The sequence below is a fragment of the Desulfocicer vacuolatum DSM 3385 genome, assembly GCF_900176365.1.
Lineage (GTDB): Bacteria > Desulfobacterota > Desulfobacteria > Desulfobacterales > Desulfobacteraceae > Desulfocicer > Desulfocicer vacuolatum.
Genome location: NZ_FWXY01000006.1, coordinates 1 through 57671, shown reverse-complemented (window position 1 = coordinate 57671; position 57671 = coordinate 1). Strand labels below are relative to the sequence as shown.

Genomic DNA, 57671 nt, shown 5'->3' with positions numbered 1-57671 from the left:
TTATGTGGCAGAAATCCATCTCACCAGTGGGTTGGCAGCGGTTATCTTCTCCACCGTCCTGGTCATGAATATGATCAATGGTTTTTTGTTCTTAAAAACGCCCTTTGACACCAAAGTCATTGCCGGCGGCATATTGGGGCTTTTAGGAATTGTCATGGTATTTCGCCCTGAAGTGGCAGGATTTCATCTGGGGGATGGTGGCATCACCGGAGTGATACTGGGTTTTGCCGCAACCTATATGGCTTCCCTTGGCAATATTATTTCTGCCCGGAATCAAAAACAAGGACTTCCTGTCATTCAAACCAATGCCTATGGCATGGCCTATGGCGCATTTTTTATGATGCTGCTGGTCATCCTGACAGGAAAATCCTTTACCTTTGTGATCTCCTTTTCCTACACGACTTCTTTAATCTACCTGGCCGTGTTTGGTTCCATTGTGGCCTTTGGCTGCTATCTATCCCTCATCGGACGTATTGGTGCCGACCGGGCCGCCTATGCCACCTTGATTTTTCCCATTGTGGCGCTTTTGATCTCCACCGTCTGGGAAAACTATCACTGGACCCTGGAGTCTGTGACCGGTGTTATGCTGATTTTAAGCGGAAATCTTTTTATGTTGAAGAAAAAACCGATAAAGGCACTCAAGCTTAACCCCACAAAACAGACAAGCTGATACGTTTATTTACCCACGGGACAGCTTTGTTCGCACACCCGGCAGTATTTAATGATCTTCACCGGTTTATCAAACCCTTGGCCCGATTCCTCTTTGGCAAGGGCAATGTTTTTTTCCATCTGCTGATTGCAGGTGGGGCGTGCATAGGTGCCGTCCCGTGCCGGAAGAACGGTTTGACCGTATTTCCGGGCCGTGTACATTGTTTTCCCAAACGCATTCTGGGGACAGGCATTGCGGCAAATATCGCCACACTGACTACAGGGGTTAAATCCTGTGGGTCCGGTGGATGGAACTGCTATATCCAGGGCCATGGCCCGGAGCCTCACCCGTGGACCAAATTCCGGGGTTACCAGCATATTGTTGCGACCAATGCACCCAAGACCTGCCATGGCTGCGGCATCTTTTAAATAGATGCCACCTTTTTCAACATGGTAGGGAAAATGGAATGGCTTTATTTCAAATGTATTGGGAATCCACTCACACAGCTCGTTGACAATATTCACCAAAATTTTATTGCCCGGCGGAGAGATCCGCCCGAACCACCAGTCCATTTCAGGTTTTTCCCGGGGGTGCTCCACGGCAATGACCAGGATGGATCGGGCATGATCAGGCCAATTTACCTCACCAGGGTTGAGTTCCATGTCACTTTCCCGGGTGCCCACGCCCTGGCCTGCGCCAGGCATTTTCGGGGCAAATGTAAATGCTCCGGCTGTCCTGAGATCATCCACAGCGGCAAACCCTGAAAGATGCGCACCCAAATTTTTTGCTTTTCTGAGAATGGCCGACGATGCGGCAATGATATCACTTTGATTCATGAAAAATCCTTATTTTAAAACGTATTAATGCCGTTGATCATGTGCAGTAATTGATAGACCATAGACCAACGGTATTATTTTTTTATTTTTCCTTTTTTAGAAGTAAAAGGGTGGAAAGCACCATTCCCAGCATAACAAATGCAAAGGGCAGCGCAGCTACAATGGATGCGGTCTGTAACGCTTTTAGTCCACCGGTTATCAGCAGCACCACGGTGATGGAACCAATGAGAAAACCAAAAATAAGCTTTATGGGGGTACTGGGCTCCAGTTCACCGCCTGAGATGATCATGCCCACAAAAAAAGATGCTGAATCAGCAGAGGTGATCAAAAAGATAATCAGATTGAAGAAAACGATGAAACTGATGAGACCCCCCAGGGGGTATTGACTCAAAAGGGTGAATATACCAGACCCGGCATCGGCGGAAATGGCCTTGTACATCTCAAGGGTGCCGTTGATTTCCGCATGAAGGGCTGATCCACCCACCACGTTGAACCAGACAACGGTGATGACAAGGGGAACAAGAATAACACCGAAAATAAATTCGCGGATGGTGCGTCCTTTGGAAATACGGGCCACAAATCCCCCCACAAAGGGTCCCCATGCGATCCACCAGCACCAGTAGAAAATGGTCCACCATCCCATCCATTTACCCTCGCTGGCCTGGGCCATGGGATCGGTCCAGAAGGACATGAAAACCAAGTTGGAAAAATACTGCCCCACGGAATCCACCATGAGATTGAGAAGAAAACGGGTGGGCCCGGCAAAAAGGAAAAACAAAAGTACAAAAAAAGCAAGGATCATGTTTAAATTACTTAAAATCTTGATGCCACGGTTCAAGCCTGAAACCGCTGAGATGGTGTATCCCACAATCAGTATGAGCATCACCGCCACAAGACCTGTGGTGCCAAGTTCTGCCCCAAAAACGTGCTTAATGCCAAATCGAATGGACATAAGCCCCATGCCAAGGGAAGTAGCAATGCCTGCGATGGTGGCAAAAGCCGCCAGAAAATCCACCAGTTTTCCCCACATGGAGCCGGTTTTTTCGCCAAGGATACCATAAAGGGAGTTGGCAATGGACAGCGGCATCTTAAGGCGATAGGTTGTGTAAGCAATGGCAAGACCGGCAACAGCATAGCACACCCATCCATGGATACCCCAGTGAAGCAGGCTGATCTGCATGGCCACAGGTGCTGCTTCAGGCGTGGCACCTTTGGCCAGATAAGGGGGCGACATATAGTGATAAAGGGGCTCTGCAACCCCCCAGAATATAAACCCAATGCCAATACCGCAGCTGAAAAGCATGGCAATCCATGAAGAAAAGGTAAATTCCGGGCTGTCACCATCCTGTCCCAAAGGAATATCTCCATATTTACTCATACCGGCCCATGCCAGAAATATAATAAAAATGGACACACTCAGCATGAAAAACCAGCCAAAATTCACCGATATCCAGCTTTGGGAGCTGGTCATTGCCGTGGAAAATCCTTTAGGCAGAAGAATCCCCCACAGGGTGATGGCAGAACATAGAATCAATGTTCCCCAGAAAAGGGTGGCATCGTATTTTCCCAAAAATCCCCGGGTGTCGGTTGGCGATATGTCTGTTTGAACTGTTTCTTTCATTTTTTTCCCTTTAATAATATGGAACGATTTTCAAGGTTAGCCATGGCCCTGGATCCATGAATCACGGTATTGCAAGGCCGTAAGACCATGGAAATATCGCCCATGGTCATGGGCTGTACATGTTGGAAACGCGTTTTTTATGCTGGCATGTTTAAACAATTGCAATGTACATCAGCAATATACATGCCGGGCTCACCCAAAAAGGTTTAAAAGAGAAAATGCAGGAATAAAGGGGCTGGAACGATTGTCTTTGTGAAGGATATTGAAATAAGGAAAGATAAAATCTTTTACTTGTCAAATTTATTTGACCCATTGTAAAATTTTTATGCGCTGGGAATGGGTCTTTTCTTGCCTATGATTGATTGAGCTTTATCTCATATAATTTTGGACGAAGGTTTAATTTATTAATTTTATAGCTGAGCAGTTGACGGGACAGACCAAGATGCCTTGCAGCCATGGCAATATTACCAGCGCTGTTTTCCAGGGCCTGTAAAATGGTGGACTCCTCAAGCAAACGCTTTTTATGGGCCAGATCCCCGGTGGAAGGGGCAACATGGGCCCCGGTGGACGCCGGAGGAGAATCGCATGGAGCAGTTACTCCCTTTGCAAGCGATGTTTTCCATGGGGAAGGGGGCCATGGAGGGGGAGGGGCCGGTGCCTGTTCAGCGTAGTGTCTGTCAAACAAAGGATCATGTCCGGCGCCCCTGTTCCGGGGCCGGGGGCAAGGAGCATGGGGGGAAGATTCACTGTTTGAAATACCCAGAAGATTGGCAAAATAACAGTGCTCCAGTTTCAGTATTGTTTCTTCTTTTTCTGTCATGTTAACGGCATTTTCAATGACATGCTCCAGCTCCCGGATATTCCCGGGCCAGCTGTAGTTCCAGAAGAAATCAATAACCTCCGGTGCGATATTTTTAATATTTCTGCCCATGCGACAATTGCATTTCTGGAGAAAATGCCGGCCCAGCTCCTCCACATCCACCAGCCGTTCCCGCAGCGGCGGAATGGCAATGTAAATCACCGCCAGTCGGTAAAAAAGATCCATCCTGAAATTGCCACTGCCCACCAGCTCCCGGGGATCTGTATTCACGGAGCTGATCACTTTTATATCCAGATCTATATTGGAAAGGGAGCCCACGCGCCTGACCTTTTCTTCCTGGAGAACGCGCAGCAGCTTGCCCTGCAGGGAAAGGGGCATGGAGTTTATCTCATCCAGAAAAAGAGTGCCCCCGTTTGCCTTTTCAAAGAGCCCGGCCCTGTCCACGGCACCGGTGTAAGCCCCTTTTGTGGTGCCAAACAGGATACCTTCAATGAGGTTTTCTGGAATGGCGGCACAGTTCACATCAATGTATGGCTTTGTTTTTTCGTAATAAAAATTATGGATGGCCTGGGCAAAAAGTTCCTTTCCCGTGCCGGTCTCTCCGTAGAGCATCACCGGAGACGGCGAATTCGCTGCCATTTTGGCACTTTTTACGGCATCCACAAATGCCGGGGCCGATCCAATGATGCTGGCAAATGTAAAGCGGGTGCCTTCGGCAAAGGTATTGTTGTTGTTAGGGGTTAAAAATGAAGGGATGGTTCTTTCAAGGATATTATAATCCTTTACAAAACAGATGGTGGCCACAACCTTGCCGTTTTTACGAAGAGGAAAAACACTGTGGATTGTATTGCCCACATTGGCATTCCGGGAGCGGTAGGAAAGGGCATAATTGATGATGGGCCGACCATGTTCCAGTACCCGCATGCAGGTGCTGCTGTCGTTATTATATTTGTAGACATCGGTTATTTTTCTGCCAATGACATTGGCAGGGTCCAGCTTGTCAATGGTGGCCTGGATGTCGTTATAAAAAATCATCACCCCATTTTCATCTGTCATGAGAATGCCAAGGTCCATGTCACAAAACAGTTCCCAGATATTAATCTGATCAAAGTCAAAATGGCTGGACATGAATTTTTTTAAATTTGAGTCCATGGCGAATGTCCTTAACTCCTCAGTCATAAATTCTGCAGTTTAACGCCACTTAATATGGTTCTTTGAAATTGAACATATCCCATGTGGTATGAAAAATGAGAACTTCGGACTCATGAGTCCTTAAAAACCGTGTATATTTATTTAAACCATATAACATATCCATGGGGTTTTCGTCAAAAAAGTGAAAGGCAGACCTCCCATTTAAAGGCCTGCCCTTCACATTGTTACGCTGGATGTCTGTTGCTGATTTTAGGCTATTTCTGTCAAAAAACATACCGGCTTGCTTGCCTTTAAAAAAGTTACCGCATTTTACTTATCGCTCATATATAGATCCCGAAACTCTGTAACAGCTTCCCGGAGTTTTCCTATATTATCAAGATCTATGGTCTGCTTGCACTTCATGGCATAAATCAGCATTTGATGGAGCAACGCCAGTTTTTTATCGTACAGTTTGGCATCAAATTTTAACCGCTGGGTCATGAAATACTGGGTAACAATGTGCTGGAATTTATCGGCATGCTGCTCCTTGTTCATCACCCACCGAACCAGCTGATTGGCATGGGCATGATCTGCCTTTTCAAGGGTGGCAATCTGGCGCATGGATTTTTCCATGGTGGTGATATGCTCAAACAGCAGGGTGATGCGAAGGGGATCGTCATAAATCCCGCAGGGGATTTCGCAATGGGCCCGGCTGATCTGTGCTGAACAAACAACAACAACAAGGGTCAATAGTGCAGGAATAATACGCTTTGTCATGGTACCTCCTTTATAGAAATAATTATTTCGCAACCCAGATATCCTGACGGATACAACCAAGCATGAAACAGTGTTATCTTTCTGCCATGGCCGCGTTCATGGACCTCCATGTCTCTATTTCCACAGGCAGTTTCTCCTGGCGGATGGCCACCAGATGTTTTTCTCGCAACAGATCATTGATCTCACCATAAACAAGGGCACCTGTTTTACATGCTTCCACACAGGCCGGGAGCTGGTTCTCCAGGATGCGGTCAACACAATTATCACATTTTACGGCCACCACCCGCTGAAAGGGCATGTCAGCCTCGGGATAAAAGCGAATCACCCCAAAGGGACAGGCCATGGCGCACATGGCGCAGTTAATGCATTTTTCCTGATCAATCAGCACAGATTCTGTTTTTTCTTCTCTGAAAATGGCTCCGGACGGACAGGCAGAAAGACACGGAGACGGTTCACAATGTCGGCAGCGATTGGCAAAGGGCTTTTGATCATGGACAATATCCACAAATATCCTGGCCCTTGGCACAGGGGTTTCATTGATGGCACCGAAAATATCGTCACTCTGGGAATGCACCTGGGCACATGCCAAATAGCAATGCTTACACCCCACACATTTTTCAGGATCAAGGACAACTGATTTCATGTTTCCTCCTTTATAATCTATATTTAATCACATTTTCAGCCGATCTTAAAAGAAACACAACGATTCCACAGGGCAAATGGGCGATCAAATTTTTACTCGGTGCTCCATTTATTATCTCAACAACCTGGATAATTCTCGTAAGAACATCCAGGGAAAAACGAAGCATTGAGTTTAATGACTTTGATCATCTCAACCGATTAAAATCAAACCCCGGGGACAGAATATCAACCGGTAAAGCAGACAACTTCTGTTTCCGCTGAATCATGGCAAGGACCTTGCCCGCGGCGGCGGTATCATTGACAAAGGCCATGCCCACAATGCGGTCATTCCGGGTCACCAACCGGTGATGAAACCCCTTTTGCGGGTGGTGATACACATGGATATCGCATCCATCCCCGGAACCGGGATTAAACAGGCCCCCGGTGATGACATAGCTGTCTCCAATGTGAAAGGCATTGCGATTCAGAGCCCCTTCATAAGGGGTCTTTATGCCGCACATATTGCATCCCGCGGTTCTGCCCTGCTCCACTGCCACGGGCCAGATGGCATGTGTTTCTGATATTCCGGTGGCAATGTCCCGGCTTTTGGCCACATCCCCTGCCGCAAAAATATTGGGAACCGAGGTGGTGAGATATCCATCGGTTTCAATACCATCCTGATGGCCGGACCCTGCACCACCACCTGGAAAATCCACAGCAAGTCCGGCATTGGGCACCACCCCCTTGCCAATGACCACCAGATCACAGGAAATGCGCTCCCCGGTGTCCGTAAGAACCCTTTCAACACAATCACCCCGCCCCTGGAATGCCAGGAGAGACACACCGCTTTGCACGGTGAGCCCCCGGGACTTGAGGATGTTTAACACAACATCGGCGGTTTCCGGGTCTGCGGTCTGGGACAACACCTTGTCTGAGGTTACCATCATGCAAACCTTGATACCAAGACTGCAAAGGGCATCGGATACCTTGATGCCCACAAGGCCGCCCCCAATGACAACGGCCCGGGTGGCGTTGGCGGCAATGGCCCGGACACCTTCCATATCTTTTCTGGTCCTGAAATAATAAATGCCTTTTTTATCAAGGCCGGGAATATCAAGCTCCCGGGGCCTGGAACCCGTTGCCAGCAAAAGGGCATCATAATCCAGGCGGGTAGCATCATCCATATGGACCTGGTTTTTCGCAGCATCAATGCCAAGGGCTTTTTTGCCGCATATAAAGGTGATGCCAAGCTCGGTTAAATAGCCCTCCGACGCCATGGAAAGTTTATCCCCGCCAATGGTTCCGGCAAGGACAAAGGAGAGCATCACCCGGAAATAGGGCTTTGTCTTTTCATCGGAAACCATGACGATTTTTGCTGTTTTATCATGACGGCGTATGGATTGTGCTGCGGCAATGCCTGCGGCACTGGCACCGATGATCACATATTGTTTCATGGGCACCCCCTGGAGCAAATGCCATCCTTTTCTTTTATTTTTTTCCCCTGATTGCTTACAATCATATATTTCCTCAAGCCTCCACGGAAAATTTTATATGCCAAGGGCCTTTCGTTTCTGATCAATTTTCTCAATCATGGCATCGGCGGCCTTATCCGGATCGGTCTCCACAAAAAAGCTGGCCTTTACAACAGATTCCAGCCCTTGGGTCAACAACGATGTCACGGCCTTGCTTCCCAAAATTCTCGGGGAAAGTCCCAGATGCACAGTGACCCCGGAGGCCACAAAATAAGAGCCGATGGACACGGCTTTTTCCGAATACCACTCCGGCGCACTGCCAAGCACAGGCAGATCACTGATATCCACATCCAAAGCTTTGGCAAGGGCCGCCACCAGCACCAGTATCCGGCTGCAGTCCACGCAGGAACCCATGTGAAGCACCGGGGGAATTCCCAGGGCCTGGCATACGGCTTTGAGGCCAGGACCTGCTTTTTCTGCGGATTCCGGCATCATAAGCCCTGCTTTACCGGCGGCAATCATGGCGCAGCCCGTGCCCACCACCAGCACATTGTCGGCAATGAGCCGCTCCATGATGCGCACATGGGCAAAATCGTGTTTTACCTTGGGATTATTGCATCCCACAATGCCCACGGCCCCACGAATCTGACCTGATTTTATGGCGTCCAGCAAGGGATCTGTACTGCCCCCCAATGCCTTTAACAGGGCCTCCACGGAAAACCCGGCGGTCCAATCTGCGGGATTATTCGGAATGCACAAACGGTCTTTTTTTCTATTGGGAAAATTTTCAATGGCCTGATCCACAATGGCGGCAGCGGTCTGTACAGCACTGTGGGGTTCAAATTCCATGTGGGTGGCGCCGGGAAATTTTGCCTTGGAAGCAGTGCTGATCACCTGGGTATGAAAACAACCGGCCACATCCACAATGGCCGGAAAGATACACTGATAATCCACCACCATGGCCTCCACCGCACCGGACATGATGGCCAGCTCCTGATTGAGCATGTTACCGGCAATGGGAACCCCCCGGCGCATGAGAAGTTCATTGCCTGTGCAGCACATGCCCGCAAGGTTAATACCTGTGGCTCCCATGGCCTTTGCCTTTGCCACGGCATCTTTATCCATGGCGGCATTGACGATCATTTCTGACAAAATGGGATTGTGGCCATGGAGGATAATGTTCACCTGATCCTGCTTTAACACCGCCAGGTTCACCTGGGAGCTTAAAGGAGACGGGGTACCAAAAAGCACATCAGAGGCTTCTGTGGCCATCATGGAGCCGCCCCAACCATCGGACAGGGCGGTTCTCAATCCATGGGTCAACAGGTTGATGTAATCATTGTCCACCCCCATGTGAACCCGGTGCATGGTCTCCACAATTTCCCTGTCCACACTTCTTGGGGCGATGCCCAGTTTATTTAGCAGGGCCTTTCGCTTTTCCGGCAGTCGTTCATAAAATTGCAATTTTCCCTTGATGGTACCGAACTCTTCCAGGATTTTCAATGACAGGGCCTTGGCAAGATCCTTTGTGGATATCCCGTCAGTGGCAAGACCATATTCATCGGCCAGGGCCTTTAATTTTTCCACATCTGTGATGGTATAGGCATCTGCCTTGTCTGTGGCGGCTTCATAAAGCACCTCCAAAATTTCCCGACCATGGTCGGAATGGGCCGCCGCCCCGGTGGCCAGCATACGTATGAGATTTCTGGCCACAATGGTATCGGCTGTGGCACCGCATACACCTTTTTGGGGATCATTGCCAAAGGGATCAATGCGGCAGGGGCCCATGTCGCAGTTGGTGCAGCAAATGCCCAGCTGCCCGAATCCGCACTGGGGTTTTTGTTTTTCCAGGCGCTCCCAGGCAGTTTCAATGCCCTGTTTCAAACCAGCTTCAATGATGGGCTGGCAGGATTCATCAATACTTCTGTTTTCAGCTTGTTTTCTGAATTCGTTGGCCATTGATTTTCCTCCTTTAAACAAATTTTTTCCATGGCTCTTTATGCAAATATGCATCATTTTTCTCTACAGATATTGTAGTCCCCAGCACAAAACCGGTGACGTATGTGACAATTGAACATGCTTCACTTCCGTTTTACACTTTTTTAGAGCAATGTCCCTATTTTGAAAATCAGTTTTTTAAAAAATGTAATTTTTGAGGTCATATGAAAGATGCCGTCGCATTGTATCTGTTTCTACATTACGCTTCTGTTTTACGCCACTCCCTGGATATTTTCAATGATGTTATCCGGATAAAAACCTGGGATGTGATCTTGGCATTGATGTTGCTGGATAAAATTTCGTCAAAAAAATTCCCGGAAATTAATCAGAACTCACACGCTATCCATTCCGACAGTAACAGAATGAAAAAAAAATATTTATAAATCTCTCCGGCGTATTTTTAAAAATAACGAAAAACTGAAAGGCAGACCTCTGGGTTGAGGGGCTGCTTTTCATCTTTTCTACACCGGGAAAGCCTTTCCCAGATAAATGTGTGTGCTGAAAATGAGCAGTATCACATCATGACAATGGTTTTTAATCGCTCCAAAAGAGAGCCCTTCACAGAACCGGACCCAAGGTCCAGGGAACTTACCTTGACCCCGTTGACCACCCGGATCTGATGGGCCACGTTACCGGTCCCGCCATACCCCCATAAAGAATGAATCACATAAAAGTGCCCCTCAACTTCCCCCAGATAAAGCATGATATGACCGTTGAGATGCAGCAGGGTTGATCCCACTTCAGCCTTATCATGGATAACTTGACCTTTTTCAATGGAGTCTGCATGCTCGCCAAAGGCCCCAAGTGTTACCCCTGCCTTAGCCTGGGCCGATGAATTTCTTGGAAGCTGAATCCCCACCGTGGCAAAGACAGAATTCATAAATCGTGAGCAATCCTGTTCTCCGTGCATGCCGCCCCAGCCATAGGGTGCATTCAGACATTCAAAGGCCTGGGTGATAATGTTCCTGGGGGTATAGGGCAAAAATCCCTTTGACACCTTTTTTGTACACACATACCCCTTGTGTATTTCAAGTCTGCCACGGGCATTTCTAACAGGTATTTTCACCTGAACCACATCCCCGGAAAGGGCTGCCATACCAAGACGGGTTCCCATGCGAACATGATCATAATATTTTGTTAACCGGGGATCACGGTAAATATCTACCTTGGCCCCGGTGACCACCACAAAAGAATCACGATCTTTAAAGGCCCGAAGCTGATTCTGTGAACAAAGTGCCAGGGTCTCTGTTTTCACCCAACCGGCACTCAAGGAAGAAAGTACATATTGCCATTGGCCATCGGCACTGTCATGCAATACGGCAACAGCTGTACCAAGATCAAGGGCGCTGTTCTGAAGTCGATCAAATTCCCGATTTCGGGAATCAGAATACATGCCCCGGCAGGTGGGCAAAACCCGCTGATCTGTGTAAGTGCTGACAACGCCGTAGCGCACCACAACATCATGGGGTATGTTCTTTATATTCATCTGCCGGGTCATATCACGGTAAAAAAGCCTGTCCGCCAATCTGCCGTTTTTTAAATACAGATGTTTAAACCTCTGTTTAACAATTCGTTTTTCCATGGAACGGGCAAGGGCTTTACCATCATATATCGGTTCAACATCCACAATATTACGAATAAACCCAAGGCCCTTTCCCACATGACGGTTAAAATCGTCAATGCCGGTTAAGCCCATCAAGATCTTATCTGGATGGGAGTGGCGGCTGATCCAGAATCCCGGCCGGTTCATATCCCGGGTGATACCGGGAAGCTGGGTGGGGGCCGGCAAATGATTTTGCTGTATTCCCGCACATCCGGTGCCAAAAACAATGAAACCAAAAAGAAAAATCAATACAATATTTTTTTTATAGTGCATGATATATTCCATCATAATCGCCGTCCACATGATCAATGAACTAAATTTTTAAAAATTGCCTTTTCATTTCTATGGCAATTTTTCATCCACCATGGGACATGGACAGCAGATGATAGGCTTCCAGGCGGGCCTGAACCTTTCCGAACACCGTGTCTGAAGGATAGTGCAATGCTTCATCCGCCACCCCGGCCGGTATGCCTGTGAGAAGTTCAATGCCCTCTTCAATACGGCTTATTTTATAGATATGAAACTGTTTTTCTTTTATTGCCTGCATGACATCCTGTCTTAAAACAAGATTATTGGCATTGGCCGCCGGGATCATCACCCCCTGGCTGTCTTCCCTGCCTTTTTTGGTGCACACATCAAAAAATCCCTCTATTTTTTCATTCACCCCGCCAATGGCCTGGATCTCACCTTTTTGATTCACGGAACCGGTGACAGCAATGTCCTGGCGGATAGGAATACCGGAAAGGCTTGACAATACAGCGTAAAGCTCCGTTGACGATGCACTGTCTCCGTCAATGCCATCGTAGCTCTGTTCAAAGGTGATGGAAATGCTGACACTCAAAGGATATCCTTTGGCAAACATCCGTCCCAGATAGCCGGAAACGATCATCATGCCCTTGTCATGGGTCTCTCCGGAAAGGCTGGCCTCCCGTTCCACGTTGATGATGCCGGGGGTCCCCATATAGGATTCTGCCGTAATACGGGTGGGACGCCCAAAGGCAATGTCTCCCATGTCATACACCGCCAGTGCATTCACCTGGCCGATCTCTTTTCCTGACACATCCATCAGCACTGACTGATCGTCAAACTTTTCAAGCATTTTATCTTCATAAAGATTATACCGGAAACGATGCTGGGCCACAGCCCGTTGCACATGTTCCCGGGTGATTCTGTCCGCTTGTTCCTGCCCGGCCCAGTAATCAGCCTCCTTGATCATCCCAAGTATTCGTCCAAACCGAAGTGACAACTTTCGACGATCCGCCACAAGGCGTCGGGCAAACTCAATAACGGCCCACACGCCGTCCCTTGTGAAATGACGAAGATTATTTGCATCACAGGCCCCGGCGATGAAACGGGTATAAAGCTTCAACGTCTCATCCGTGCACCACGCCTCATGGTCAAAATCGGCCCGGACCTTAAAAATTTTATTAAAACCAGAATCCGCACTTTGAAGAAGCCTGAACGGCGCATAGCCCCCCACCAGGATAACCTTTAAATCTATATGAACGGGCTCCGGCTTTAACGAGGGCATGCCCTGGGCAGAGGATTCCGGTCCATCCTCTATCCTTAAAGAGCTGTTGCGAAGTGTGGTTTTAAGGGTTTCCCAGATATAGGGCGAAGTCAGAAGCGGTTCAATCTGAAGGACAAGATATCCGCCGTTGGCCCGGAGAACAGAACCCGCCTGAACCATGGTAAAATCAGCTGCAAAGGCACCCATGACAGGTTTTTTTTCAATGCTGCCAAAAAGATTTTTAAAGGTGGGATGGGATTCAAACACCACAGGAGCACCCTTTTCCCGTTTGCGATCCACCAGCACATTGACCTCATAGGTTTTCAAAATAGCATGGGCCATCTCTTTAAAACGGGGGCCATTTTCAGGTTCTGCATCCTTACCGGTGGAAAACATGGCCATATTTTCAATGATATCGTCCTTGACTGTTTCAAGATAGGTCTGAATCTGGCGGCACTCCCTGAATGAGGAGCGCACCGGGTCAATGTGCTTTGCCACAAGCCCTTCAAGGGCATCTGACATCATCTTTTTCATGGCGGCTTTCATTTGCTCACCACTTTTGCCCACCCCCTGCACAGCCTCATTCAGTGCCGAAGTGACCTTATCGGTGTTTTCCTCAATTTCCTTTAATTTCTCCGGAGATAAGGTGTCATACACCTCCCGGGCCACGGGCTTTCCCGATTCCAGGGGAACAATCTGATATCCCTCTTCAGTCTCGGCAATACCCAGGGAAAGAGACGATGCAAGGGTTTCCACCGTTTCAAATAACTTCTTTTGTACCTTTGCGTGCTCCTGCTGGATCATGCGTTGCTTTTCCTGGAAGGTATCACTGCCCAGAAAAATCGGAATTTTTACCTTGAGAACCTGTATGAATGTCTTCATTTCCCTGCGAAACCTCAAGGCTGTTCCCGGGGGCAGTGCCATTACAATGGGAGAGTAAGAATCTTCAAAATTGTTAACCATGCAAAGATCCGGAGGCGTTTCAAACCCGGCGGCATGCTCCTTTAAAATACGCTTTAGAATGGTGGTTTTACCGGTTCCTTCAACGCCGGTTACAAAGATATTGTACTCACAGCCTTTCATATTCAGGCCAAAGGCAATGGCTTCCACCGCACGTTTCTGCCCAATGACCCCGTCCAGCGGGGGCAGCTGGGATGTGTCTTCAAAGGGCAGCTGGTCAGCAGTATATTCCATGGTCAGATCTTCAGGAAGAATTCGATTGTTCAGAGGCATGATCTATCTCCTTTTTGACAATAAATACTTGTATGTCTCTCTGGTACCACTTAATCGGTGTTGAAGCCAGAGGATTATTTTTTTTAGAGGGGTAATTTTTTGGGCGGAGACATATTTTCCCCAAAAAATAAAAAATTTTGCTATTTATTGACAAAAAATCCAAAAAAACGTTTATTTATTCTTTTATGTAATACTATTCCACATAATGATTAATTTTTATTTTGCAATTCACATATAACACAGCAAATAACTTCAATTAACAATTGGGAGAAAAATGATGAAACTATTTTACAACAAACCTAACCCGATATTTATTTTTTTGTTTTTAATGGTTTTTATGATGGGAATATGCAGCGGCTGTAACGACGGCAGTTCCGACAGCTCAAATAAAGATTCAGATTTTATACCCACGGCAACCCCCAACAGTGGGGAATATTCAATTGATGCTCTGACAATTGATGAAAAACCCGATGATTATCACCCATTAAAATATAAAACCAGTAAGCTCCTTAAAAAAGAAGAAATCGCTTTCATGCTGCCGGACCCGGATGTGAACAATGACAGCGAAGCTTTTATTTTAGATGATGCTGGTGGTGATTATACTAAAATCAGTACATTTTTTAATTCAGATCATTTTTACATGAACCGAAATGGTGCCGTTATACACAAAACAGCGGCCGGAGATGTGACCGGCGACGGCCAGGACGAGCTGTTGATGATCATGAGTCATAAAAATGATAGATATGGAAGCTATGATTTTCAAACCCATCTTTTTATCCTCCACTATAATCCAGATACGGGAAAAACAGAAAAATTCAAGGAATATGTGTTTGACGGCTTCCAAAATGTTGTTCCATATGGCGCGGATCTGGCAGTTGCCGATGTCAATGATGACGGTTATGATGATGTCATCGTCACTGTAGATAACTGGCATTTAAACCCTTACAGTAATGATATCGGCTATGCCGATGGAACTGAGCTTTATGTTTATAAAAAAGTCAGAGAAGATCAAGGTGTCAGCCCTTATATGCTTGCATCCGGCACCTATGATACCCGGGTAGCGGTGGGTAATATTGACAATGATCCCTATGATGAAATCGTACTGGTTTCATCTCAAAGTACGGATAACTACCCTAATTATAAAAAAGTAGTAGAGATCTGGGATGTGGTAACCGGCCCAGATTATTTCTATCACAAAAAATGGAAAGGCTGGGATCTGAAATGGTATCCTTCAACGCAAGGACAGCAGGTCGGGCTTGCAGTGGGAGACTTTAACAATGACCATATTGATGAATTCGCTTTTGGCATGCCCTGTAATAATGAGTCTATGGTTCAAGTGCAAAGCTACCAATACGATGCGACTTCAAAGGATTTTATTACCTATGAAGACTTTAACATCGACGTGAATTATCCTGTCCATCAAAACATCTCACATGTCAAACTGGCTACCGGTGATTTTGATGGAAATGGGGCAGAAGAACTTACCGTTAGTTTTTTGCAAATAGATGACTCTTCGCAGAACTTTTTTTCCCATACGTGGTTTTTTTTCAGCCATGCTTTCACGAATTATGAAATTTATCCCGATCAAAACAAAACCATGTACATCGTTGACATTGGATACGATAGCATTGCCTCAAGTGGTGCCCAAATTAGTACAGGCGATGTGGACGCAGACGGGATGGATGAAATCATCATCGCTGTAAACAGTAGCCACGATATTCAATGGAAGCAATATGATCTAAAAAAAAAAATCGATGGTCCATCCTGGGAGTTTGAGCAAACCAGATCCTCGAATATTAACCATTCCAATTACATAAAGTCCGGTGATTATTCCAGTTCCGGTTCATTCATGACATTGGGCGATTTTGACGGCGACAGTCTCAAGGTAAAATATACGGATGAACACTGGGTCCACATGATCGACCCGGTGATCACCACCGTTTTGGTTGCTCCGCCGGTTGAATTTGGCATTCCCCAGGCCTATCATCACACCCATGTCACCTATGGGAAAATATCTGAAAACACGGTGGAAGAGGGAACAACTTACGAAACCAGTATCGCAGCAGGAATCTCCGCAGAAGCCGAGTTTCTTGACCTGATAAAAGCAAGTGCAAAAACTGGTTTTGAACATGAGTATAAAAGTACTGATGCGACTGCCATCCGGAAGGAAAAAGTTACATCGTTTACCGGAGACTGCTACGGTAATTATGTTATTTTTCTGGGCGCTGCTTTTCATAGTTATAAATACGAAATTATTGCATCCCCGGATCAGAAAATAGTCAAAACGTATATGACCATTGATGTGCCCGTGGGATCTGGTTACTGGAAATGGGAGGTCAATTATTTTAACGATAACAACGGCAATGCCCCGGATATCGGGATTGAAACCATGTCCAACATTCCCGGCCAGATAACGTCCTATCCCCGTCCTTCGGATCGGGATGCCATCATGATCCACAACGAAACAAACGGCTCTTTTAATGCCACAACCATCGGCGGCAGTACGGTACAGCACGTGAACCAGGGGATTTCAGGAAATACCAGTGTAGGTCTGACCATTTCCAATGAAGTATCCCATGAAGAAGAAAAGTCCTGGGGCATTGAAGCAGAAGGAGAATTTAGTGTTTGCGGTATCGGCGGCTGGGTCAGCACATCGATAAAGGATGGTTCCCTGATAAAATTCACATACAGCGAGGGCACAGAGTATGAAGGTGGAGTGGGCGATATCATAACCTGTTTTAATGAAGACGGTTCTGCCGGATGTTATAAAGCATCACTGGTTGAAGATAGTGAAAGCTATGAAGAAAATTATCCTTATTGGAACAGCTATTATTACAACTGGGGGATGTTTGTTTATAACCTTTCTCGACCGGATGAGAATGTAAAATATAACGTTGTTAATTTCTGGGTGGATGGCCTGGGACCTGCCTATGACGGTTCCTGATAATAAGCATATTTTTGTGGTTTAAGATCAAACATTGCACAAAAAGCCCTGAGCTAAAGGCCCAGGGCTTTTCTTACCGATCTTTATATAAACTGCCACGGGCAGACCGTATTCCGATCCGGCTCTGCCCACAACAAAGCTTGAAATACCCCCTTGATTTGGGGAATATTTCATATAAAATGGTATTATTCTATTTTCATTCTTCATAAAAAGAATTTAAACACCTGGGGGCTTTCCCAAGTTGGCACTTCCTTATTAGCTGGAACCCCTCAAAATCATTGCCACCACCTGCCTGAATAAAAATTCATCGAAAATAAGAATTATGAACATGCACCATCAAGTACTTGAAAAAATCCTTGATATTTTAATGTCAATCCGGTATTCACAATATAATTAAATTTAGAATATGTATGCAATTCATTTTTTAACCACAAAAAGTCACTCATCTACTGCCCAGAGCTGTTTACCTCCTCTTACTACTACTGCGAAATAAAGTTTAACCCGATCTTCGGCTCTCCAGCGTTGTCGTCTGGCAATAGCCTTATTTCTAATGCTGTGTGTATGAAATAACACAAATATCCCATCGACAACTGCGGGGTTCTTTACCTGGTACTGGACCTGATGGTTCAGCGCCATATCAAACACCACATTATTTAAGGAGATGTATAGATGAAAAAAGCATTTTTGTTCTCCCTTGTATTGTTCGTTGGATTTTGCCTGGCCACATCCAGTTTCGCAGCTGATAAAAAGGAAATCGAAAAAGCGGTTTCTTCGGTGGTGCTTGCGGGGGTATACAATGACACCGCCTGCAAAGCCAAAGCTCCTGAAGGTCTTTACATTTTTGTGATGAAAACAGATGGGAAACTTCTGGTGCATCCCAGTAAAGATGCCATTAAAGACTTAAGCACTACAAAATACAAAGTAATTTACGATGAATTAATTAAAGCCACCTCCGATGGCCTGTGGGTGCAATACCAGTGGAAAGGAAAAGAAAAAAACACCTTTGTAAAAAAACATGGCGATAAAATCGTCGGGTGCGGTTATTAAAATTCAAACGCTTTGTTAAAAATGTGAACAGAGGCATCAAAAAAAGGCAGACTTGAATCATTAAAGTCTGCCCTTTTTATTCTACATTTTCTTTTATACAGTTCAGATAGCCAAGCCATTACAAAAATCAATCATCCTTTTCCCAGGCAGCATATGCACCAATATGTCAACTCCCTTTTTAAACCATATGCTGTACAGAAATTCGATAACAGCAACTCCAGAAACGCCAATTAACATCATGAAAAAAACTTGGAAAAAATGAATAGCATTAAAGCAACACATCCATCATCCAGCAATATAATGACATCCAATGGATTGTTGATTGCGCATGGCCGCCTTAACAATAATAAAAGCGGTTTCCACACCGTTTCTCAACTCTATGATCTGGCGATTCAAACGAGCGGATCGGTAAAATTTGATGATACGATGGGCATGGTAATTTAAATCCGATCGTGCCCGTTCCAGGCCCCTTCTGCTCCTTACAATTCCGGCATAGTTCCACATGGTCAGCTGGATCACCTTCCAGTCCTGGTGAAAAAGCAGCGGGTCAAAATCCTCCACCTGGCAGGGCTGCTGCCAGTCTGGAATCTGGGCAAGTCGTTTTGCATCAATTTCATTGAATGTTGTATGAATGTGGTCTGCGGCCTGCCTTGCCCACTGCAATCCTTCCAAAAGGGAGGTGGATGCCAGACGATTGGCCCCGTGCACACCGGTGCAGCTGGTTTCGCCAATGGCATAAAGATTGGGAAGGGTGGCGTTACCAAATTGGTCCACCTTTATTCCACCGCAAAAATAGTGTGCTGCCGGCACCACGGGAATGGGTTCCTTTGTTATATCAATTCCTCCCTTGAGGCAGGTGTGATATATTTTAGAAAACCGTTCAGGAATGGGGGTATCCCCTTGATAGTGGGAGGCAATGTCCAAAAGCATGAACTCCTTGCCTGCCCGGGCCATTTCCTCGTAGATTCCCCGGGCCACCACATCCCGGGGTGCCAGATCCCCCAGATCAGAATGCTTTTCCATGAAGTGCTTTCCCTGGTGATCCACAAGCCTTGCCCCCTCCCCCCGGAGGGATTCGGAAATAAGAAATCGTTTAATATCCCGGTGAAACAACGATGTGGGATGAAACTGCATGAATTCAGCATTGATGATGTCTGCACCGGCCCGATAGGCCATACTCAATCCGTCACCTGTGGCGGACATGGGGTTGGTGGTGTGCTGATACACATTGCCCACCCCCCCTGTGGCCAATACTGTCTTATGGGCAAAAAACGTTTCCACCCGGTCTTCCTTACTGTTAAGCACATAAAGCCCCATCACCTCACAGGGACGGTAAAGCTCCTGGGTATCCCGGGAGTGATGGTTGTTGGTGATAAGATCAATGGCCATGTGACCCGTTAAAACGGTCAAATTGATTTTCCGGGCATAGGCAATGAGTGCCCGTTGAATCTCCTCTCCGGTGTGATCTGAAAAATGAAGAATACGTCGCCGGGAATGGGCTGCCTCTTCCGTATAGTCCAAGGCACCTGCCTCGGTTTTTGAAAATTCAATGCCCACCTTGTCAATGAGAAAATCAAACACCAGCTCCGGGCCTTTTTCCGCAATGAGATGGGTTGCAGACCGTTTGTTATATCCACATCCGGCCCGCAAAATGTCCGCTTCCAGCAACCTTGAAGTATCGGTTTCATGCCAGGCAATGATGCCGCCCTGGGCAAGATTGGTTGCCGTATCTTTGGCCTCATCCGCCTTGCTTAACACCACCACGTCATGCCCATGCTCTTTTAGCATGATGGCCGCTGAAAGCCCGGCAATCCCCGTACCCACCACAACCACATCATACACATGTTCCATCATGAGGCCTCTACAATATCGATCATTCGCTGCAATGCTTTTTTGGCATCTTTTTTCAACGATTCAGGGACGGTGACCGGATGAATCAAAGGCCCTTTATCTTTGATGAAACTCTCAACGGATGCCAGGGAGACGGTGAGTTTTTCAAGGGTAATACGGCTCATATCATGGCAGATGGACTCCCTTAAAGGAATGATGGTCTTATCGGAAAACGTGTTGGCCATGCGCGCCACAAAACGGTATTCCGTGCCGATTCCCCAGACGGTCCCCGGGGCTGCGTCTTTGACGGTATTATAAATCATGGCCGTGGAACCGGCATAATCCGAGGCAGTTACCACGGCCTCTTCGCACTCCGGATGCACAATGATCTGGATATCGGGATGGCTTGAGCGTAAACGGGAGATATCGTCCAGGGTAAAGGTTTTATGGACATGGCAAAAGCCATCCCACAAAAATATCCTTGCCGATGAAGGATCAGCACCTTCAAGGGTTCCGTCCCTTCGCACGGTTACCACTTCATGGCCGGGAATACCAAGATCATTGGCCGTATTAATACCCAGATTAAAATCCGGCGAAAAAAACACAGACTTATCTTCGTCCAAAAAGCGTTTAACGATTTTTGAAGCATTGGAGCTGGTACACACCGTACCGTCATGGGCCCCGCAAAAGGCCTTCATATCTGCATGGGAATTCATATATACAATGGGAATAATCTGGCGGTCACAACGGGCAGAAAGGGTTTCATACACTGCTTTGGCCCCCTCCCCTGTAATCATCTGGGCCATGGGACACCCGGCCTGGGGATCGGGTATCAGCACCTTCTGGTCAGAACCTGCCAAAAGGGCAGCCCCTTCGGCCATGAAACTCACCCCGCCAAAAACAATATATTCAGCCCGGGTCTTGGAACAGTCCACGGCCAACTTATATGAATCACCCAGAAAATCCGCCATGTCCACCACTTCATCCAGTTCATAATGGTGGGCAGGAATGACCACGCGATTTCCCAGACGGTTTTTTATTGTTACTACATCATCGTTCATTTTTAAAATCCTCTATACTTCCCGCTTTGATCTTTAAAAGGGGGATATTTGGAGACCTGCCGCAACACCTGTGATCTTACAATGGAATCAGATATATCAAAACGCTGTCCCAAATAACAGATGCGATGACAAGCCCATAATTTTTTAAAGTTATAATTGCTTGATTGAAAAATCAAACACCGTTACAGAGTGGGTCAAAGCCCCCACGGAGATATAATCCACACCGGTACAAGAAACCGGCCCCATGCGGGACAAATCCATATTTCCGGAGGCTTCTGTTTCGGCCCGTCCATTGATCAATGCCACAGCCCGGGTCATGGTGGGGATATCCATATTATCCAGCATAATCACATCAACCCCCGCAGATATGGCCTGGGATACCTCATCAAGGGTGCGGGTTTCCACCTCCACCCTGAATTGATCTCCCCATTTGGCACGAACCTTTTTAACGGCAGCTTCTATGCCCCCTGCCCCGTCAACATGATTGTCCTTTATCATCACCATGTCGTGAAGCCCCATGCGATGGTTGGTTCCTCCCCCGCAGGTGACGGCATATTTTTGCAGACTTCGCCATCCGGGAAGGGTTTTGCGGGTATCCAGAAGTCTGGTTTTTCCGGACAATGCATTAACATACTCCCGGGTCCGTGTGGCAATGCCGCTCAGGTGGGAAAGAAAATTCAAGGCCACCCGCTCCGCCCGCAAAATACTCTGGATGGACCCGGATATCCGGGCCACTTTATCCCCGGATGTCAAAGCATCCCCATCAAAGAAGAACCACTCAATTTTGCAGGTTTCATCAACATGGGCAAAGGCTTTTGTAAAACAGTCCACCCCGCAGAGGATCCCTGCCTGCTTTGCCACAAGCCAATAAACATCGGTGTGATCATCAAAGACAGCATCGCTGGTGACATCTCCCCGGGTACCCAGATCTTCTTCAAAGGCCATTTTTAAAAGGTTATCAAACACGCATTCCTCCTGATGGCAGTTTCTTCTTTTTACCTGCCACCTTTAAATCAGATGATTCTATACAACCATACAAACCTGTATCTGTCTTTACCCATTTATTGCATAAAAATCAACCGGTGAACAATATTTCCAAAAAAACAGATGGTTTATCTTTAAATAAATCAATGAAGAACTGCAATAGACATTGGAAGCGGTGCGGAGATTACGCAGCATCTTACCCATCTGCTCTTTTTGTACAAAGATACAAATTTATGATGGTTATTACGAGCAGGTAGAAAGCGATATCCACAAACACGTGGATATGAATTTCAAAAAATCGCCCACATATTCATTATTACTCAACTTTCGGGCTTCATTTCAAAGCCAGCATTTTTAAATGTACCGATGGGGTCAGTGTGCCGACGGGGTCATGTGCCAACGGGGTCAGGCTTTTGTTATTGATGTTATCGACCAAGGCCTTTGCCAACGAAAAAAGCCTCGATAATGTCAATAACGAAAGCCTGACCCCACCACGAAATGCGAACACCGAAAGTTGAGTTATTATAAACGGATTTGCCTTTAATATGCGAGCCCAATGGGGGAGGGAATGGAAAGGGTTTGTTACCTGTGGTGCATGGGCATATTGTGTCCATGGCCTTGTTATTTACTATATTTTTGGGAAGCAGGATTTGAAGTAATAATAGCCAAAATTTTTCAGTAACGTCAGGCGCTCTTTTTTCCGCACACCATCAAAGGCCCCATCCATAAGTCCCCGGGCATGGGCCGCCACCCGCTCTGCCAGCTCAAATTTTGCAATGGCCCCCACATAAAATGTACTATTCTCCCCTTGGAGTCCTTGTAGTGTCCGGTAAAGGTCGGCATCCTTGAACCGGGGAAAGTAATGCCATTTTTTAATGGCATGCACCTTTACAAGCGCGGCATTGATCTCTTTTAAATCCTTTTCAAGTCCCATGATAATCTCTTCATGGGATCTGTCCCATTTTTTCTCCGGAATATAGCAGACACAAAAGCCCCGGGTGCCCTCCACGGTTTCTTCAATCAAAGCCACATGACCGGGGGAATGGACCCGATGGCGCACCAGCAGGCACACATTATCCACATCCTTGATCTCACAGGCCACAATGGTATAGGGACTCAAATGAATGTGCCGGGTCAGAAAGGCTTCTTTTTCACTGAAATCCACCACCCCTTTTAAAAGAGGTAAAGGAACGGATAGCACCAGGGCATCAAAATCATATTGCAAAAATTCCGGGTGCCCTTCTTTGCAAACAGTTACCCGGACCCCGTTGCTGCGGTCAATGGCCACCACCTCGTGGCGGGTGCGAACATCCAGGTTTGCTGCCATGCGTGTCACCAGATCTTCATATCCCATATCCAGACGACGCACCGGGGGCCGTCCTGCCAGAATCAAAAAAAATGCAATGCCAAGGAAATTCACCGCTGTGATGTAGTTGAACACAAACCAGGTCTCAATTTCGTCAAGGGTGCCGTAGCCAAAGGAGACCACCGGCAGCTCCAGCCACCGGGGGATATACACAAGGTTATGGGTGCGACAAAAATCTGCAAAGGAGACCCGCCATTTTGCAGGGATGTTGCGATATCCGGTTTTATCATCGCAACGCCTAGCAAAGGAGAGCACATGGCAAAGATATACGGCCATTTCTCTGAGAATGGTAAGGGTTGCCCGAAACGGCCAGTACACAGAGCGAAAGGTCTGCTCCCTGCCCCCCGGGGCCACCACCCGAAAGGGCATGCGTTTGCGAAGGGGGGCCTTGTATTTCCGGGCCATTTCAAGGACGGTGGAAAACCCCGGTGCACAGGAGCAGGCACCCATTTCATAGGCTTTACCGTTAATTTTCGGGGAGTGGCATTTACCGCCGATGCCCCGGTCAAACCGGGGAGACGACAGGGGCCGGCCTTTTGCAAAGGTTATGGATCGTCCCCGTTCAAACACCGTGACGCGATGTCCCTTTTCTTTAAGGGTGTGGGCTGCGGTTATGCCGCTGATGCCGGCGCCTACTATGCAGATGTGTTTCTTTTTGGGTTTGTTTTTCATTTTTCAGGGGCCTTTTTTATCGTCAGGGAATTTTATTTTAATCAGCAGTTTGGTTGATTTATGGAACTTTTAACCAAAACAAACTTATGATTTTGTAAAATTTTTAAAACAATAAAAATCAAATAAGCATGTTCTCAATAAAATACCTTATTTTTAATAATTTCAAAAATAGTTACATATCAAAAAGTAATAATAGTTGTCAAAAAAAACATTTATTGTTATGTGTGATTTGGCAACTGAAAAAAACAGTCCACTGCCTTTTAATGTTTAGAATTGTTTAAAAATGTACTGAATAATTTTTTATTTTTTAATGATAGAGATTCATAACAACCAGCAGGGAATGAGTCATTTTTTTGATGAGCATTGAACTTTTTGGGAATTATACAAAAAAACTGAATAAATGCTTGTGAAAAGGACCTGAATTAAGAGTTTCAGATGACTCTTGGTCCAATCTTGTGTTGCAACGTCAATGACGTTTTTGCGAACTTAACACTTATCAAAATAAAAATTAGGAGATCACAAATGCTCGTTGGGGATCTGTTTTTAGGTGACATTGATGGTTCAGAAGAATTTAAAACGAAAGAAAATATAGAGAATTTGTATTTCATGGGAGTTTCCCAAAAAAATATTGATAGTTTAGTTACTGGTAAAAAACGCTATGTACATGGATACAAGGGAACTGGAAAAACTTCTTTATTAAAATTATTGGAAAACTCTTGTATTGAGAGACAAATCCCTTTTATTTCTTTAAGCTATAACAAAGTAAGAGAAGACGCTGAAATCATAGATGAATTTAGGCGTAGATTTAAAGTTTTTAGCGATGTCTTTGAGGAAGAAAATGATAAAGACACCACAACTTTAACTTTCTGGAAATGGTACCTATTAAGTTTGATCGCGAGCAAGTTCATCGACAATGGATTCTCGCAACTTATTTACAATACCAAACAAAGTTTTTTTCGTGCTATCGCATCAGTTTTGGATATGTTGGTAGTAACAGTAGATCCCAATGGCGCTGTTAGTGTCGGTTTGAGAATGCAAAATATATATTCAGAAGAAGAAAGCGAAAGTATAGTACAAGCGGCCAGAAATATAAGGTATCTATCAAATCAAATATCTCAAAAATTAAATAAAAAAGTTGTTGTTTTTATAGATGAAGTCGAATTGACAAAAGCGAGAAGTACATATGGTATCGACAGAACGATGATCAAAAATCTAATTCTCGCCACTAAATACATCAACGGTATCACATCCAATTTGCATGTTCTAATTGCATTGAGAGATGAGGTTATTCATGATCTAAGGGGAGATGAAATAAATAAGTTAATGGATAATTTTGGTGTAAAACTTAGTTGGTGGACAAATCCAAGAATAACAGTGGATCATCCCCTTTGGAGATTGATGTTCAAGAAGATCCGATATTCAATGGTTGGCAAAGAAAATTCCGACTTGATGTCAGATAGCCAGCTCTGGAATCGATGGTTTCCATTCAAGATTGATGGGCGTGATACTTGGAAATTCTTTTTTGAATTAACTTGGGCAAGACCAAGGGATTTTGTTCGTTTACTAAGTCTTATGAAAAATAAATGCGAGCAGGAAAAGAGTTTCACTCGAAGTGCCTATGACAGCGCAATTCGGGCTTACTCAAATAGTGCTTATAGTGAGATCTCTGAAGAAATCTCAACGCTATTTGATGATAGTGCGATGAATAAACTTCAGATTATTATTCAACAATTAGGGCTAAATTTCACATCTCAAGAATTTTACGACGAAGCAAGAATTAGAAACTTAAGTGCCCCTTCCGTAATACTTGATGAAATTTACCGAGTTGGTGTAGTTGGAAATCACTTTTCAGGCGGCAATAGAAAGGGACAATGGCGCTTTTTTTATAGAAATGACTCAGTATCAGATTTTACCAAAGCCTTTGAAATTCATAGAGCTCTGCATGATGCTTTAGGAATAAAAGATACTTTTAGGAAATCGGTTTTCTATTCAAATTAAAAGCGCATAGGGTATCCTATCTAACATAAAAGTTGTGTTAATAATTAAGCAAATAATACAAATCAAATTCAAATCAAAAATCAAATGAAAAATCAAATGGGGTCGGGCCAAGCCAATAGCCTGAATCTATTGAGTAAATCACGAAAAAAACATCCCAAAAACCATCTTAGGTCAACGTTTTTACCACCAAAAACAGCACTTTAAGAATTTAATATGGGTTTGCAAAAATGAGTTGGATAGCCAACTTATAAAACTCGCGCCTCAACTCGGCATTGGGCTGCAAAAAGATCAAAGAGGAGTGGTAAGATGAAGATAAAAAAATATATTGCTGATCCTTTTCTTGAAAAAAGAATTGTCAATTATGATAAATGGCTAAGCAAAGGGCAGATTTCGGCATCTTCAAAAGTCATCCCGGTTTCAGAGTCACTTAACGCAAAACAATGGGTATTGCCGACAGAGCAGGTTATTGAGATACTTGGCATGCTTTCAGGCCTTTTTTTTCTCTCTCTTATGACAATTATGGGGCTGGAAGCATTACTCGAATCCTCAAAAATACTGTTCAAATAGAACTATCTCGGAGTAAATGATGAAAAAAATACTATTCATATTAATCATATCCCTGGCAGCCTACGGGTTTATTTCACAACCCGATACTTCTTTTTCAATCCAATCTATCTTTATCCCTTAAATCGGAAGATTCCACAAGTGACAAAGCCCTGAAAAAGGCTTTTCAAGACAGAATCAGCAACATCCAGGTCGGCGGGTCAGGCAAAGTTATTAAAATTCTGCCGGATGACACCCAGGGAAGCCAACACCAACGATTCATTATTCGGATAAATTCAGGCCAGACCCTGTTAATTGCCCACAACATAGATCTTGCACCAAGAATTAATGCTCTTGAGGTCGGTGATCACATTAACTTTTATGGCGAATATGAATGGAATTCAAAAGGCGGAGTGGTTCACTGGACCCACCATGACCCCAGTGGCCGTCATGAAGACGGGTGGTTAAATCATGCAGGACAACTTTATCAGTAAGCACGGAATATTTTCTTTAAAGCAGAGTCCAAAAAAATACCGGTTTCCCTTAAAAATGTCGATGACTATCACAAAGGGGTGGTAATAAAATCGCCAACAGATAAGAAAAGGGGGTGAATCAAATAGCAGTATACAAAGGCCAAATGCAAAGGAGTAAAATTTGTAAAAAAATAGACATATTTAAACACAAAGGAGTGTTGTAATGCAGAGAATCACAAGTTTTATTGTAGCATTGCTTTTTATCACCGGGCTTTCAACCTTGGCGATGGCTGCCAAGGTTCCAGCCCCTGCCAAAGGTGGAGACGGCTTCAAGGCTGTGACGCTGGAAGAAGCAAAAAAACTTCATGCCGACGGAGTGGTCTTTGTGGCATGTCACAGTCACACCACGGATTTCATGAAAGGTCATCCGGCAGGAACCATACACATCACCTGCCTGGTACCCAAGGATCATAAACGTACAGATCTGCCATTGGATAAGGTGGACTTTGACATAGCCCAGCTTCCCAAGGATAAAAACACCCCCATTCTCACCTATTGTGCGTCGGGCACGTGATGGAAATCCTATCACGCCGCCAGGTTGGCGGTTACTAATGGCTATCAGAATGTATATTGGATGAAAGACGGTATCAAAGGGTGGAAAAAGGCAGGCTTCCCCGTAGTGGGGCAGCTGGAACTCCTGAATGATTTGATTGATGTAAACAAGATTGATTTTGCCGCATTACTTATCAACGAGAAAGATGCAAAAGCATTGAAAAATTACACCTTTGTTGATTTCCGTGATAAATCAAAATACGACAAAGGCCATATCAAGGGTGCCAATCATGTTGATTATGCCAACATGTTTTCCAAGCCCATGATGGAAGAACTGAACAAAAGCAACAGCCTGATTATTATCCATGATGAACCTGCGGTGGCCGGTGTTATTGCTGCCACCCTGAAACTCATGGATTATCCTGATATTTACATTTTTAACTAAATATCAGAAAAATCACTGACCACCCCAAATGCTCCCCCCCTGAGTCACAGATTCAGGAGGGGTCCTATGATATTAAGCCCTGAAGCGTATCCATCCCCATCAAAATCATACTGCCCCCTGCATTGTGATCATGACTTTCAAACCAGTCACATTCCCAAACAAAAATTGTTATTTTGTCTTGAAGATATGCATGAATCTGGTAAATATTCCGTTTAATTATGTAAATATTTGGACAGTGCCCCATGTTCGCCTGTTTGGGGCTGCGTAGCATACTAATGTTATGTGAGCAGACCAAAAGAGGTGAAGATGGGGTGCTGACCGAATATTTACTGAATCTGGTCTGCCGGATTCCAGCGATACAAATACCTGCACATGAAAAATTGAATTTTAAGTGTCAAAATATGGGGACTGATGATATAAAACCACTATTTTGAGGAACTTTTTGATCCGTCATTATGATGGTCATCACCTTGGCTTTCAACATATTTTTTAAGCTCATCCAGTGTGACTTGTGCCACAGATGCAAGAAAGTTAAAACAAATGCAACAAACATTTTGTCTTTTGAAATCAGAGTCGTATATTTTTGGGAAAAAAAATATCATTGAAAAAAGAATTAAAGAAAATGGATTTACCATCACCGAAAGATGGAAGGTTCGCCTCACCTTTGGTGATATCTTTAGGCTGTATCACGGCTGGATACCCCGAATTACCACATTAATGAGATTACCCCCGCTATTTAAACTTGATATGTATCTCCTTGAGGGCCATGATGCTGTAAATCGTATGTACAGACTTAAACACCGGATCCGGCATGAAATCTGGGGCCGGGATTTCAAAAAAGGGGGATTTTTACATACACCTGATTGCATGGAAGAGGCCAGAATTCACAAAGCCATCATATCAAAAAGAAAAATCAAGACATTACAATAATTTAAATAATTCCGCCAAAGTGGAACGACCCAAGACACGGGCTATAAGACGACACCTCTTTTTTGGGCCAGACAGATGATTAAAATTTCCAACTGACCAATTTCTATATTTTTAGCAATTTTTGGAGATGGAAAATGATAGAGCTACAAGGATACACCATAGATGGAAATATTCATAAAGGTACTTCATCTATATACCGGGGAAAAAGGGATAAAGACGCTCTACCTGTAGTCATAAAATGCCTCAATGACAGATACAGCACTCCGGAATCGCTATCAAAAATTGATTTTGAATTCAGCATCATGTCACGGTTAAATCACAAAGGCATTGTAAAAGTCTACACAAAAGAATTTTTCAAAAACGGTTCGGCCATCATAATGGAGGATTTTGGAGCTGTTTCCCTTAAAGAGCTACTCATAAGCACAAAATTTTCCATCAAAACCTATTTGGAAAAAGCCATTCAGCTGGTTAAAATCATCGCTTATATCCATCAAAATCGTATTGTTCACAAAAATATAAACCCCTCAAATATTCTGATCAATCCCAAAAACAAAGACCTTAAAATCATTGATTTCGCCATTGCCTCCGTCATTTCCAGTGAACAGGCAATATCTTCTATTCCCAATGACTTAGAAGGAAATCCGGCCTATATTTCACCGGAACAAACAGGCAGGATGAACAGCAATATTGATTATCGTTCAGATTTTTATTCCCTGGGAATAACCTTCTATGAAATGTTAACGGGTGAATTGCCTTTTAAAGGCCGGGACGCCGTGGAGATGGTCCATTGCCATATTGCAAAAGAGATAGAAACACCGGAGCATAAATTTAAAGAAACGCCCATGGTATTATGGGAAATAATCAAAAAACTCACCGAAAAGGACAAAGAAAATCGTTACCAGAGTATCAGCGCCATCCAATCTGATTTGGAAACGTGTTTAAATCAATTGCTGCAAAATAACAGCATAAAAAATTTTTCCATCGGCTTAAATGATAGTTCAAGGCATTTCAAAATTCCCCAAAAACTCTACGGACGGGAAGAGGAAATAATAAAATTAGAGCAAGGGTTTAAATCCTGTACAAACGGGAATGAAGAATTATGTCTTGTATCAGGTTACTCCGGCATAGGAAAAACCGTCCTGATAAATGAGATCCAAAGGCATGTTTCCACCCAAAGGGGATATTTCATATCCGGCAAATTTCAACAGTTTCAACAAGATGGTCTCTATTTTGCCATTATACAGGCATTGACAGACCTTATGAAACACCTGCTCAGTGAAAGCAATGAACGGCTTGAAAATTGGAAGCAGGCCATATTAAATGCCGTTGGTATCAATGGACGTCTGATTACAAATATCATCCCCGAATTGGAACAGATCATCGGCAGTCAGCCCCAGGTCCGGGAACTGACAGGACAAGAAGCTCAAAACCGTTTTATGATCACTTTTCAAAATTTCGTTCTGGTATTTGCCAGAAAGGAACATCCCCTTGTCATGTTCCTGGATGACATGCAATGGGCAGATCGCGCAACGCTTCGCATGATTGAAATTATGGTAAGCTATAAAAAAATACCATACTTCTATTTTATCGGGGCTTTTCGTGACAATGAAGTGCAAAAGGGCCACCCTTTACTGCTTACCATTGAAGAGATCAACAAAAATAAAGCCGCAACATTCATTCACTTAACGCCTCTCACGGAAAAAAGCATTGACCGGATGCTCTGCGATACCCTCCTGCGTAACCCCCAAGAGGTAAAGGCATTATCTTCCATCCTCAAGAGCAAAACCAATGGAAATCCCTTTTTTTTGAAAAAATTGTTAACATCTCTCCATGCAAATAACCTGATTTGGCTTGATCCTACCAAAAAGCAATGGGAATTTAACTGTGACAAAATCCAAAGAGAAAGTGTAAGTGAAAATGTGGTGGAATATCTGCTGGACAGATTAAAAAAATTCCCTGAAGATTCTCGCAAGATTCTTAACATTGCCTCATGTATAAAAAATCATTTTAACTTGAATACGATTATGGGGCTTACGAAAATATCACCGGACAGGGTCAAACAACTGCTTAAAAAAGCCGTGGAAGAAGAAATTATAATGCCCATGGATCATCAGTACCGGCTGGCCTTTGAAGCACCGCCCAAGGAATCCTCCAGAGTTAATCCGGCCTTTTGCTTTCTCCACGACAGAATACAACAGGCAGCCTATGAATTAAGCGATGAAACCACCCGAAAAAATACCCATCTCACCCATGGACGATTGCTCTGGAAAAAACTGGACCTCTCCAAGGGCATGGATTATCTCAGTGATCTTCTTTATCATTTAAATGAAGGTGTGGATTTGATGGTTGACGGGAATGAAAGATATGAATTGAGTAAATTGAATCTCAAGGCAGGAATTTCAGCACGAAAAGCAGCAGCCTATATAGAAGCGCTCAACTATCTTCAAACCGGTCTGGAACTTCTACCAAAAGATCCATGGAACAAGGCATATGATCTGATTTTACCCCTTTCAATGGAGTACTCGGAGTGTGCCTATTTTTCAGGCAACCATGAAAAGGGAAAACAACAGATCCTGCTCACCTTGAAGCATGTTAGATCAGATCTTGAAAAGGCAAAAGCCATAAAGATTCTGGTGACCCAGTACTCCACCCTGGGAAAAATGGAAGAATCCATTGAGCTGGGCCTGGACGGTCTCCGGCATCTGGGGGTTAACATATCCCAAAACCCCAAAGAATCGGTGATCCTGGAAGAACTCATGCAGATCAAAAGCAATCAAGGCTCACGGAAAATCAGCGAACTGGAAGATGCCCCGGAGATCAAAGATCCAAACATTCTGGCAATTTTTGACCTTATCATGGAAATCATGCCTTCGGCGTATTTAATTGGAAACAAAAATCTTTTTATGATTTTGACATTGACGGTGGTCAATCTGTCCCTGCGCCATGGAAACAGTTCAGTGACTGCCTTTGCCTTTGTCACCTACGGGATATTGTTGTGTTCCGCTTTGGATAACCCCAGGGAAGGGTATCAATTCGGGAAGTTGAGCATGGCATTGTCAGATCGATATCAGGACCCAAGGGTGGATTGCAGGATATACCATCTTTATGTGGATCTTATTTTCCACTGGGCCAACCATTGGTCAAAAATGGAAAAGATACAAAAGGAAGGCATAAAAATAGGATACCAGTCCGGCAATCTTCTCTATATCGCCTACCTTGCCCATCATCGCCACACCTGGGACCCAAGGCTTACGCTGAAGGAATTAATCACAGAAAAAAAGAAAGATCGGGCCATAATTAAAGAAACAGGGTATCAAGACGCGCTCAACGAAACAAATCTTGTGATGCATCTTTATCTAAACTTTCAAGGCAAAACCATTGATAAATACTCTTTTAACACAAAAACCTTTGATGAATCCCAATGCCTGCGGGAAATGCAAAAAAGCCATTTTATCACCGGTATAACAGCCTATCACATTTGGAAAGCTGAAATGTTTGCTTTTTATGGAGATTATGACCGGGCCGTTGAACATGTCACAAAAGCAAAACCCACCATGGGATCTGTAATGGCATTACCCTATGAGGTCCGATTCTGCGTAGTGACATTTTTATCCCATGGGGGGCGTTATACCGCTTTAAATCCACAGGATAAAAAAACCGCATGGAAGCAGATGCAGGAGTGTCATGGCAAAATGAAAACCTGGGCAAATTTTACGCCTGATAATTTTGTGCACCTGCAATTGATGATGGAGGCGGAACTGGCAAAATTGTCGGGGGAACATATCAAAGCGTTAAAACTATACAACAAAGCCATCCAAAAGGCCCATGACCATTTCTGGCTCCGGGATGAGGCCGTCATCAATGAACTGGCAGGACGATTGTATCTGGAATTCAATGATGAAAAGGCCGCTGCCGGATACCTCTACGATGCCTATCACCTCTATTATATATGGGGGGCTGAAAGAAAAATGGCAGACATGGCTCAAAAACACCCCAATATATTTGAGAGACAAAAAGCCATAAAGAAAATGGGACCCGTGGGCAAAGAGAATTTCAGTAAAACCCAGAAGGGGCATTCTTCTGAAATGCCAAAAGAGAACCCGTCCTCCGCCACCTGCGATGATCCCGCTAAATTTGGCTACCTTGACATTGAGACCCTATTAAAATCAACCAGGGCCATATCAAAAGAGATTGTCCTTGAGACACTCATAAAAAACATGATGAAAATTGTCATAGAAAATGCCGGGGCCCAAAAGGGGTATTTTATTGTCCCCAAAGAGAATAATGAGCTCATTATTTTAGCCAATGTCTCTTTTGCCGGTGAAGCTGTGGCCATGGATATGGAACACCCGGTTCAGGGCAGCGGGAAGTTACCTGAAGGATTAATTCATTATGTGGCCAGAACCCATGAACAAGTTGTTCTTTTTAACAGGGATCAATCTGTTTTTTTTCAAAATGACGAGTATTTTAACACCCATCACATCAAGTCTGTTCTTTGCCTCCCTTTAATAGGCCGGAAACAACTTCAAGGAATTTTGTATTTAGAAAACAATCTGACCCCGGGGGCCTTTTCCCCCGACCGGGTGGAAGTTTTAAAAATACTTACATCCCAGATAATCATATCCCTGGAAAATGCCAGACTATACAGATCCCTTGAGAACCAAAAACAGATTCTGGAACAACAGGTGGCAGAACGGACAAAAGAGCTTGAAGAGCTTGCCATGACCGATCCGCTTACAAAATTGATGAATCGTCGAAGCATGAATGAAAAATTAAACTATGAAAAAATACGTTACCAAAGAAGCCGGAAACCCTTTTCCATCCTTCTTGGTGATATTGACAACTTTAAATATTTCAATGACACATACGGCCATGACTTTGGAGACGCTGTTTTACAAACGATATCCAAAGTAATGAAGTCCTCCTTACGGAAACAGGATCTAATTTGTCGCTGGGGAGGGGAAGAGTTTTTGATAGTATTGCCTGAAACAGAATTTAATGGCGCAATGCTGTTGGCGGAACGATTAAGAAAAAACATTTTTACTACAACATTATATTTCAACAACCAACCGGTGAACATCTCCATGACATTCGGCTTAAGTATTTATAACTCTTTGCAAAGCGTTGAGAATACCATTAAAAAGGCTGATGACGGCTTATATGAAGGCAAAAAAAACGGTAAAAACCGCGTGGTGTTTATTCAATAAAAGTTCATCATTGGAAGGAGAATCTTCCCACGACTGAAAATAAGCTTCAAAAAAACTTGCCCAGATCATGCCAGCCCCTTACGAGACACCCCCCCCAATTATTCATTTTATCGGTAACTTGCCTGCCCCCCCGCATGGACGTTCCCATTTCGGACTCTTATTTTTTCCTGGCAATCACCAGCTCACCTTCACCCATACCCAGGCTGAAAGACCCGGTCTCCACCCGCTCAAATCCTGCCTCTCCAAGAAATGTCGCAATTTGGCCCTTTTCAAAAGAAACATCCTGCCCTTCCAGTGCAAGGGAAAGCCGGGGTAAAACAACAGACATGGGTTGGGTACGCTCTTCAGTCAGCCCCTCATGGATACAGATAAAAACACCGGAGGGGGTCATGGCCGCCTTGACCCTGCGAAAAAAAGCAACCGGTTCCTTAACATAATAGAGGTTGTGGCTGGCCCAGATAATATCGTATCCTTCCCCCAGGTCCACCTCATTGTAATCCCCTGCAATAAAGGAAATCCGGGACTCCAGGCCCTCTTTCTTAACCTCTTTTCCGGCCAGACGGATGATCCCGGGAAGATCCATCAGCACCCCGGACAATCCAGAATGCCGCCGGACCATCTCCATACCCATGATCCCGGGTCCGCCGCCCAGGTCCAGCAGCCGGGTGGCTGTGGCATACTCGGGCAGGGATTCCACCAGATCAGCCGCAAGGCGGGCAGCTCCTGCCCGCTGGTAACCGGCAAGATGTGCCACGGCATTTTCCCATTTTACCTCGCTGCTAAGCTCCTGGCCGGGAGCTACCCCGGGGGGACCGTTTCTGACAATATGGGCAATGCTGCCCAGGTTTCTATATTGCATGGCCGTGATATTTTTAACAAAGCCACCCATGTAAACCGGACTTGGGGTGCATAGAAAATGTTTTCCAAAATCGGTGTTTTTATACTGTGTTCCAGATTTTTCAACAAATCCCATGGAAACCATGCTGTCCAGAAAAAATCCAAGCCCTGCAGGGTCAGTCTTAAGATCAAGTACCCTGGCAATATCGGCAAGTTCTGTTGCCTGTTCCAGGATATCGGCGATCTTGAGCTCAAAAGCTGCCTCCAAAACGGCCATCTTAATGGGGCCCAGCAAGATATCATACAATGGATTAATGGAAGGATAATGTTCGTTATTCATGTTTAAAATCTCCATCTAAGTGTTACGCCAAGGGTCATGGGGTCTCCATCCTCCACCATTGTATTTCCCATACTGTCCTTGAGTTTTTTCTGGGCATAGTACTCGTCAAAAATATTCTTTCCCCACACTGAAATATCATAATGATCAAATACGTACCCAAGCTTGAGATTCACCAAGGCATAGCCATTGTCCTCCAGGGTATTGGCCGCATCAAAGAATTGCCGGCCAGCCCAAAACAGATCAGCAATCCCATACCAGCCGTTGTCCAGATAATATCCCACCCCGACATTGGCCGTAAGATCCGGAGCCCAAGGCAGGAGATTGCCACTGTAATTTACAAACTCTCCCCCAGAGGTGCCGGTCCAGTCGTCAATTTCAGCCCGGGCATAGCCGATACCGCCAAAAATTTCCAGATTATGCACTGGCAGAGCATTCACTTCAAACTCAATACCTGTGGTGTGGGCCTTGGCCGCATTGGTTATTTTCCAGGCTGTGAACCCGCTGCCCGGAACCTCTTCTTTCACCTGTTTGTCATCAATCCGGGTATAAAACACAGCCAGGGAGGTTCTCAGACGATTGTTGAAAAAGGCGGTTTTAATTCCCGCCTCGTAATTCATAGTGTATTCGGGATCATAGGCAAAATTATCTTCAGACGTGGCAAAGTAATAGTCATACCCCCCGGCCATCCAGCCCGTGGAAAAAGTGAAATATCCATTGATAGAGTCCGTAAAAGCGTAGGAAAGGGATGCCATGGGCAATAGTTCGGTTTCTGAAATATCTTTTGAATAGGTCACGGCGCCAGCATGGGGGATATAGGTCTGGCTGCCGGAAGCTGCAACATGATCCATCCTCAATCCCACCGTTGCATCCAGTCTATGGGTTAACGCCAAGGTAGACTGACCAAAAAGAGCAAAACTGTCGGTATCAGAATCAGACAGCCGCTGATTGGCCACCATGGCATTGACATGGTTCAAAGCCCAATCATTGTCAACACAATCTCGACCGGCATACAGTCCCAGCAGCCAGGAGGAGAAAAAACCTTCAGAAGAAGAAATGCGAAACTCCTGGCTCCAGCTGTCCTGGTCCAGATCAATTTCAGCAACACCCAGATCCAGAAGCATCCGATCCGCATCCATGACAGCGTTGCGGGTAAAACTTTGATGGGAGGTGATGGAGAGCAAATCCAGGGTACCGAATCGATATTTCCCACGAAGGGACTGTCCCAGGCTGTTTTGTTCGGCCCGGTCTGAATGGTTGCTGTACCCCCGGAACCGATCCGTGGCAGAGGGGCCGTTAAGATAGCGAAGATCGCCGATGCCCATATCCCGATCGGTTCCCACCAACGTAAGGGAAAAATCCAAGTCCGCAGAAGGTGTCCATCTGAGCGTTCCCCTGCCTGAAAAAGCTTGATCATCGCAGAAATCATCAGAACGGTTGATTTGGTTTTCCATATATCCGTCCGTCACATGCCCCATAAAAGAAGCCTCGTAAAAAAGCGTATCCTTTTTTATGGGACCACTGATCATGGCGCCGCCGCTCCAGGTTTGGTAACTGCCCCCCTCCACAAAGGCACCGGCTCGCATTTCATTGCCGGGGGGAGCCCAAACAATGTTTATGACCCCCGAAGAACTGTTCTTTCCATACAGGGTGGACTGGGGCCCCCTGAGGACTTCCACCCGCTGGATGTCAAAAAGAGACTGGGCCTGCATATAACTCAACGGATATGCAACGTCATTTATATAGAGCCCCATGGGGGTATAAATGGATGTGTCCAGAGTGGAAATACCGCGGCTGACAAAAGCATCTCCGGAAGTTGAAGTTTTGTAAAAAATATTGGGAATAAACCGAGTCATCTCCTCGGTTGTACCAGCCTGGTGTTCTTCCATAAACTTGCCATCTGCGATGCTGATGCTGCCGGGGAAATCATCGGCAGCTGCTTTGATTTTTCCGGCCGTAACAATGGTACTCTCCAGTTCAACCGGGGTATCTTCCCCACACAATCCCACATTGACCCAAGCCATGGACAAAATGATCATGAACAACCATGGCAAAAAAAAGGTTAATAAGAACGTTTTAAAAGATATCACCAACGACAACCTCCTTATCTAATGATTATTTTTAAAGCCTTACGATCAACGTTCAGTCTATTCATGATCAAAAAAAAATAATACAATCGCCGGAACAGCTTTGAACATCTGCGGAACAAAAAAGAGTTGATTTCTGCCTGCTGCCCCTCTTCCGGCAGATCATGAAAAGCGGTGGTGATGCAGTTAAAAAACCTTGACATGGATAATCAAATCAATGTAGATGCATAGTAAATATTCGGGCAGCATCCCAGAGTCGCTCATTTTGGCCTGTTCACATAGCAATCGTATGCTACGCAGTCCCAAATAAACGAATATGGAGCACTGGCCAGACATTTACATTACCAACCCGAATATTTACGATGCATATTTAGATTTTTTTTATTGCAATTATTGGCGTCCAAAAGGACTTAATAGGGAATCCTGTGTGAATCAGGAGCGGACCCGCCGCTGTAACTCTCATTTATCACCTGCAAGGGGAAATAAATCTTTTTTAATATTTGTGCCACTGTTCAATCAGATATGAACGGGAAGGCCTTAAAAAAGATGAGAGAAGTCAGAAGACCTGCCTTTAATTCTTTTTTAAGTAAAAATTGTTCGGGGCATAAAAACATTTACTTAAACCCAAAAGCGACCTTACCAGGGATAAAAACGGAATCCCCGCGTCCATTTGTGCGCGGGTTTTTTTTTGAAAAAAAGTAGTTTTTGGCATCCATCATACGGCTCCGACAAAAATTCACGCTTTTTTGAAGAACTTGACCCCAAATGGGCAAATTGCTCTTTAAAGTGTAAAACGGAAATAAAGAGTGCAGAATTTTTTAAAATTTAATTCGCACTGAATGAGGCTGTGATGACTGCAAAAATAGTAATCAAAAATCCCAAGGGTCGTTTTATCCATTTTAATAAACAAGACACACAAGAGCAATCCAGCCAGGCCCGGGAAATTGTGCGCATCCTTCCCAGCGATCTGGGCCGGGGTCGATTTCGTTCCCTGGCATGCCGTCCAGGTATGAACATTTGCCTTAGCCAATGTCGGTTTGATCGGGATTACCATGCAAATATCGCCTGGGCATCCCCTTTGGTCACCTTTGTGTTTGGGCTGTCCGGACTGACCAGCACGAAAAATGCCTGTCATGGGTCACCCATAATCATGGGAGCTGGAGATGCCTATGTCCATTATTTTGAAGATCCCGCCCTGAGCCGGAATACAGCAGGCGGTAAAGAATTGAACGGCCTTGCCGTCCGTATTTCTCCAGATATTCTTACCTCCCTCATAGACCCGGAGGAAGAGTCAAAGGCCGGGAAAATCCTTAGAACATCTCTGGAAAAAGGCTATTTGTTTTCAGCACAAAAAATGAGTCCCGGCATGACAATGATACTTTCCCAGATGTTTAACTGCCCCCACCGGGGTATCATCAAAAACATTTTCCTGGAAAGCAAGGCCATGGAGCTTGTTGCCTGTCAACTGGAACAGTTTTTTGAATGTAAAGGCTCCAAACATATATCCTGCCCCGTTAACGGCGATGAAAAAAAACGAATTTTCAGGGCCCGGGATCTGTTGGTCGACCAGCTCCAGTTCCCGCCCTCCCTTCCTGATCTGGCCCGGCAGGTGGGCATGAGTCATTCCCGGTTAACAAGGGGATTTAAAAAAGTTTTTAACTGCACGGTATTTGAATACTTAAGACAGGAACGTCTGGAATACGCCCGGAGCCTTCTAACGGAAAACAGCATGAACATCACCCAGGTGGCTTTTACCTCGGGATTCTGCAGTTCCAGTCATTTTGCCATGGCCTTTGCAAAACGATTCGGGGTACGGCCGTCAACATACCGAAATGCCAAAGTTCTCAATCCAGCATCTTTGTGATTTTACTTCCAAAAAAGAAAATCTAATCACAATTTGCAGTTCAACCGCACAGAGCAAAATCAGTCCCATATTCCCGGCCTCCACCACTCCTTTTCTATTGGTAACTTTTTTTACCCTGATGCTGTTTTTTCTTTATTTTATTTTTTTTTCAAACTGTTCTGCAAATGACCAAAGTTATTCGGCAAATGATATTAACACGGTAAAATATGGGTTAGCATCATCTGATAAGTTATGACACCTTTTTAAGGAAAACCACCCGAGATTATTAATGGATTGTCAATGGAGGACAAAAATGAAAGGCCGCATAATTTTTCCGATTAATTTAACTGGAAAAAAAACATCACACACTCATCACATATCAATATTTCACTTTACCTATATCATTACAATCGCCTGGATTATCTTCTGTCCGCTTGCATGGGGATTAGATGAACAGGATGAAAAAAAATGTACAAACATTGGCGACACAATAGTTACCGCAACAAAGATGACCACAAAGTTAAATAAGATACCCACCAATATCACCGTAATCCCCCGTAAAGAGATAGAAAAATATCCCGGTCATTACAATGCGATTTCCCTGTTAAGGGATTTAAATATACCGGGATTATATTTTACAGGTACCGACAGGGGGGCTGCAAGTGGTGATGTTTCCATGAGCAGCAGGGGGGGAGAAGTCTCCAACTGGTCAATGAAGGTGATGATCAACGGAATAGAGTTTAACCCGGGAATCGGATATATAAGGTCAGGTCGTCTGGCTGTGCATGACATCGAACGCATTGAGATCACTAAAACTCCGTCGGCCATCTATGGAGATCAGGCCATAGGTGGGGTCATTAATATAATTACCCGAACGGCAAAAAAATCCCTGGAGGCCAAAGCCGGTATTGCCTTTGGCAGCATGGGAGGCGGCAATGCCTATGGTGTAATCAACGGTTCTTCTGACAAATGGGAATACTACCTTGATGCATCTGTAGCACGCGAAGATTCATATCAGGATGAAGGCTATTTAAACAGCGATAATATTTATAGCATGGTGAGATATGGGTTAAACGACGGCGGAGATATTACATTCCATGGCTCATACAAAGATTCAAGCGGTATTTATACCCAGGCCCTGACCAGAGAACAATTTGAAAAAGATTCTTCCCAAAACCCCAATACCGGCGCTGATTATTATAACGAAACAGAAGGACGGCTGGGCGCACTTGTTTATAGACAAAGACTGGGACAGCACGAATTCATGGGCAAAATGGAATTTCAGTCCACAAACTATCAATTATATAAGGGTCTCTATTTTGAGCAGGAAGGATGGCAGGCCCATCCGGAAATGAACATGACCTTTAACCATGACATTGCAGGCATGGCCAACAAGCTGGTTGTGGGTGGAGAGTATCGTTACCACGACATGACGGCAAAAAGATATAAGGCATCAAGCTTTTATGATTTACAAGCCATTGATCAGCATTTTTCACGGGAAGACATAAGCTATGCAGGGTACCTGCAAAATGAACTGCTGATAACCGATGCGCTCACAATGACAGTTGGCCTTCGTTACGATTATTTTGATTTGGAGCAATCCGCCCGTATTGCAAATAGTGATTCCTGGGATCAGAAAAAAGGTGCCTTCAGCCCCAAAATCGGCCTTACCTATCAGCTATGCGACGATGTAAACCTGTTTGCGGGATTGAACAGTGGAATAAAAAGTCCGGTAAGACTGCCAATGTGGTTCACCAATGGAGAACTGGACCCGGAAAATCTCTACGCTTATGAAGTGGGTATTCGCGGTAATGTTTCCAGCTGGCTGGATTATAATATGGCCTTTTTTTGGCAAAATGTAACCGATAAATTTGTCAGATCCGGAGTGGATTGGACAGCAGAGTATGAAAATGCCGGAGAAACCACCTCAAAAGGCCTGGAGTTGGGAGTCCATGCAAGATTACCCCACAATTTCTATGGCTCGACCAGTTTTACCTACCAAAAATCCGAATTTGATAAGTTTATCAGCCGGGGAGTGGACTATTCTGGAAACAAATTAACCGGTGTTCCAGATATAATGTTTGCTTTCAAACTGGGCTATCGCCACAGAACCTTTGGTGATATTTCACTTAATCCTGTGTATACGGGCAAGCGCTATTTTAACTACGCCAACACCAATGAAGAAGAAGACTTCTGGGTGTTAAATGCCCGGTATGCGAAAAAAATCGGTGGGGTTGAACTGTATATTACAGCACGAAACATTTTTGATAAAAACGCTGTTGGCAGCGGCAGTGGTAATCCCGGCAATGAATCCCTCTATCCACTACCGGGATTTAATACAACCCTTGGTTTAAACGTAAACTTTTAATTTACCTATTTTTTCTACACACCGGAAGTAAATATTCGGGTTGGTTTTGTAAATGTTTGTCCAATGCCCCATCTTCGCTTAGTTGGGACTGCGTAGCATACTATTGCTATGTGAGCAGGCCCAAATGAGTGAAGATGGGGTGCTGCCCGAATATTTACCACCGGAAACCTTTGGAAAGGAGCATTTAATGAAAAACAAATTGCCACTCCTGGCGATGATATTGCTATTGGCAGCAATGTTTTTTAATGGCACTGAAACCCGGGCTCAAAAAAGCAGACATCAATCCGGGAATTCAATGAGAACCATTGTAGACCTGGCTGGCAATAAGGTTATTTTGCCACCGGCAAAAAATCTTCGCCGAATTGTGATTATTGCTCCCCCACTGGTTTCCACATTTGCCTCCTTGGGTATTAAAGCCCGCATCGTAGGAGCCCACAAAATCGCCTTTGATGATGCCAATCATGAACTTTTGGACAAAGTCCTGCCCTATTGGAAAGAGATTCCCACAAATTTTATTGCCGGATACACCGCCAATACAGAAGCACTGCTGAATCTTCACCCCGACATCATATTCGTATATGGCAATTTCCAGAAAAAGGGACTTCAAGCAATCGAAATTCCCGTTGTTGATTTTTTCACCATGAACCATGATAACGAATTCTGGTCAGTTGCCATTGAAAAACTCATGAAAACCATTTTTCAAATAAAAAGCAGTCAAAATTCAGTGGAAAAAGAATGGAAAAAAACACATGAACGCATTGAACCGGTTTTAAAAAACGTGATGAAAAAAAAGCCCAAAGGACTCATGATCATGAACAATTCAGCAGGCAAAATAACAGTCCGGGGCAGTGAATCATATGGTGACGACTGGCTGATAAAAAGTGGTCTGATCAATGTTGCCGGTCATTTAAAAGGAGAGGGTAAAGAAGTCGGCATGGAGCAAATTTACCGCTGGAATCCTGACATCATATATATCTTCCGGGGAAGGCCTGCCTCTGACTATCTTGGAAATCGTATAGAAAATCAGGACTGGTCACTTCTAAAAGCGTATAAGGAAAAAGCCATCTATGACTGCCCCCGGGGAATGATTAACTGGGGGGCTCCCAGCGTGGATTCCCCTTTGATGTTACAATGGATGGTATCTAAAAATTATAAAAAAGGGTTTCATGAAACAAAATTGCCTGCCATCATCAAAGAGTACTATCAAAACCTGTTTAATATCTCATTGTCCCATGATCTCATCCAGTCAATTCTCTTTCCCAATGGTAAATAAAAACCCCATTGACGGGAAACACCCTATTATAAGAACGGTTCCCCTGTTACTGATCGTTTTACCGGGTATTATTTTTTTTATTTCCATCTGCCTGGGACGATATGAGGTTTGCCCCAAAAAAGTTTTATCAATCCTCACCTCCGGATGTTTGTATCCCGATATTAATTACAGTGACATAGAGGAGATGGTCATCATCAATGTCAGGTTGCCCCGGGTGCTGCTGGCCATGGTGGTTGGTTCCGGTCTTGCCGTGGCAGGGGCTGCATTTCAAGGACTTTTTGGAAATCCCCTGGTAAGTCCCCATATTCTGGGAGTCACCTCCGGGGCCGGTTTTGGTGCGGCTCTTGGTATTTTAATCTCGGGTCACATGGGAGTTGTCCAGTTTTCTGCCATTGCCTTTGGCATGACAGCAGTTTGCCTGGTTTACACAATCAGTCATTTCAGCAACGGGTCCCGCCTTTTTGTGCTGGTTTTATCCGGAATCATCGTGGGTGCACTTTTTACCGCCTTGATTTCCCTGGTCAAGTTAGCGGCAGATCCCGACGATAAACTACCAAGTATTGTATTTTGGCTGATGGGAAGCTTATCAGGGGCATCATACCGGGATTTGATATTAGGCGCCAGCTTGATTTTGGTGGGTGTTATTATTTTATTATTGCTTCGCTGGCGCATGAATATCTTATCTTTAAGCGAAGAAGAAGCGCAATCCCTGGGTATCAATGTGCAGGGTTTGAGGCTGACGGTCATTGCCACGGCAACCTTGATCACAGCATCGGCTGTTTCGTTGTGCGGCATCATCGGCTGGATCGGTTTAATTATACCCCATGTGGCCAGAATGGTGGTGGGGCCTGATCATAAAAATTTACTTCCGGCCTGTGTTCCCATTGGAGGATTTTATCTTTTACTCATTGATGATATGGCAAGGGCTGCAATGCCAATGGAAATTCCCTTATCCATTCTCACCGCCCTGGTGGGGGCGCCGTTTTTTGCTTATCTGTTAAGAAAAACAGGAGGGGGATGGAAATGAAGCTGGAGGTAAGGGAAGGCAGTTTCCAATATGGGAGCGGAAAGGCTTTGTTTAAAAACATTTCCTTCTCAATCAAAGAAGGGGAAATCCTCACCATACTGGGTCCCAACGGTGTGGGAAAAACAACGCTGCTCAAATGCGTCACCGGAATGATGCCGTGGAAATACGGTAAAACCATCCTTGACGGAACCCCCCTTGATACAATGAAAAAGACATCCATCTGGCAAAAAATCAGCTACATTCCCCAAAGCCACAATGTGGTGTTTCCCTATAAGGTTCTGGAAATGGTACTCATGGGCAGAGCCCCTTATATAAATGTTTTTTCAATGCCCTCCAAAAAGGATATCCGCATGGCAGAGCAAACACTTGAAACCGTGGGTATCGCTCATCTGGCCGGAAAGCCCTGCTCCAAAATAAGTGGGGGAGAACTGCAGTTGGTACTCATTGCAAGGGCTTTGGCTTCAGAGCCCCTTGTGCTCATTCTGGATGAACCTGAATCACACCTGGATTTTCGCAACCAGTTAACAATGTTCAAGCTTTTGCAAACCCTTGCAGAAAAAAAACAACTCAGCTGTATCATCAATACCCATTATCCGGACCATGCATTGAGGATATCCCATAAAACATTGATGCTGGCCCACGGGAATCAACATCTCTTTGGAAAAACCCGGGAAGTGATCAATGAAGCCAATATTGAATCATTTTTCAAGGTAAATACAAAGATAGTTACAATCAAACAAAACGGTAAAGATATCAAAAGTATTGTGGCCCTTTCCCATGAATAAAGTATCAGAGCGTATTTCAAAATCAGGGGATCGAAGTGAGATCCCATGGGAGTAAAAAGCAATTTTTCAAATTGTCTCTTAATCGCCGGTTGATTGACAGAAAAAGTGAAAAATTGGAGCCGTTCTCATGGCTGGAAATGCCCGGGAAAGAAAGTCCGTTGTAAACCACGAAGAACCTTAGCCATTCAAAATTTCAATATTATTCACTTTGCCATTCACACCCCTGTCATATATCGTTATCGAACATACTGAACCAGGGTAAAATCCTCTCCCTGTAATTCCCGGTCAATGATTTTAGAAATAACCTGCCAGTCCCCCCCGGCAAGGCCTGCCCCAATCAAGGGAAACCCAAAACGTTTCCCGGAAAACTGCACCTTTAATTTTCTAAAAACGCTTGTGATGGCATCATAATCGGCAAGCACAGCGTTGCCACTGTAATGAAACTGGGTATACGCGTTGATGACAATGACGGCATGCCCATTTTGCGTAACCATGGCATGGGAAAAACCTCCCAATTTGGTGCGGTCTCCTTTTTTTGTGGCCAGATCGGCCTGAAAAGCTTCTGGAAACTGCGCTTTGATGGATCGGGCAATGCCTGCACCCATGGTACAAAAACAGTTACACCCGTGGATGATCACGTCAAATTCACCATCCACGGCAAGCTTGATCAAATCTCCGTTGACAATTTTCATTTCATGGCCCCCAATGATCATTTACAGTCCATTTTTATATATCCAGAAACGCGAAGGTTTCGTTCGCATGCCGCAAATTTTGTAATGATGGGGACGAGACGTCCGCGCTCCCAGGGTAATCTACTTCGGAAGCATTCCCCCCCTTAGCAATGATGGATTCATAGGACAAGATATCGGTCACACTCAGCCGACATTTCCGCATTCCTGGCCTGGGTGGCAAAATCCTTAAACCCCACCCCGGGTACCTCATCTTCCCGGCCATGAAAACCATGGGCACGAAAACTGACATCACAGACGGCCAGCTTTGCCTTGCCCACCAATTTTATAAAATCAGGCTGTAATCCCAGTTTCACACCATCCCCTGTGAAAAAAATATGTATCTCTTTTTCTTTTTTATGCGCTGCCTCAGTCAAATTGATCACATAATCAAGATGTTTGTCCGAACTCACAAGTATTCCCAATGATTGAGCCATATTTTCACCTTATATATCTTTTCTGATAACCTTTTCAAGTTTGTTAAAAAGCATCTTTCGCACGGTTTCATCCGAGGCATATTTTAAAATCAGCTGATAAACTGCTTCCCGGAGCAGCTCTTCTTGGTTGGATGCCGTGGAACAGCCACTGTTCTGGACAGCCTGAAAAAGCTCAAACACATCCTCACTGACCATGGTTTTAAGTGCGATATTGTTGGGGCCCATATCTTCAAAGGCCTGGGCATCATCGGTGTCAGGACAAGAATCAACACCATGATCGGCATCTGTTAAAAGCGCATAACATTCCAGGGCCTTTTCCATGAATCGCTGTTTAAGGAACTCCTCCCCAAGGGATCTTATGATTTTTCTGGCCATGAATGAATCTTCAGAATCAGTACCACCCTTGTCCAGAACTTTTTTAGCCGCCGCAAGAGACTTGTCGTAACAGCTGCACCTTTCAAGCATCATGGCAGCCGCAAGATCTTTATCCATCTATTTTTCCTCCTGTTTTTGGGATTGAGTCCAATTTCGCACCCCGGGACAATTCGCAGGTAGGCATAATAACACCTAAGTTTTAGCCTTGACGATGCACTACCACCAGGAGATCACTTTATCAGAAGAAAAGATATCGTCCACCAGGGCGTCCCAGTCAACATCAGCCTCATAAAGCGCTGTTTTTTTCTCCTCCTGATCTGAAAACGAAACCATGAGCGAATCCACTGTCTCATCTGGTCTGGATCTGAATATATGAAGAATTTTCATGGGTATCCTCCTAAAATGGTATGACCAGCCTTGCCTGTTTCAGCATTTGTGAAATTTCCGGAAGTGTTGCAAACTCAAAGCCATACTTTTCAACGTTGTCACGATTATTGCTGTAGCGTTCCCCCTCCATCTCATCAATGAACTCCATGTTTTCTGAATATGCCTCATCCATATTCTCAATTTCATGGTTTAAAACAAACATCTTCACTTCAGCCATTTCCAGGAGAAGCCCCAGGCTTGTCCTGAGGCCCTCATATTGTCTATTTCTATCTTTAATTAAAACGGCAATGTTATCTGTCATTTACCTACCCCTTTTTTATAAAATAGCGGGTGGCTCCGTCATCCACATCCACCATTCCCAGAAACTCATTATCTCCTTTGTCGCCCCATTCCGGCAAATCATACTTTGAGCCGGGATCATTGCCCAGAACTTCAAGGATTTCACCGGACTTTAATGCCTTAAGGGCTTTTTTAGTTTTTAAAAGCGGCATGGGGCAGGACAGCCCGCATGTATCCACAACCTGGGTGACTTCAATGTTTGTAAGATCCATATTATTTCTCCTTTTAATTTTTCCATATGAAACTCCGCCCAAAAGTTTGGAATCATGAGAGTTTCAACTTTCGTTGTGGGCAGAGCCGGATCAGAATACGGTCTGCCCGTGGCAGTTAAAAAATAACAAATTTTTCGCTCTCTTCATTCCAGATTGCAACAAAAACCCACACCAGAAAAAAGATAATGAACAAAGGAATGGTCATGCCCCAGGAAAAAAGATCCGGCATAAAAACACCTTTGCCGATTTTTTCAGAAAGATTGTATACAGCGATAAATTTTTGTGTCAGGGCATTTGCAAGGGAAAAACCCATAAGGGTCATCACAAGCTTTACGTGTCCTTCACCAATGCGCCACAGGGTGGAGCTTGCGCACCCTCCGGCCAGAATCATGCCCACACCAAAGATAAGACCTCCCCCCAGACTTCCCAGAAAAAAGGGGTGATAAACGCCCACCATGGGATCTTTGATCCACGCCCATTTTATAACCGCACTTCCCATGCCGTAGATCATGAGACTCATGGCCACCACCTTTACCATGTCCGCCTCCCCTGTCATAAAGGGACACCTGAAGGCCCGGACAAAACAAAAACGGGAACGATGCATGACAAGACCGATGAGAAATCCAAAGAAGAGAATCCCCCCAAGGGTGGATTTATCAATTGAAGAGTAGAGATAAAAAGCAACAACAACAGCGATGAACAGTCCTGCGCCAATGTAAGGCTGCACCTTATCCCAGTTCACCCCCAGAAAAGGAGCGCTTTTTTTCTTCAATACAAGGGGTTTCATGGAGATATTTTCCATTTCCCACAAAAGATATCGCAGTCCAATCCAGGCACCGGCCCCCAGGCCCATCATCATGGCGATTCCCCCCATGGAGAGCATGCCCGTGGCCGTGTAAAAACCGCCCACATTACATCCCCCGGCAAAGGCAGCCCCACATCCCATAAGCACCCCCCCCATGATCCCTTTGGCATATTCCAGGGAAGGTGCTCTCCTTATCTTGAACTGGCGACTCATCAAAGCAGACATCAGGGCACCTGCGAAAATACCAAAATTGGACATGGACATGGGATGTTGCCAGGGCAAAAAGGGTTTTTGGCTGTTAACACCAACGCCATAAAGAAACCAGTCCCCCCAGTTTCGATACCCACCGGCAATGCCCCATGGGGTATCCCAGAGAAAAATAAGAAGGGCCAGAACGGCAAGAAAAATGCCCGCAAGCCAAGCAGGCCAATCCTGCTCAAATATGGCAATATAGTTCTTTCTTGCCTCTTCCTTTACACTTGAAAAAAAATTCTCAGACGTCACAATATCGTCCTCCAAAAATATTTATTTCAGGTTAATTTTAATTTCGCTGGAACGCTTAGAGCCGAGATTAAATGAAATTACACATTTTTTTCATATGAAAGAGTAGATAGATCTAACAATTTTTCTCATTTCATTGTGGGCGGAACCGAATCAGAATGCGGTGCGCCCGTGGCGATTATAAAAGATATTCGCTTGCAGACTTGTCAAACATTTAAAGCAAATTTTGTACCGGGATATAAAAACTAAAATATAAAAAAGGAAATACGCCCAAATCAATCCAAGTCCCGTTGAAGGTCAATGCCATATTTTTTAATACGCTTCCATATGGTTACCCGACTGACACCAATGGCCCGGGCGGCTCTGGATTGATTACCCTTGGCAACTTTCAAGGCTTGTATCAACTGCTTTCTTTCGTCCACAGCCTGATCTGCCCGGGACTCTGCAAGGACCTCCCTGCATTCCCGCACACTTCTCTTGCCGGGTCCAGGACCAACAGTCACCCGCTCAGGAAGATGTTCCGGCCCAACACTGCTGCCATTACAGAGCACAAAAGCATATTCCACGGCATTGCGAAGTTCCCGAACATTTCCCGGCCAGTGATAGGTCATCATTTGACGCATGGCTTCAGGTGTAAACCCCAGTATATTTTTGCCGGTTTTCCGTGCGTTCACATTAATAAAATGCTGGGCAATGAGGGGGATATCATCCAGACGATGAACAAGGGAAGGACAACGGATGGGAAACACATTGATGCGAAAAAAAAGATCCTCTCTAAAGACGTTCTCCTGGATCAGCTGCTCCAGATTGCGGTTGGTGGCAGTGATAATCCTCACATCCACATCAATGGAGACATTATCCCCCACTTTTTCAATCTTCTTTTCCTCCAGGACCCGCAACAGCTTTACCTGGGTGGCCATGGGAATATCCCCGATTTCATCCAGAAATATGGACCCCCCATGGGCCGCCTCAAACCGCCCGATGCGATTGCGATTGGCACCAGTATAGGCCCCTTTGACATGACCGAACAACTCACTTTCCAAAAGACTTTCATTGAGGGAAGCACAATTTACTTTGATAAAAGGCTTGTCTTTTCTTGGGCCGGTTTCATGCACGGCCCTTGCCACCAGCTCTTTACCGGTGCCACTGTCGCCAAGGATCATCACCGGGGTTTCTGTGAGGGCCACATTTTCAATGAGTTCAAACAGAGACTGCATCACCGGACTTTTTCCCACGATGCCATGGAAGCCATCCTCCAACAGATAGGTCTTTTTTAACGAAATCAGTTCATTCTCAAATTTAATATTATCGGAAACATCCTTCAGGGTTTCCACAGCCCCCACAATATCCCCGTTATCATCATAAAAAACCGTTGCGCTTTTAAGAATCTGCACAGAACGATGATCTTTATGGGAAATAAAACACTTTTTGTCCCGAATCAATCCCCGGGAAAAAAGCCCACACCACTCTTTACCCGGACCTTTTCCCACTATTTTACACCCGGTGCAATTTAAAATACGGCACGATTTTCCCAGAAATTCCTCTTTTTTGTAGCCGGTCATTAAAAGTGCCGTTGTGTTGGCAGCCATGATATTGCCGCCGGAGTCCACGATAATAACACCATCCTGAACAGATTCAATGATGGTCTGCCAGTGTTTGCCAATGTCCATTGTTAGCCTCCAGAGTGTTAACGTGTTAATGGTTTATGTTAACACACCCATATGCAGTTAACAACTGTCTCCCCTTTTTAAGACGATTGCCGGCTATTTAATCACTCTTTAATTTTTCCTCCCAACAGCCTGCAACCCGGTAAAAATTTGTTTTTATTTATGAGGAATCAGGCCTTTGACATTAAAAATATGGAGAAAGGTATCACTCCAGGTACCGGCTGGAACAATCAGGCGGCACACTCTTTGCTCAAACAATTAAAAAAAGGATGAAAAACCAATTCATAAAAAATAACACCAAAAAGGAGAGCAAAAAGATGAAACAACAACTTTTATTGCGTTATCTGGTGGTGCTGGCAGTGGCGACCGGCCTCATTGGATGTACAGCTACCCGGAACAACACAGCAGTGTTGTCCCCGCCAGCTGCCCCGGAATGGCAGTTTCACTCCATTGTTGATGTGGAGTTTGTAATGGAGAATGCCACCATCCCCATGCCGGACAATGTTATGATCATTGATGCCAGGCCCTACAAACCAAAGTATGTCAACGGCCACATCCCCGGTGCTGTCAGTATTCCGGACAGCCAGTTTGATAAACAGGTGAATCTGCTTCCCAAGGATAAAAACACTCTGTTGATCTATTATTGTGGAGGCCTTGCCTGTAAACTGAGCCACAAATCTGCCCAAAAAGCGGAAAAACTGGGATATAGCAATGTTAAAGTATTTGCCAAAGGGTTTCCCAAATGGAAAAAAACACCGGGCAACTATGTGTCGGTATCCGTGGACCATGTGGCAGCAGCCCTGGAAAAAAACCAGGCTGTGATTGTGGATGCCCGGCCCAAAAAACCCAAGTTTGACAAAGGACACATTCCCACAGCATTGAGCATCCCCTTTACCTATTTTGATAAATACAAAGGGAAACTCCCCCGGGATACCAATACCCCCCTTATTTTCTATTGCGGCGGACTTACCTGCAAACTGAGCCACAAATCTGCCACGGCTGCCCTTGCCCTGGGATACACCAATGTAAACGTTTTTTCCCAGGGATATCCGGAATGGAAAAAAGCCTTTGGTGCCTCTCCGGCAGCAGCCATCAAGCCCGGCGACACAGAAGGCAGCATGGACATTGCAACCTTTGAAAAGATGCTGTCTGAAACACCCCATAACATGATGATCGTGGATGTCAGGGACAAAGACGAGTTTGACAAAGGCTCCTTTAAATCAGCTGTTCACATCCCGGTGGATGATCTGGAAGATAAAATCAAGGATCTGCCTTCGGATAAACCGGTGGTGTTTATCTGTTCCACAGGTGCCAGAAGCGGTGAAGCCTATTATATGATCCAGGATGTAAGGCCTTCCCTGAAAAATATTTATTATCTTGAAGCAGCCTGTAGTTTTAATAAAGACGGCTCCTTTGAAATCAAAAAAACAGAAGGGTGATATCATGAAAAAAAAATACGTGATTACGATATTTTTGAGCATGAGCCTTTTAATGGGCTTTCAACCGGCCTTTGCATCCAGCGAGACAGAACTTTTAAAACAACAGCTCCAAGAGATGAGCCGCACCATGGAAGCGTTGAAATTAAAAATTGATGCCCTGGAACAAGAGGATCAAAAGGATAAAGAAGAGGTAAAATACCTGGGAAAACGCCTGGACAAGGCAGAACTCCATACTGCCACGGATAAAGTATCCCTGGGCCTTGAACTTAGAGCCAAAGCAGATTCCATCCATTACAACGGCATGCTGTCTGCCCCTTCTTCCCTGGTAAGCGGTTTTTTTACGCCGGCAGCCTCCGGCGGATTTAACGGAGCCACCTTAAATCAGATCCAGCAGGGCATGCAGAACATGGCCATGGCAGGCATGATCCCTCCCCTGGACGAAAATGATGTGGACAACGATATCATCTACACCAATAAATTCCATCTGGACATGAAGGCCAAGGTCAATTCAAACTTAAGTTTTGCCGGTCGTCTTGCCGCATACAAGGTGTGGGGGGATTCTTCAGGGGTAAAATTCAACCAGGGAAGTCTGGGTGATGTAACCATGGACGGCAACACATCCTCCCTGCCCCATGGAGACACCATTCGCATGGAGCGGGCTTATTTCATGTACCGCCAGGATATTAACGATATTCCGGTGAGTTTTTCCCTGGGACGCCGCCCCTCCACCAACGGTCCTCCAATGGAATATGCCGATTATGACATGGTGGGAGGCTCTCCCCTTGCCACCATCATCAACTGGCAATTTGATGGAGCATCCTTAAGCTTTGGACTGGAAGATGCCCTGGATATCCCGGGAGCAGCATTTAAATTCTGTTATGGCGTGGGATTCGAAGGGGACTGGGGCAACTCTTATTCCATCCAGGAAAGCCAATCTGATGTGGAAGATGTTCACATGTTTGGTTTTATTGCCACCTTGTTTGACAATGACTCTTTCAGTGCCGTATTCAACTATGCCCATGCCTGGGATATCACCGACGGGTTCACCGGTTTAACGGTGATGCCCTTTGTTGTAAGCAAATCCGACCAAAACGGTGATGGTACAAATGAATACTATTTTGCCCAAAACAGTGGGGGCTATATTTCCAGAATGCAGCCTTCCACCGAAATCGGTGACTGGGATGCCGCATCCCTGTTATTAAGAAAAAACCTTTACGAAGAGACAGAAAAAGATATTGATCTGTTCCTGGCCGCCTCCTGGAGCCACACAGATCCCTCCCGGATTTCTGCCAATCCCTTTTATGAAATGATGGGAATGGGACTACTCAGCTCCAACGGAGACCTTGAATCCCGCAATGGCTACAGCATTTATGCAGGGGCTCTTTTCCCCATGCCCTTTGACGGCAGGCTGGGCCTTGAATACAACTGGGGTTCCCAATACTGGTTCAACTTCACCGGTGCCGAAGACTCCCTTGTGGGAAGCAAACTGGCCACAAGGGGAAGTGTGTATGAGGGATATTATATCCAACCGGTCTTTGGTAGAAATTTTTTCGTAAAACTGGGTGGTCGGTTCTACGATTACCAGTACACGGGCAGTGGCAATCCCCTGGGTGAGCCCAAAAAGATCTCCCGGGCCAATTCCTTTGACGGCCTTTTCCCCATTGTGGATGAAGTGTGGGACGTCTACGCCTCGGCCACCATGCGTTTCTGATCAGGAGGTCATCATCATGAAAGTTCTGCATATTCTGAAATCCCCCCCCGATGAAAAAATGCGGAAATTATTTGAAAAAATTTCCAAGGACACGGTGGTTTCAGTGGTGGAACTCTATGATGAAAATCTCGATTGGCAGGCCCTGGTCAATGACATGCTGGAACATGATCAGATTGTCTGTTGGGAATGAAATATCGCAAATCTCTTAACGAACACAACGAATATAGGGTCGTAGACGCGGAGCCAAATGGTATTATACCGCCGCCCCCCCGATGGGCAATGCTCCCGGACCGGAACTGTAGACAGCTCAATTGTCCGGTTCCTATTACCCATCGGGGGGCGGCTCTGCCTTAGCTTGCCTTGGAGGCTGCATTGTATATAAAAAATATACATGGCTGTAACCACCAGCCACAACGAAAAATGGAACTCTTATAATTCCAAACCTTTGGACGGAGTTTCATATAAAAAAAATCCCGAAGAATATCAAAATAACGGTGTGCACACAGGGTGCGCCCGGAAATCAAAAAAAGATTAAGGAGAAAAGCAATGTTTAAAAAAATAATCGTTTCAATGCTGATGATTTTGTTTGTCATGGTTTCCACATCTGTGACTTTTGCCGATGACGGTCCCGGAGGCAACAAAAGAAAAGGGAAATATACCTATCGAAAGGTGTACAAGGCCTGTGCCCAAAGGGGTGAGGTCAGTGAAAAAAAGCCCCCCATCAACCCCAGTGATAAAACCATGGCCCAGTGGCAGCGCATTTTTGAAAACAAGGATTTTGCCGATTTCAAGTGTGCACCGGAATGGGCAGCCCTGAGTGATGAAGATATTCTGGATATTTACTCATATCTCTATGGATATGCGGCGGACTCCCCCTCCCCTGCCACCTGTAAATAGCCCCGAATCGCAAAGCATGGCGTTTCAGGACGTCATGCTTTGCATAAAAAACGAAACTGGAGGTCTGAATGACAAAAAAATGCATTCCAGGACTGATAACCATCATGCTGACGGCTTTCTTACTGGTGGGATCTTCTGCCCCGGCAGCCACAAATCCGGGGGGAGATGAGGCCCCGGGAAGAAAGATGGCCAAACAAGCCGTCAAACGGGAAAAACGCTGGATAACCACAGATCATACAAAACATGAAATTTTACAAAAACCGTTCATGTCCGGTGAAGAAGTCACCCAGGCATGTCTTTCCTGTCACTCCGAAGCATCTGCCCAGTTTCATAAAACCATTCACTGGACCTGGCTGGCATCGGGGGATAAAAAAGATATGAAGTATGGCAAGGCCGGGTATTCTGTGAATAACTTCTGTATTTCCGCCAATGCCATGGAAGATAAATCCTGCCTGAAGTGCCATGCGGGCTGGAACGGAGTGGATGAAGGTGTAAACTGTCTTAAATGCCATGGCACAGAAAAGTTCAATTACAAAGAAGCCTTCACCGATATCCAGGCCTTTGCACAGGATGATGACCCGGAAAGCAAGGAGATCATGGAAGAAATCCAGGCCGAAGTCACCAATGCAGTGGGTAAAATCGCTCTTCCCGGTAGAAACAACTGCGGAGAATGTCATTTCAAGGGCGGCGGCGGCGATGGCGTAAAACACGGGGATCTGGATACCTCATTGATGAAGCCCAACAAAATACTGGATGTTCACATGGGCACAGACGGAGAAGATTTTAGCTGTACCCGGTGCCACACCACCACCAACCATAACATTGCAGGCCGGGTGTACACCAACCCCGCCGTGGAGAGCAGCAAAAGTCTTCTGGAAGATGACCTGGCCCCCAAAATAACCTGTATCTCCTGCCACAGCGATGCCCCCCACAAAAACGACTCAAAAATGAATGACCACACCGATAAGGTTTCCTGCCAGGCCTGCCACATTCCAGAGTATGCCAGGGTCAATCCCACTAAGATGAGCTGGGACTGGGCCAAGGCCGGGGATCTTAAGGATGGCAAACCCTACCACACCAAGGGTGAGCTGGGTAAAGACATCTATAAGTCCATTAAAGGGCAGATGACCTGGGAAAAAAATGTTGTTCCGGAATATTTCTGGTCCAACGGCACCCAGACCAGTACCACGGCAGAGGATATCATTGATCCTTCCACAGTGGTGAAAGTCAGCCATCCCGTGGGAGATGCCAAAGATCCTGACTCCCGCATATTTCCCTTTAAGATCCACCGGGGCAACCAACCCTATGACAAGATCAATAAAACACTTCTGGCCCCGCTTCTGTCCGGGGAAAAAGGCTATTGGACAACCTTTAACTGGGAAGAGGCCTTAACCCTTGGCAATGATACCCTTGGATTACCCTTTTCCGGTGAATTTGATTTTGTAAAAACCACCTATGCATTTCCCATCACCCACATGGTGGCTCCCAAAGACAAAGCCCTTGACTGCACCCAGTGCCACCGGAGGGATAACGGTCGCCTTGCCACACTATCGGGATTTTACATGCCCGGAAGGGATAAATCCACCGCCGTGGACTCATTGGGCTGGATAATTATCCTGGGCTCCCTGGGAGGGGTGGGACTCCATGGCCTGGGTCGATTTTTCACCCGGAAAAATGGAAGGAGAAAAAACCATGGATGATAAAAAAATTATCAAAATATATCTTTACACCCGTTTTGAACGATTCTGGCACTGGCTCCAGGCGTTCATGATTGTGGCGCTGATCATCACAGGTCTTGAAATCCATGGAACCTTTTCCCTGCTGGGATTCCAAAGGGCCGTGAATGTTCATAACTTCATCGGGCTTTCATGGCTGGTATTGTTTGCTTTTTTTGTATTCTGGCTTTTCACCACCGGGGAGTGGAAACAATATATCCCCACCACCAAAAAATTATTTTCCGTTGTAATATACTATGGTTTTGGTATTTTCCAGGGCAAACCCCACCCCGTGGAAAAATCCCCCGGTGCCAAGCACAACCCCCTGCAGCGCCTGACCTATCTTGGGTTGTCTGCACTGCTGCTTCCTGTTCAGATGTTTTCAGGACTGCTTTATTATACCTGGAATCTGTGGGCAGGATTTATGATCCCCCTGGCTCCGGTGGCCTGGATTCATACATTGATGGCCTTTATGCTGATCTCTTTTTTGCTGGTTCATGTGTATATGACCACCACAGGACACTCTTTGTTCAGCCATATTTCAGGTATGATCACCGGCTGGGAAGAAATCTATGAAACCACCACAGTGGAAGAGTGGGAGCTTCCGGCAAAACGAAAATAACCCCTCCGGGCAGGCCGAAGTCAAAATGCGGTCTGCCCGTGGCAGTTTTATATACAAGGCAGCCTCCAAGGCAAGCTAAGGCAGAGCCGCCCCCCCCGATGGGCAATAGGAACCGGACAATTGAGCTGTCTACAGTTCCGGTCCGGGCCCATTGCCCATCGGGGGGGGCGGCGGTATAATACCATTTGGCTCCGCGTCTACGACCCTATATTTGTTGTGGATTTTATATGAAACACTCCGCAAATGAGGGGCGTATTTCAAGCTTCGTTGTGGGTGGAACCGGATCAGAATACGGTCCGCCCGTGGCGATTATAAAAAAATCCCCGTCAGCTTCCCAGGAATAATAATATCAAGTCTATCGTCGTAAACACGCCACCAGACGACCGGGGCGTTCCAAATACCCAAACAAATCAAGAATATCCCCCACCACAATATCCGATGCCATAAGACTTTTGGACATCAAGCCTTCCTGTCCCAGCACGGAAACGCCCAAAGCAGATTCCTTGAGCATGAACTCATCATTGGCACCGTTACCGGCAGCAATGGTTTTATCCTTTCCCAATGTTTCAAGATATGCCTGTTTGGCCCGGGCCTGGTCCTGTTCCGGAATCACCTTAAGAGCACATTGAATCCCCCCAAGCTCTTTTTTCACAGAACCAAAGGTATCTGCCGTAATCACATGGAAATCCAAATCCTGGGCCAGATCATTTATTTTTTCCCCAACCCCTTTTATCAATTGGCCATCCACGGCAATGGTGCCGTTGAAATCAAGCAATACGTGCTGAATATTCAGGGTAAAGGCCCCGGGTATTTCAATGCTAACCATATTGTTCCTTTTTTTAAAAAATAATATCCATCTATCCTAACCTGGACAAGCCAGAACCAAAAAGGTTTTGTTGAATCACCATTCGCGGTATAATGATTCCCATAACATACAAATGCGAAAGGAGGTCAAT

At 45.2% G+C, this 57671-nt stretch carries 47 protein-coding genes and 1 riboswitch (1 of these 48 running past the window's edge); of the genes, 22 read left to right on the top strand and 25 right to left on the bottom strand.

Annotated elements, in window-relative coordinates; genetic code table 11:
• A protein-coding gene (locus B9A32_RS07040; protein WP_084067914.1) for a DMT family transporter crosses the window boundary here: on the top strand, nt 1-670 show its 3' portion. 242 nt of this gene lie to the left of the window's left edge; 670 of the gene's 912 nt are visible here — the last part of the coding sequence; its start codon lies beyond the left edge, outside the window; it ends in the stop codon at nt 668-670.
• 5 nt (nt 671-675) lie between these two features.
• On the opposite strand, the gene B9A32_RS07035 is transcribed toward B9A32_RS07040, so the two are convergent.
• The 7 genes from B9A32_RS07035 to cooS all read right to left on the bottom strand — a co-directional run bounded on the left by B9A32_RS07035 (nt 676) and on the right by cooS (nt 9886).
• The gene (locus tag B9A32_RS07035; protein WP_084067912.1) at nt 676-1485 is read right to left on the bottom strand and encodes a Fe-S protein; all 810 of its coding nucleotides are present in this window, start codon (nt 1483-1485) and stop codon (nt 676-678) included.
• A gap of 82 nt (nt 1486-1567) precedes the next feature.
• A complete protein-coding gene (locus B9A32_RS07030; protein ID WP_084067910.1) occupies nt 1568-3106 on the bottom strand; it encodes a BCCT family transporter in 1539 nt (512 codons plus the stop codon).
• Between the two features lie 352 nt (nt 3107-3458).
• Nucleotides 3459-5078 carry a sigma-54 interaction domain-containing protein gene (locus B9A32_RS07025; RefSeq protein WP_084067907.1) on the bottom strand — a complete coding sequence of 540 codons (1620 nt, stop codon included), beginning with the start codon at nt 5076-5078 and terminating at the stop codon, nt 3459-3461.
• 309 nt (nt 5079-5387) lie between these two features.
• A complete protein-coding gene (locus tag B9A32_RS07015) occupies nt 5388-5834 on the bottom strand; it encodes a superoxide dismutase [Ni] (protein ID WP_084067901.1) in 447 nt (148 codons plus the stop codon).
• A gap of 73 nt (nt 5835-5907) precedes the next feature.
• On the bottom strand, nt 5908-6477 hold the full coding sequence (locus B9A32_RS07010; RefSeq protein ID WP_084067898.1) for a 4Fe-4S dicluster domain-containing protein: 570 nt from the start codon (nt 6475-6477) through the stop codon (nt 5908-5910).
• 184 nt (nt 6478-6661) lie between these two features.
• Nucleotides 6662-7909 carry an NAD(P)/FAD-dependent oxidoreductase gene (locus B9A32_RS07005; protein WP_139795741.1) on the bottom strand — a complete coding sequence of 416 codons (1248 nt, stop codon included), beginning with the start codon at nt 7907-7909 and terminating at the stop codon, nt 6662-6664.
• A gap of 93 nt (nt 7910-8002) precedes the next feature.
• Nucleotides 8003-9886 carry an anaerobic carbon-monoxide dehydrogenase catalytic subunit gene (gene cooS, locus B9A32_RS07000; protein WP_084067892.1) on the bottom strand — a complete coding sequence of 628 codons (1884 nt, stop codon included), beginning with the start codon at nt 9884-9886 and terminating at the stop codon, nt 8003-8005.
• 203 nt (nt 9887-10089) lie between these two features.
• Between cooS and B9A32_RS06995 the strand changes: the two genes are divergently transcribed.
• Complete coding sequence (locus tag B9A32_RS06995; RefSeq protein ID WP_084067889.1) at nt 10090-10308, top strand: hypothetical protein; 219 nt, start codon at nt 10090-10092, stop codon at nt 10306-10308.
• Nucleotides 10309-10439: 131 nt separating this feature from the next.
• Here the strand turns inward: B9A32_RS06995 and B9A32_RS06990 are convergent, their stop codons facing one another.
• On the bottom strand, nt 10440-11801 hold the full coding sequence (locus tag B9A32_RS06990; protein WP_170923741.1) for an SH3 domain-containing protein: 1362 nt from the start codon (nt 11799-11801) through the stop codon (nt 10440-10442).
• 82 nt (nt 11802-11883) lie between these two features.
• On the bottom strand, nt 11884-14271 hold the full coding sequence (locus B9A32_RS06985; RefSeq protein WP_084067883.1) for an ATP-binding protein: 2388 nt from the start codon (nt 14269-14271) through the stop codon (nt 11884-11886).
• An 826-nt stretch (nt 14272-15097) separates the two neighbouring features.
• On the opposite strand from B9A32_RS06985, the gene B9A32_RS06980 reads away from it, so the two are divergent.
• A complete protein-coding gene (locus B9A32_RS06980) occupies nt 15098-17215 on the top strand; it encodes a hypothetical protein (RefSeq protein WP_139795740.1) in 2118 nt (705 codons plus the stop codon).
• Nucleotides 17216-17242: 27 nt separating this feature from the next.
• Here B9A32_RS06980 and B9A32_RS21605 read toward each other — a convergent pair whose 3' ends face one another.
• Complete coding sequence (locus B9A32_RS21605) at nt 17243-17389, bottom strand: hypothetical protein (protein WP_212637842.1); 147 nt, start codon at nt 17387-17389, stop codon at nt 17243-17245.
• 495 nt (nt 17390-17884) lie between these two features.
• Here B9A32_RS21605 and B9A32_RS06970 point away from each other — a divergent pair, with 495 nt between their 5' ends.
• Nucleotides 17885-18262, top strand: a complete 378-nt coding sequence (locus B9A32_RS06970) for a cache domain-containing protein (protein ID WP_084067875.1) — start codon at nt 17885-17887, stop codon at nt 18260-18262.
• A gap of 285 nt (nt 18263-18547) precedes the next feature.
• Here the strand turns inward: B9A32_RS06970 and nadB are convergent, their stop codons facing one another.
• The 4 genes from nadB to B9A32_RS06945 form a co-directional block, all read right to left on the bottom strand.
• Nucleotides 18548-20116, bottom strand: coding sequence for an L-aspartate oxidase (nadB, locus tag B9A32_RS06960; protein ID WP_084067869.1), 1569 nt, complete (start codon nt 20114-20116; stop codon nt 18548-18550).
• A complete protein-coding gene (nadA, locus tag B9A32_RS06955) occupies nt 20113-21153 on the bottom strand; it encodes a quinolinate synthase NadA (protein WP_084067867.1) in 1041 nt (346 codons plus the stop codon). The genes nadB and nadA overlap by 4 nt, the downstream gene beginning before the upstream one ends.
• Before the next feature lie 150 nt (nt 21154-21303).
• Complete coding sequence (gene nadC, locus B9A32_RS06950) at nt 21304-22119, bottom strand: carboxylating nicotinate-nucleotide diphosphorylase (protein ID WP_232367075.1); 816 nt, start codon at nt 22117-22119, stop codon at nt 21304-21306.
• A gap of 646 nt (nt 22120-22765) precedes the next feature.
• Entirely contained in the window at nt 22766-24175 is a 1410-nt protein-coding gene (locus B9A32_RS06945) for an FAD-dependent oxidoreductase (protein WP_084067866.1), read from the bottom strand.
• A 522-nt stretch (nt 24176-24697) separates the two neighbouring features.
• Here B9A32_RS06945 and B9A32_RS06940 point away from each other — a divergent pair.
• The 7 genes from B9A32_RS06940 to B9A32_RS06900 all read left to right on the top strand — a co-directional run bounded on the left by B9A32_RS06940 (nt 24698) and on the right by B9A32_RS06900 (nt 34323).
• Nucleotides 24698-26173, top strand: a complete 1476-nt coding sequence (locus B9A32_RS06940) for a P-loop ATPase, Sll1717 family (protein ID WP_084067865.1) — start codon at nt 24698-24700, stop codon at nt 26171-26173.
• Between the two features lie 306 nt (nt 26174-26479).
• The gene (locus B9A32_RS06935) at nt 26480-26740 is read left to right on the top strand and encodes a hypothetical protein (RefSeq protein WP_084067864.1); all 261 of its coding nucleotides are present in this window, start codon (nt 26480-26482) and stop codon (nt 26738-26740) included.
• Between the two features lie 83 nt (nt 26741-26823).
• Entirely contained in the window at nt 26824-27210 is a 387-nt protein-coding gene (locus tag B9A32_RS22500) for a DUF3465 domain-containing protein (protein ID WP_084067863.1), read from the top strand.
• A 202-nt stretch (nt 27211-27412) separates the two neighbouring features.
• On the top strand, nt 27413-27763 hold the full coding sequence (locus B9A32_RS06925; RefSeq protein WP_084067862.1) for a rhodanese-like domain-containing protein: 351 nt from the start codon (nt 27413-27415) through the stop codon (nt 27761-27763).
• A gap of 60 nt (nt 27764-27823) precedes the next feature.
• Nucleotides 27824-28186, top strand: coding sequence for a rhodanese-like domain-containing protein (locus B9A32_RS06920; RefSeq protein ID WP_084067861.1), 363 nt, complete (start codon nt 27824-27826; stop codon nt 28184-28186).
• A 561-nt stretch (nt 28187-28747) separates the two neighbouring features.
• Nucleotides 28748-29116 carry a hypothetical protein gene (locus B9A32_RS06905; protein ID WP_212637841.1) on the top strand — a complete coding sequence of 123 codons (369 nt, stop codon included), beginning with the start codon at nt 28748-28750 and terminating at the stop codon, nt 29114-29116.
• A gap of 134 nt (nt 29117-29250) precedes the next feature.
• Complete coding sequence (locus tag B9A32_RS06900) at nt 29251-34323, top strand: diguanylate cyclase (protein WP_084067849.1); 5073 nt, start codon at nt 29251-29253, stop codon at nt 34321-34323.
• A gap of 157 nt (nt 34324-34480) precedes the next feature.
• Here B9A32_RS06900 and B9A32_RS06895 read toward each other — a convergent pair whose 3' ends face one another.
• Both B9A32_RS06895 and B9A32_RS06890 read right to left on the bottom strand, forming a co-directional pair.
• Nucleotides 34481-35500, bottom strand: a complete 1020-nt coding sequence (locus B9A32_RS06895) for a class I SAM-dependent methyltransferase (protein ID WP_170923740.1) — start codon at nt 35498-35500, stop codon at nt 34481-34483.
• Nucleotides 35501-35502: 2 nt separating this feature from the next.
• Nucleotides 35503-37521 carry a TonB-dependent receptor gene (locus B9A32_RS06890; protein WP_212637840.1) on the bottom strand — a complete coding sequence of 673 codons (2019 nt, stop codon included), beginning with the start codon at nt 37519-37521 and terminating at the stop codon, nt 35503-35505.
• Nucleotides 37522-37961: 440 nt separating this feature from the next.
• Nucleotides 37962-38171: riboswitch (cobalamin riboswitch) on the top strand.
• A 263-nt stretch (nt 38172-38434) separates the two neighbouring features.
• Between B9A32_RS06890 and B9A32_RS06880 the strand changes: the two genes are divergently transcribed.
• The 5 genes from B9A32_RS06880 to B9A32_RS06860 all read left to right on the top strand — a co-directional run bounded on the left by B9A32_RS06880 (nt 38435) and on the right by B9A32_RS06860 (nt 44880).
• Nucleotides 38435-39448, top strand: a complete 1014-nt coding sequence (locus B9A32_RS06880; protein WP_084067838.1) for a helix-turn-helix transcriptional regulator — start codon at nt 38435-38437, stop codon at nt 39446-39448.
• 487 nt (nt 39449-39935) lie between these two features.
• Nucleotides 39936-41795 carry a TonB-dependent receptor gene (locus B9A32_RS06875; protein ID WP_170923739.1) on the top strand — a complete coding sequence of 620 codons (1860 nt, stop codon included), beginning with the start codon at nt 39936-39938 and terminating at the stop codon, nt 41793-41795.
• Between the two features lie 295 nt (nt 41796-42090).
• Complete coding sequence (locus tag B9A32_RS06870) at nt 42091-43068, top strand: ABC transporter substrate-binding protein (RefSeq protein ID WP_212637839.1); 978 nt, start codon at nt 42091-42093, stop codon at nt 43066-43068.
• Nucleotides 43058-44095, top strand: a complete 1038-nt coding sequence (locus tag B9A32_RS06865) for a FecCD family ABC transporter permease (RefSeq protein WP_084067829.1) — start codon at nt 43058-43060, stop codon at nt 44093-44095. The genes B9A32_RS06870 and B9A32_RS06865 overlap by 11 nt, the downstream gene beginning before the upstream one ends.
• Nucleotides 44092-44880, top strand: a complete 789-nt coding sequence (locus tag B9A32_RS06860) for an ABC transporter ATP-binding protein (protein ID WP_084068220.1) — start codon at nt 44092-44094, stop codon at nt 44878-44880. Before B9A32_RS06865 ends, B9A32_RS06860 begins: the two co-directional genes overlap by 4 nt.
• A 236-nt stretch (nt 44881-45116) precedes the next feature.
• Here B9A32_RS06860 and B9A32_RS06855 read toward each other — a convergent pair whose 3' ends face one another.
• The 8 genes from B9A32_RS06855 to B9A32_RS06825 all read right to left on the bottom strand — a co-directional run bounded on the left by B9A32_RS06855 (nt 45117) and on the right by B9A32_RS06825 (nt 50334).
• The gene (locus B9A32_RS06855; protein WP_084068219.1) at nt 45117-45572 is read right to left on the bottom strand and encodes a macro domain-containing protein; all 456 of its coding nucleotides are present in this window, start codon (nt 45570-45572) and stop codon (nt 45117-45119) included.
• Between the two features lie 158 nt (nt 45573-45730).
• On the bottom strand, nt 45731-46045 hold the full coding sequence (locus B9A32_RS06850; RefSeq protein ID WP_084067826.1) for a DsrE family protein: 315 nt from the start codon (nt 46043-46045) through the stop codon (nt 45731-45733).
• 9 nt (nt 46046-46054) lie between these two features.
• The gene (locus B9A32_RS06845) at nt 46055-46537 is read right to left on the bottom strand and encodes a hypothetical protein (protein ID WP_084067823.1); all 483 of its coding nucleotides are present in this window, start codon (nt 46535-46537) and stop codon (nt 46055-46057) included.
• A gap of 99 nt (nt 46538-46636) precedes the next feature.
• Nucleotides 46637-46807 carry a hypothetical protein gene (locus B9A32_RS21310; protein ID WP_170923738.1) on the bottom strand — a complete coding sequence of 57 codons (171 nt, stop codon included), beginning with the start codon at nt 46805-46807 and terminating at the stop codon, nt 46637-46639.
• Between the two features lie 10 nt (nt 46808-46817).
• Complete coding sequence (locus tag B9A32_RS06840) at nt 46818-47108, bottom strand: hypothetical protein (protein ID WP_084067820.1); 291 nt, start codon at nt 47106-47108, stop codon at nt 46818-46820.
• Nucleotides 47109-47112: 4 nt separating this feature from the next.
• A complete protein-coding gene (locus B9A32_RS06835; RefSeq protein WP_084067818.1) occupies nt 47113-47358 on the bottom strand; it encodes a sulfurtransferase TusA family protein in 246 nt (81 codons plus the stop codon).
• 115 nt (nt 47359-47473) lie between these two features.
• Complete coding sequence (locus B9A32_RS06830; RefSeq protein ID WP_084067816.1) at nt 47474-48667, bottom strand: YeeE/YedE thiosulfate transporter family protein; 1194 nt, start codon at nt 48665-48667, stop codon at nt 47474-47476.
• A 272-nt stretch (nt 48668-48939) separates the two neighbouring features.
• The gene (locus B9A32_RS06825; RefSeq protein ID WP_084067815.1) at nt 48940-50334 is read right to left on the bottom strand and encodes a sigma-54 interaction domain-containing protein; all 1395 of its coding nucleotides are present in this window, start codon (nt 50332-50334) and stop codon (nt 48940-48942) included.
• 314 nt (nt 50335-50648) lie between these two features.
• Between B9A32_RS06825 and B9A32_RS06820 the strand changes: the two genes are divergently transcribed.
• The 6 genes from B9A32_RS06820 to B9A32_RS06800 all read left to right on the top strand — a co-directional run bounded on the left by B9A32_RS06820 (nt 50649) and on the right by B9A32_RS06800 (nt 56715).
• A complete protein-coding gene (locus tag B9A32_RS06820; RefSeq protein ID WP_084068218.1) occupies nt 50649-51770 on the top strand; it encodes a rhodanese-like domain-containing protein in 1122 nt (373 codons plus the stop codon).
• Between the two features lie 40 nt (nt 51771-51810).
• Nucleotides 51811-53481 carry a DUF3373 family protein gene (locus B9A32_RS06815; RefSeq protein ID WP_212637838.1) on the top strand — a complete coding sequence of 557 codons (1671 nt, stop codon included), beginning with the start codon at nt 51811-51813 and terminating at the stop codon, nt 53479-53481.
• A 16-nt stretch (nt 53482-53497) separates the two neighbouring features.
• Nucleotides 53498-53671 (top strand): hypothetical protein, encoded by a 174-nt coding sequence (locus B9A32_RS21305; protein ID WP_170923737.1) that lies wholly within the window; start codon nt 53498-53500, stop codon nt 53669-53671.
• A 356-nt stretch (nt 53672-54027) separates the two neighbouring features.
• A complete protein-coding gene (locus B9A32_RS06810) occupies nt 54028-54378 on the top strand; it encodes a cytochrome c family protein (RefSeq protein WP_084067811.1) in 351 nt (116 codons plus the stop codon).
• Nucleotides 54379-54446: 68 nt separating this feature from the next.
• Nucleotides 54447-56078, top strand: coding sequence for a tetrathionate reductase family octaheme c-type cytochrome (locus B9A32_RS06805; RefSeq protein ID WP_084067810.1), 1632 nt, complete (start codon nt 54447-54449; stop codon nt 56076-56078).
• Nucleotides 56071-56715 (top strand): cytochrome b/b6 domain-containing protein, encoded by a 645-nt coding sequence (locus tag B9A32_RS06800; RefSeq protein WP_084068217.1) that lies wholly within the window; start codon nt 56071-56073, stop codon nt 56713-56715. Before B9A32_RS06805 ends, B9A32_RS06800 begins: the two co-directional genes overlap by 8 nt.
• A gap of 355 nt (nt 56716-57070) precedes the next feature.
• Here the strand turns inward: B9A32_RS06800 and B9A32_RS06795 are convergent, their stop codons facing one another.
• On the bottom strand, nt 57071-57541 hold the full coding sequence (locus B9A32_RS06795) for an HAD family hydrolase (RefSeq protein ID WP_084067808.1): 471 nt from the start codon (nt 57539-57541) through the stop codon (nt 57071-57073).
• Nucleotides 57542-57671: the final 130 nt, after the last annotated feature.

Bases quoted from the DNA above. Each gene is read 5' to 3' on its own strand.
- B9A32_RS07035 (WP_084067912.1), bottom strand. From the start codon at position 1,485: ATGAATCAAAGTGATATCATTGCCGCATCGTCGGCCATTCTCAGAAAA.
- B9A32_RS07030 (WP_084067910.1), bottom strand. From the start codon at position 3,106: ATGAAAGAAACAGTTCAAACAGACATATCGCCAACCGACACCCGGGGA.
- B9A32_RS07025 (WP_084067907.1), bottom strand. From the start codon at position 5,078: ATGGACTCAAATTTAAAAAAATTCATGTCCAGCCATTTTGACTTTGAT.
- B9A32_RS07015 (WP_084067901.1), bottom strand. From the start codon at position 5,834: ATGACAAAGCGTATTATTCCTGCACTATTGACCCTTGTTGTTGTTGTT.
- B9A32_RS07010 (WP_084067898.1), bottom strand. From the start codon at position 6,477: ATGAAATCAGTTGTCCTTGATCCTGAAAAATGTGTGGGGTGTAAGCAT.
- B9A32_RS07005 (WP_139795741.1), bottom strand. From the start codon at position 7,909: ATGAAACAATATGTGATCATCGGTGCCAGTGCCGCAGGCATTGCCGCA.
- cooS (WP_084067892.1), bottom strand. From the start codon at position 9,886: ATGGCCAACGAATTCAGAAAACAAGCTGAAAACAGAAGTATTGATGAA.
- B9A32_RS06995 (WP_084067889.1), top strand. From the start codon at position 10,090: ATGAAAGATGCCGTCGCATTGTATCTGTTTCTACATTACGCTTCTGTT.
- B9A32_RS06990 (WP_170923741.1), bottom strand. From the start codon at position 11,801: ATGCACTATAAAAAAAATATTGTATTGATTTTTCTTTTTGGTTTCATT.
- B9A32_RS06985 (WP_084067883.1), bottom strand. From the start codon at position 14,271: ATGCCTCTGAACAATCGAATTCTTCCTGAAGATCTGACCATGGAATAT.
- B9A32_RS21605 (WP_212637842.1), bottom strand. From the start codon at position 17,389: ATGAAATATTCCCCAAATCAAGGGGGTATTTCAAGCTTTGTTGTGGGC.
- B9A32_RS06970 (WP_084067875.1), top strand. From the start codon at position 17,885: ATGAAAAAAGCATTTTTGTTCTCCCTTGTATTGTTCGTTGGATTTTGC.
- nadB (WP_084067869.1), bottom strand. From the start codon at position 20,116: ATGATGGAACATGTGTATGATGTGGTTGTGGTGGGTACGGGGATTGCC.
- nadA (WP_084067867.1), bottom strand. From the start codon at position 21,153: ATGAACGATGATGTAGTAACAATAAAAAACCGTCTGGGAAATCGCGTG.
- B9A32_RS06945 (WP_084067866.1), bottom strand. From the start codon at position 24,175: ATGAAAAACAAACCCAAAAAGAAACACATCTGCATAGTAGGCGCCGGC.
- B9A32_RS06940 (WP_084067865.1), top strand. From the start codon at position 24,698: ATGCTCGTTGGGGATCTGTTTTTAGGTGACATTGATGGTTCAGAAGAA.
- B9A32_RS06935 (WP_084067864.1), top strand. From the start codon at position 26,480: ATGAAGATAAAAAAATATATTGCTGATCCTTTTCTTGAAAAAAGAATT.
- B9A32_RS06925 (WP_084067862.1), top strand. From the start codon at position 27,413: ATGCAGAGAATCACAAGTTTTATTGTAGCATTGCTTTTTATCACCGGG.
- B9A32_RS06920 (WP_084067861.1), top strand. From the start codon at position 27,824: ATGAAAGACGGTATCAAAGGGTGGAAAAAGGCAGGCTTCCCCGTAGTG.
- B9A32_RS06900 (WP_084067849.1), top strand. From the start codon at position 29,251: ATGATAGAGCTACAAGGATACACCATAGATGGAAATATTCATAAAGGT.
- B9A32_RS06895 (WP_170923740.1), bottom strand. From the start codon at position 35,500: ATGAATAACGAACATTATCCTTCCATTAATCCATTGTATGATATCTTG.
- B9A32_RS06890 (WP_212637840.1), bottom strand. From the start codon at position 37,521: ATGGCTTGGGTCAATGTGGGATTGTGTGGGGAAGATACCCCGGTTGAA.
- B9A32_RS06880 (WP_084067838.1), top strand. From the start codon at position 38,435: ATGACTGCAAAAATAGTAATCAAAAATCCCAAGGGTCGTTTTATCCAT.
- B9A32_RS06875 (WP_170923739.1), top strand. From the start codon at position 39,936: ATGACCACAAAGTTAAATAAGATACCCACCAATATCACCGTAATCCCC.
- B9A32_RS06870 (WP_212637839.1), top strand. From the start codon at position 42,091: ATGAGAACCATTGTAGACCTGGCTGGCAATAAGGTTATTTTGCCACCG.
- B9A32_RS06865 (WP_084067829.1), top strand. From the start codon at position 43,058: ATGGTAAATAAAAACCCCATTGACGGGAAACACCCTATTATAAGAACG.
- B9A32_RS06860 (WP_084068220.1), top strand. From the start codon at position 44,092: ATGAAGCTGGAGGTAAGGGAAGGCAGTTTCCAATATGGGAGCGGAAAG.
- B9A32_RS06855 (WP_084068219.1), bottom strand. From the start codon at position 45,572: ATGAAAATTGTCAACGGAGATTTGATCAAGCTTGCCGTGGATGGTGAA.
- B9A32_RS06850 (WP_084067826.1), bottom strand. From the start codon at position 46,045: ATGGCTCAATCATTGGGAATACTTGTGAGTTCGGACAAACATCTTGAT.
- B9A32_RS06845 (WP_084067823.1), bottom strand. From the start codon at position 46,537: ATGGATAAAGATCTTGCGGCTGCCATGATGCTTGAAAGGTGCAGCTGT.
- B9A32_RS21310 (WP_170923738.1), bottom strand. From the start codon at position 46,807: ATGAAAATTCTTCATATATTCAGATCCAGACCAGATGAGACAGTGGAT.
- B9A32_RS06840 (WP_084067820.1), bottom strand. From the start codon at position 47,108: ATGACAGATAACATTGCCGTTTTAATTAAAGATAGAAATAGACAATAT.
- B9A32_RS06835 (WP_084067818.1), bottom strand. From the start codon at position 47,358: ATGGATCTTACAAACATTGAAGTCACCCAGGTTGTGGATACATGCGGG.
- B9A32_RS06825 (WP_084067815.1), bottom strand. From the start codon at position 50,334: ATGGACATTGGCAAACACTGGCAGACCATCATTGAATCTGTTCAGGAT.
- B9A32_RS06820 (WP_084068218.1), top strand. From the start codon at position 50,649: ATGAAACAACAACTTTTATTGCGTTATCTGGTGGTGCTGGCAGTGGCG.
- B9A32_RS06815 (WP_212637838.1), top strand. From the start codon at position 51,811: ATGAGCCTTTTAATGGGCTTTCAACCGGCCTTTGCATCCAGCGAGACA.
- B9A32_RS21305 (WP_170923737.1), top strand. From the start codon at position 53,498: ATGAAAGTTCTGCATATTCTGAAATCCCCCCCCGATGAAAAAATGCGG.
- B9A32_RS06810 (WP_084067811.1), top strand. From the start codon at position 54,028: ATGTTTAAAAAAATAATCGTTTCAATGCTGATGATTTTGTTTGTCATG.
- B9A32_RS06805 (WP_084067810.1), top strand. From the start codon at position 54,447: ATGACAAAAAAATGCATTCCAGGACTGATAACCATCATGCTGACGGCT.
- B9A32_RS06800 (WP_084068217.1), top strand. From the start codon at position 56,071: ATGGATGATAAAAAAATTATCAAAATATATCTTTACACCCGTTTTGAA.
- B9A32_RS06795 (WP_084067808.1), bottom strand. From the start codon at position 57,541: ATGGTTAGCATTGAAATACCCGGGGCCTTTACCCTGAATATTCAGCAC.